This is a genomic window from Paenibacillus fonticola DSM 21315 (assembly GCF_000381905.1).
GTDB classification, from domain to species: domain Bacteria; phylum Bacillota; class Bacilli; order Paenibacillales; family Paenibacillaceae; genus Fontibacillus; species Fontibacillus fonticola.
On the sequence record NZ_KB907251.1, the window covers coordinates 1 to 57671 of the forward strand.

The window sequence follows — 57671 nt, forward strand, 5'->3', positions numbered from 1 at the left end:
CGATCGGGCGCACTCATTTGCAGGCGGGTATCGTGGATGGCGCCGTATTGCAGAGTGAATCGGTCGGTTCATCCCATATCGAAGCCGGAGCGGTGAAGAGCTATCATTTGGCGGATGAATCGATACAAAGCCACCATCTTACGGCGGAATCAGTTCAAGGGGAGCATATTCAGCATGGCGCAGTTCAATTGGAGCATTTGGCAGTGACCCCTATGTTGTCTATCCATGGCCAGCCAACGATACAGCAGTTTGGCATGGCAGCTTTTCTTCTCCAGGATCATGAAGAGTCGACTGAAATGATAATATTGTTCGATGAGCCATTCTCCCATGCCCATTATGTAATTGTTGCGATGTCCAATAATCCCGGATATTATGCTACATTAAAGTCACAATCGCCTGAGTCCGCAATCCTTGAAATTTCAAGACTGAAGGGCGGCTCTAAAAATTATGGATTCGTGACCTGGATTGCCATAGGCGGTCTAACTAAGTAAACTTTGAACTTAAACAAAAGAAGCATCCCTTAGCTTGGGGCCAGCGTATTAAGAAGACATCACCTTTGTGGAAATGGCGGTTTGCAACCCGCTATTACTGTAAAAGGTTAGATGTCTTTTTAATTATTTGATAATAGCTCATATTGTGAATAATTAAAAAAATCCAACTCATAAATAGTAAGAGAGCCGGGGGCAGCCATAGATAAGGGCTGCTCTTATTTATGATTACGACGGCAGCTGGCATTTGTTATAATGATGAAACATCAAGTTTAATTTATCCAATGAAGCCAACCGAGTCAGGTTGGCTTTTGCTGTGGCGATTTAGTAAAAGCGGGATCATGCGATTTAAATAATTCACTTTGATGCAGCCCCTGCCTATAGATTATTTAGTAAAAGATAGGTATACTTTTTTAGTAACATTATGTTGGAGTAAAGATATCCGGTTAGTCATGTTCCTCAGCTGGATTGTTAAGGAGTGGAAAAGGCTGGTGAAGAAACCGACAATCGAAGATGTTGCCAAACGAGCGGGGGTTTCCAAAAGCACCGTATCGCAATATTTGAATGAACGCTATCAATATATGAGCGAGCAAACGAGAAAGCGGATCAGCGAGGTCATCGAGGACTTGAAATATCAGCCCAGCGGGTTGGCCAGAAGCTTGAAGCATAATCGAACTTTTATGGTGGGCATTATTGTGGCAAATATCGATTACTCACTTTCGATAAAATGTATACGCGCCATTGAGAACGAGCTGCAGCGCAACAAAATGCAGGTCATTATTTGTAACGCCGATGAAAATCCGGACAAGGAGCGGGAATATATCGAAATGCTGGCGGCACGCCAGGTCGACGGATTGATTGTATTTCCTACCGGTGATGAGAAAAGCTCCTATAACCGAATTATGGAGATGAAGCTACCGCTTGTATTTCTTGATCGGCTGGTTGACGGAGTTACAACGCAAAGTCTGTTATTGGACAACGAAGCGGCAGTAAAAATGGCCATTCAGGAATTGGCCCGCCACGGTCATGAACGAATCGCCCTATTGTCGCTCCCCCTGGGTGAGTATGCCATTACGCCTCGCAAGGAACGAATCAGCGGATATAAAAAAGCGATGGAAGAGCTAGAATTCCCCATCGATGAATCTTTGATCTGCAGCGCGCCGAAAGCTGAGATCGCAGTCATGTTGGAGCGGCTGCTCGCTATGCCGCATTCGCCTACAGCACTGCTGGCAGGCAATGATATCGTACTGGGGGAGATTTTAAAGTACGCCAACAAGCGCAGCATCCGGATTCCAGATGAACTGTCTGTGATTGGAATCGATGATGCCGAATTTGCTCATATTTATAATCCGGTGATCACAACGATTTCCCAGCCTGCTTACGATATGGGAACACAGGCGGCGCGAATTTTACTATCTTCTATTGAACAGCAGGGGAAAGAGCTGCCGATTACGTACCGTTTTCCGCCTGTTTTGCAGCCGGGACAGTCCGTTCGAAAACTGCGATCATGACCTTGGTTGACACAGGCTTAGTATTTGTTGACGAACTAAGCAAAAGAATCAGCAGTAAGTGGAGTAAAGCTGGGCAGAGCCTGGATCGCAGAGATCTGAATCAGCAGTGGCAGTTGATCATGATCAATTGATAAGGACGAAGGGGCTGTCCAAATAAGTCCCGAAAATAAAAGTAGGTAGGAGAACATCGCGTTGGTAGTGCCCCCGAGGGACGGACACAGGTGACGCTATTTGTGAAATAACCAGGTATCTTGAGAGCTAACGGACCTACGTTCCGCTATTGCCCCCAAGAACCTGTTTATTGCAGTCAATTTAGTCGAATAACGGAACCAGTGTCCGCAAGCATAGCGAAAGAGGGCCTATTTCAACAAATAGCGGATCTCCTGTCCGTTGGCGGGTGAACAGTCTCACGAGTTCAGCCAAATCCATCAGTCTCACCAATCCGACTAACCCCACTAACCCCACTAACCCCCAAACCACCCTCTGAAGATCAAGGGGCTGTCCAAAAAGTCGGTTTTTACTGACTTTTCGGACAGCCCCTTGTCTCACTGTTAACGATGAGGGCATCATATCACACCACATCGCTTAAGCAATATGTTCTTTTTTTTCTTCGCTTATTGCTCCATGAATTTTTGCAGCTTCTCCCGGTCTGGAAGACCGTCCATGTCCCCTGGGGACATAATATTAATTGCACCGATCGCGTTGCCGCGGCGAACAGCCTCCTGCAGCGGAAGCTGCTCCAGCAATCCGCTGATGACTCCGACGGCAAAACCGTCTCCGGCTCCAACGGTATCCACGACTTCCTCGACCTTGAATCCGTCGGCATATCCTTCTTGGTCGGCAGACTTGAAATAAGCCCCCTCCGGCCCCAGCTTAATCACGACGAGCGAAACGCCGCGCTCGAGGTAGAAATCGGCGATATCCTCCGGCTTATCACGGCCGGTAAGCAGCTTGCCTTCGCTAATGCCCGGAAACACCCAATTGGAGCGGGTGGCAAGATCGTTAATGGCTTTAACCATCGTATCGGTATCCGGCCATAGAGAAGGACGCAGATTCGGGTCGAAAGATACCGTTTTCCCTTTGGCTCTCATAAAATCGATAGCATGAAGGGCAAATTCATGACAGGATTTCGATACGGCCGGGAAAATGCCCGTTACATGCATATGCTTGGCTGAAGCGAAGTAATCGCTGTCAAAATCGGCCAGACTCAGCGTAGATGCAGCCGAATTTTTGCGGAAATATTCAACGACGGGATCTCCCGTAAGCACTTTGGATTTGACCAGCATGCCTGTTCTATGCTCATTCGTAAATTTTACATTCGAAGTGTCGATGTTTTCTCGATTTAAAGTTTCGGTAATAAAATGTCCGAAGTTATCTTCCCCGAGCTTGGTTACAAGCCCGACGGAATGTCCCAGACGGGATAGACCAACGGATACGTTACATTCCGCTCCGGCCAGCGCCTTGGAAAAAGAAAGCGCTTTATGCAATTCTACAGGCTCATTGGCATAAAACATCGCCATCGGTTCTCCGAAAGTGACTACGTCCAGCTTTTTGTTCATTTGTGCTTCCTCCTAAGCTTTTGAAAATGATCGTAATAAAATAAAATTAAGGCAACAATCCTGAATTTATCGTTTAACTTGAAATTAACACATAAATCGGTTTTGTACAATAAAGGAATGATTAATTCCTGATTTGACACATAATTTCCATAATAAATACGGAAAAATAGCCTTTTTTGCTATTTTTAAATAAGATAGTGCATTTACATTAGATTTGTTGTTTAATAATATTAGAATATCAATAAATTAATGGAGTAAATTTGATAAAAAAGTTTAGTACACATCCATTGAACCGTTGGCTTTAATTTATTTTGATAGGGAGGAAGATAAAAGATGAAAAAAATCAAAGTACTGCAAAATATTACGGCGCTGGGCGTTGTAGCGGTTATACGCGGAGATGATGCCGAGTCGGCTTACCAGATGTCCAAAGCTTGCATTGAAGGCGGCTTGAGCAATATTGAGGTCACTTTTACGACGCCTGATGCGGATGTAGTCATTAAGCGGCTGATCCAGGAATATGGGAATCAGGCTGTTGTTGGCGCCGGCACCGTACTTGATCCGATTACGGCAAGAATCGCTATATTGGCGGGAGCTGAATTCGTGGTGAGCCCATCTTTCGACGAAGAGACAGGCAAGCTGTGTAATTTGTACGGTATTCCTTACATGCCTGGCTGCATGACGCTTAACGAAATGAAGGAAGCTTTGAAGCTGGGCGTAGATGTGCTGAAGCTGTTCCCGGGCAACAACTTTGATCCAGGCTTCATTAAGGCTGTTAAAGGTCCTATGCCGCATGTGAACATTATGCCAACCGGCGGTGTGGATCTGGACAATATGGAGCAGTGGATTCGCAGCGGATGCGTGGCCGTAGGGATCGGCGGCAACTTGACGGCGCCGGCCAAGGAAGGGCGTTATGATCTCATTACCGAGCTGGCGGCAAAATATGTAAGCAAATTCCGGGAGATCAGCAGCAAGTAGGATTAACTCTATGCAAGTATGTAAGCATATAAAAACATTAAAAAGGATCGGCCAAGGGGCGTGTTATTCCCCTTGCCGATCTTTTTTGAGATATAAGCAGCCTCTGCAGAGATGAATGCCAGCTTGCTTTAATCCAGCGTATATGGCTCCAGGTCAACTGGCAGCGCCGCAGGCTGGTCGCATCGGCTTTTCATTTCGTAGTAACGGCCGGAATCGGAAGAGTAGTGGAATGCCCACATTGCTTCTAATACGTGGTAAGCCAGCTCTCCACTAGCCCGGTGCGGACGCCCGTGAAGCAGAGCAGAGGCCATATCCGCAGGGCCGATTCCGCGGCTATTTTCAGCATAGCCCGGTAAAAGAGGCTGTTCCGTCCATTCGCTTTCCCCGATCTTTCGGTATTTCACCGGCCCGCCAAAGGTGTTCGGATCTGGGACAAGTAATGTTCCTTCCGTACCATGTATTTCAATAGGAGGAAGAGTGCTGCCTCCAAAAATATCAAAACTCGTGATCAAGGTAGCGATGGCTCCGTTCTCAAATTGCAACGTGCCAGCGACATGAGTCGGGATGTCGACGGGGATCGCTTTGCCGTATTTTTTCTCGCTTGTGATAATCCGCTGTTCGTGCGCTTTGCCCGTTATTCCGGCAATCGTTTGAATCGGTCCGAGCAATTGCACCAGGGCGGTCAAATAGTAAGGCCCCATATCGAACATAGGTCCCCCGCCTTGCGCATAGTAAAACTCAGGATCGGGATGCCAAAATTCGTGGCCGCGGCTCATCATGAAAGCCGTCGCCGATACCGGGCGGCCGATAACACCGTCGCCGATTAATTTAAGAGCTGTCTGAATGCCGGAGCCAAAAAAAGTCTCTGGAGCGCTGCCCACCAATAGTCCTTTTCTTTTCGCCGTTTCCAGCACGAGGCGGCCTTCTTCAAGGGTAGCGGTGAGCGGCTTCTCCACATAGACATGCTTTCCGGCTTCCAGTGCCTTGAGGCTAACCTCGGCGTGCACGGCAGGAATGGTCAAATTAATGACGATGCTGATCTCAGGGTCGTTGAGCAGCTCATCCGTAGTACAGGCGCGGGGGATGTTATATTTCTCCGCTTGCTCCCGAGCCCGGCTCAGGTCAAGATCAGCGCAGGCTGCCAGCTCAAGAACACCGAATTTGTTGCAGTTTTCCATATAAATGCTGCTGATTTTTCCGCAGCCGATAATGCCAACCTTCATTTTGTCCATCATACGACACTCCTCTTTAATGCGGGAGGAAAATAACCAGTATTACTGGCTATCGCCCATGCCGGTATACAAGCTCTCAGTATTCAATGCCTTGCCTTCAGGCGATTTTCCGAACAGCTGCTTTCCTTCAGCTGCCCAGAGCAAGCCCCGTGTCATAAGCTCTGTCACCTGAGGAAGCGCAACGATATCGGCATGATGACCAAGCGAATTGTAATACACCCTGCCGACTCCCCAGCGCTTCGTCCAGACGACAGGCATATCAACAGCCTTATTCAAGCGGTGTGGGCCATCGGCTACCGGAAAGCGTGTTGTGGCAAGAACTTCAACAGCCGGATCCACATGCAGGTAATATTGCTCGCTGGCCACCTTGAAGTCCTCCATTCCGGCGACCAGCGGGCTCGAGGACTGCTTGATTTCCACCGTGTACTCCACTCCGTCATTGCCTGGATGAGCCACCCATTGGCCGCCGGTCATGAATTGCCAGTCTACGTTATGACGGAACGAATCGCACATGCCTCCGTGGCAGCCGGCTAGTCCGGTTCCGTTCTGTACCGCGGCCGATACGTTGTTGACGAATGCCTGCGGGATGTCTCCCATCGTCCATACCGGTACGATGAGATCGAGATTCATCAGCTTTTCCGCATCTGCATATGCCTCCAAAGTATCGGCGACTTCCACGTCAAATTGATGACCCTTCAATATGTCTGCAAAGATGCCCGCGACCTGCTCCGGCTCGTGTCCGTCCCAGCCGCCCCAGACGATTAATGCCTTTTTCATATCTGTTTATCTCCTTTACATTTCCGAGATTTCGACCCAGCGGCGCTCATCGATGGATCGATCCACCGCTTCGAGTACAGCTTGGCATTTCACGCCGTCGTTGAAATTGGGCTGGGGCTGTCTGCCTTCCCGAATCGCGTTTGTGAGCTCCAGCATTTCGTGGATAAAGGTATGCTCAAAGCCGATCGTATGCCCCGGAGGCCACCAGGCTTCTGCATATTCGTGCGCCGGATCTGTAGCGAGCACTCTCCGGAACCCTTGAACATCCTCATCATCGGAAGTGAAGTAGACCTCAAGCTCGTTCATCCGCTCGAAATCAAATTTTACGCTGCCCAGGCTGCCGTTAATTTCAAAGGAATTGGTTGACCGGTGTCCTGCCGCAAAGCGAGTCGCTTCGAAGCTGCCGAGTGCGCCATTTGCGAACCGCGCCAGAAAGAGTGTCGCATCGTCGACGGTGACCGGACCTTTAGGAGCATCTTTGCTGCCTTTAGCGCTTAAACCGGTCATTTGCTCGGCAATCGGCCGTTCTTTAATAAAGGTCTCGCTCATCCCGATGACTTCATGAATGTCGCCGACGAGATAGTGGGCCAGATCGATCAAATGGGCGCCGAGATCGCCATGCGAACCCGAGCCGGCAATTTCCTTCTGCAGTCTCCAGACGAGCGGGAAATCCGGATCGATAATCCAGTCCTGCAGAAACCAGGCTCTGAAATGATAAATCTTCCCTAGTCTGCCGCTTTCCACTAGCTTCTTGACCAGTTTCACTGCAGGAGAGAAACGGTAATTAAAGCCCACCATATGGGCAACCTTGGCCTCCTCCGCAGCTTGCAGCATTTCTCGGGCATCGCTTAGTGTTAAGGCTAACGGTTTTTCACAAAAAATATGTTTCCCTGCCTTTACGGCAGCAAGCGCAATTTCTTTATGTGCATCACTGGGAGCGTTAATGTCGATTAAGTCAATATCGTCCCGCGCGATGAGTTCCTTCCAGTCCGTTACGGTCTCAGACCAGCCAAATTGTGCGGCTGCCTCGGCAACGGCCTCTTGATTCCTCCCGCACAAAACGGACATCTCGGGCTTCAAGGCTTCCGGAAAAAACATGGGCAGAGCCCGATACGCATTGCTGTGGGCTTTTCCCATAAATTTATAACCTACCATACCGACCCGCAACTGCTTCATTTCATCCCTCCATCACATATTAAAATGGCTATCGATATTATTATAGAAAGCGCTTAAATAAAACTCTCGCCAGTTTATGTTTTTTCATAGACAAAAAATGCACTTTTTAAAAAGTGCATTTATAAAAAGCACGCTGCAGTATAATTCGTAATAATATTATTAACGTTGGATTACGGAGTTTTTTTCGAGGGAGGAAGACTGGTGGAACAGGCAGATGGTATAGACAGAAATGAAAATTCCCCTTCTATAGCGCTCCTTGACGGGTACTGGATGGGACATATCCTTTGAATTCTTTGTACACACGGTTGAATGTACGAATGCTGTTAAAGCCGCATTCAAGGGCAATGTCGGTAATGCTAGCATCGCTGCTGATCAGCAGCCTTTCCGCAGTGAGCACGCGGATCGTGTTAAGATAAGTTTTGAAATTCACGCCAACCGCGCTCTTGAACGTCCGGCAAAAATAAGAGGGATCCATCTGAAATTGTGTCGCCATCATTTCTACTGATAAATCCTCCTGGTAGTTTTCTTCTATAAAAGATAATATTTGCTGGATTCGGGCTCTTTTTGACTCCAGCTTATTGCTTGAGCTGCGGCTTATCCTTTCGCTCGGCAGGTTTCTCTGCAGCGTTCCGCACAATTCCAGCAGACTTGCCTTAATGAACATTTGATAACCAGGTTTGCCGTTGTTTTTTTCTTCCATAATGTCGTACAGCAGTCCTCTTATATGTTTGAATTCCGGGCGTTTTCCGGTAATGAAAGGTGATGTAAAGCGAAAATCATTTGGCCAGCTCATCGACAAGCTAATCATCTCGGGTTTGAAAATCAAGATGATTACTTTCGAGGACAGCTCTTTGCTCTCGAAGTAATGAATATCATTACTGCAACAAATGACCATATCTCCTTGTTCGAGCAAACGCTTTTCCTCATTTACGCCGACGAGGATACTTCCGGATTCCACATAAATAAATTCGATCTCAGAGTGATAATGCGCATAAAAGGTAAGGTCATCACCATGGTGGATCGCCATGGGCAGTTCAATATCGAGCTTCCAATTTTGATAAAAAGATTTCATAATCCTCACTCCTCGCGACTTGAACATCACATTCTCATCATAGCGAGAAGTACAATTATTGTCTATTCACGAAGAACACCCCTTGTAGTATCTAATCGCCTACTTGGGGTGTTTATTATGTCAATTATTCGGAGTGTTTTTTTGTAATTTAAGTTATTTGGATTTACTGAATGCAGCAATTATTAACCCTATAATTATAAGTAAAATAGGACTGCCAATAGCTAGTATACCTACGGATTGCCAACCCGCATATTCTGTTGAGCCAATTGTTACAGGGATGCTGACGCCGATAAGGTTTAGAACCACGGCAATAATAGCGATGCAAATACCTATTCCACCCCAAATTAATATCGAACGACCGATACTGGATTTGGACGAGCTGTTCATGCCTATCATCTCCTATCACGAAATTGTCAATCATTAATATATAGTAGATGACGACATAATAAATTACAATATAATAATTTTTTTACATTTATATTATTTTTATTGGCATATATACATAATTGATGCATCGAAAGAACAAAACCCCTTTAATGTATTTTATTTACACATATTTATTGTTCTGTTATACTACATTATATAAGTGGTGTAGTAAAGTAGCGGTGCGTATAACTGTTTATTTTATTGCTGCGAGGATGACGGGATGAATATTGATTTAAATAGCGTGATACCCATTTATATTCAAATTGCTGATGGGATAGCAGATGATATTTTGAACGGCATACTTGAGGAAGAAGCACCAGCGTATTCTCAATATCAAATAGCGAAGTACTACAAGATTAACCCGGCTACCGCGGCGAAAGGAATTCAAATGCTGGTTGCAGAGGGGATCCTGCTTAAAAAACGAGGCGCAAGCATGTATGTGGCACCAGGCGCTAAAGTTAGAATTCGTTCTAAACGCAAGGAGCATTTTATCCATAACTTACTGGTCGACGTCATTCGAGAAGGCAAGAAGCTTGGATTCAGCATAGCAGAAATTAAAGATATGATGGATCAGATTGCGGAGGTTGACATCTTACATGATAACTTGCAATCAACTGAGTAGAACATTTTGTAATAAGCCGGCAATCGACCGGGTTACGATGTCAATCGACAGTAATAAAATGGTTGGAATTATCGGTGGCAGCGGAGCTGGCAAGACGACATTATTAAAAATGATTGCCGGCTATTTGCAGCCAACTTCGGGCAGCGTATCGCTCAATGGGAAGAACGTGTTCGACAATCTCGATGTCTTGTCCACGATTAAATATGCTGGCGACGATGAGATGATTATTCCTTCCATGAAGATTGCCGACATTATACGTCATTATGCAGCGTTCTATCCAAGATGGAATGGAGAGGCAGTATATGATTGGCTGCAGCGCAGCGATTTGAAAGACAATATTAAATATAAAGAGTTATCCAAGGGGATGCAGAGGCAATTGCAAATTCGAGCGGCGCTTGGCAGTAGGATGCCTGTACTGCTCTTGGACGAGCCGTTGTCCGGACTAGACTATTACTCTAGTAAAGAAATGTGCTCACTATTGCTAGAAGAATATATGAATGAACCTCGTACGATGGTGATTTCCACGCATAATATGAAAGAGATGGAGCATATTTTAGAAGAAATTATTTTTATGTATAAGGGCAGATTGATATTGCACAAGCCGTTGTCTGTACTCCAGCACTATGCCATCAGACTGACCGGGCCTAAGGAGTTACTGCTCTCACATATAGAGGAGAAAAGCATCTATGAGTGCGAAGGCTTTGGGAATAACTGCACAATTGCAATCAGGAACTATTTGACATCGAGAGAGCGTCAACAATTGGAGCAGATGGGGATAAGCATTGGAAAAGTAGACATCCAGGATTTGTATATTTACGTCACCCGTCTTGCGGGACAGGAAGAGGGATACAACGATGCTGATTTTTGACAAAGCGTTCAGCCACGCTGTTCGAAATGTGCTTCGCGTTAAGTGGATGAGGCATGCTAAATTATTTCAGTACATGCTCTATCTGTTGCCTGCATACCTTCTTCTAAATAATTTTGGACTCTCATGGCTTGAGCACCGCAACAATGGCGAAGTCGTGAATGTAGGTGCCTTAACTATCGGAACGATAGTGAGTGGATTAATCGTAGCATTCCTGTCTGCCCGATCGGTTTCTCCCAGAGAAAGAAATTTCTATCTCGGATTTCCTATTAACCGGCCGGTCTATGCTGTGGGTAACTTTATTTTTATAATTATCAGTTCAGCCACCCTATTGTTGCTTACTAGCCTAGCTATGGTGTTTGAGCAGATCTTAGGCCGAATCGTCTATTGGCTGTCCCCAGCATCTGTCATCGTCAATTCCGTATCGCTGTATAATTTGTTGGTTGGTTTTGCGATTTCGTTAGGTTATATCGTATTCATTGCATCGATTGTTTTCCTTATTAGCAATGTGTGCGTGCTGCCTATTAAGCAGAGCATATTGGTTGCTCTTGGCTGTGGTCTGCTGCTAGGTTCATCGGTCGGCAGAAAAATAATTATCCAGTGCCTGTATTTTATTATTGCGGAGTCATCAGTACTTATCTTATTAGGCAAATTGTCACTCATAACTATAGTCCTACAAGGCTGCGCCTGGCTTCTCTTTAGAAATCGGGAGGCAAGGAAATGAACCGACGCACACTATACAGTGCAGTTGTACTTTTGGTAGTGGGCTGTATCGTAATGGCGCTTGTTCCGCTGCCCCAAGACGAATACGATCGATACTTCTTTCCGACAGATCACTCTCGAACGATAGAACTTCGTTTTGAACAAATAGATGTAATTGTGGAAGAGGCTGATGGTAGCGAGGATCAGATTGAAGTACATGTTCTTCGCGGACGGTTTGACTCCGACATTGGTCCACAGGCGAATGCGGATGGCAGCGTTATTCATATGGATGTCTCAAAGACTCGGAGTGAGCGCAAACCGTTTTTCTATCAAATTCGCAGCTGGATTCCTTTATACCAGTTTGATAAATATCGAGATCATGCCCGATACGAAAGTTATTTGGATAATGCAGAGGTGCGAATTATTGCTCCGAGCGGGACAAAGCTTGCGGTGTCGGCGAATTCTGTGCATGTTAATGGGACAACATTGTCGGTGAAAGCGCGCTTGGATATGACGAATTAATCGGGATGAACAGAATAAAAAAAATTGTAGAAAGAGCGTATTTAATATGCTCTTTTTTTGTCTGTCTATGTCGATTGTTAAGAAGTTTTGTGGAGTGAGTGAAAAAAAGGTGCAGAGAAGTGGACAAGGTAAAGGAAGTGAGGTTATAATGAACTGGAAAATGCTGATAAAAAAGGATAAGTTAGCTTTTATGGTTGACCTTGTCGAAATGATAGAGTCAAGAAAGTAGGTTATAGGATGTTGGCATTCGTATTTCCAGGCCAGGGATCACAATATGTCGGCATGGGAAAGACGCTTTGTAATCGATATGATATTGCCGGCAAGTTATTCAAACAGGCTAATGAAGTATTAGGACTAGATATTCAAAGCCTATGCTTGGATGGTCCTACAGAGAAATTATCCAGAACAATCTATCTACAGCCCGCTGTGTATACAGTCAATATGGCTGCCTACCATGCTTTCGTGGAAGAACACGAGCGTTATGCAGACTTTTTGCTCGGTCATAGTTTGGGAGAATATGCGGCACTAACTTGTGGAGCAGCGTTGTCTTTTCAGGACGGGTTACAACTTGTACAGAGAAGAGCGGAGTATATGGAGCAATGCGCTGAACAAACCCCGAGCATGATGACCGCAATACATCAGATGAACAGAGGAGATCTCGAATCACTGTGCGGGCAATTGGCCCAAAGCGGACATATCGTGGAGATCGCTTGCTACAACACCCCTCATCAATATGTAATATCAGGCGCTGCTGCTTCGATGACTAGAATGTTGGATCATTTAGACAGAATGTCGGTAAAATATTCTATATTGAAGGTTAACGGAGCATTTCACAGCAAATTGATGCAGAATGCGGCGGATCGGTTTGCAACTGATCTACGCTTAGCGGATATTCAACGTCCTAAGTCGAAAGTCATTTCCAATGTTACTGCCCTACCCTACGAAAATGAACGGGACATCATCGAACAACTCACCGCACAAATTGTGAAGCCAGTCAGATGGCTTGATTCAATGCATTATATCCTTAGTCATGGTACTCAATGCGTGATTGAGCTCGGAGCAAGACCCATCCTTTCTAAAATGTTCGAGCAGTTGACTAATTGCCCAGACATCCACTTCTTTAATCCAGAACATAATGAACAATTGAGAGAAAAGTTAAAGGGTAATGAGATAGATAATACGACTATGCAGCATTCAAGGGAGGTAATAATAAACTGTTTGGCGGAAGCCGTCAGTCTCAGAAACCAGAATTGGAACATGGAGCAGTATGAGAACCAGGTCGTAACACCGATTAGGAAATTAAAGCAAATGGTGTATGAAATGGAAAGACAAAATTTTATATCTCATGACCAGGAGGTTGCGGAGGCGATCGCTTTGTTGGAGTCTGTCTTATTAGGTAAGGAAGTGTCCCAAGCCGAACAACAGATTGTAATAGACAATGTCAGGAGAATGTCCAAGCAAGCAGCTTTATTTGCTTGAAGTAATTTTAATTGATTATAATTTGTGTATCTTTAGGTATGAGAGATGGATTACGAGCATAATACAAGCCGTTATCATAGAGCTTTTGGCGGGGCATCATGATAACGGCTTAGTTGGAACTCTTTTTGATATGCCTAAAAAGAGCCATTTATATTATAACATACCTTGCTAGACAATATCTACTATTTAAAATCATTCTAGGAGGGATAGGATATGATTTGCTCGCAAACACTTATCGATTTGTTAAGAAGAAATAGTGAGCTGAATAATAGAGGGATTACATACATCGAGGGGGATGACAATGAAATTTATTGCAGCTATCGAGACATTTTTGAGGAAGCTTTAAAATATTTGCATTATTTCCAGGCTGGCGGTATGAAACCGGGCGATGAACTAATATTTCAACTTGACGATAACAGAACGTTTATATTCGTATTCTGGGCATGCATCATGGGTGGATTTATTCCGGTTCCGATTACAGTCGGCAACAATGAAGAGCATCGAATGAAGCTATTTACGATTTGGAAGACGTTGAACCACCCTTATCTGATTGCAAACAAGGCGGTCATTGACCATTTGGTAAAATACGCTGCCAACAAGGAACTCGATCTGGTAATGGAAGAAATGATCGACAGATGCTGGGTGGCGGACGAGATCAAGCTGACCGGGGAGAGCGGGGATATTTTTGAAGCCGGATATAAGGATTTGGCTCTAATCCAGTTTTCATCAGGATCGACAGGCAGCCCTAAAGGCGTGATGCTGACGCACGAAAATCTAGTAACGAATACATACGGAATCATTGCGGGCGGTCAGTTGACAGATGAGGATCGCTACTTGAGCTGGATGCCGTTGACCCATGATATGGGACTGATCGCTTACCATCTGACTTCAGTTGCGTGTAATATGAACCAATTTCTAATGCCTACAGCTTTATTTATTCGCCGCCCCTCATTATGGATTAAAAAAACATCGGAACATCGTGCCACGATTATCGCATCTCCTAATTTCGGCTACAAATTTCTACTAACCTATCATAAAGCGAAGAATACGGATGATTGGGATTTGTCTTCTGTGCGCCTTATTTTTAACGGCGCTGAACCAATCTCTACAGAAATATGTGAAATGTTTTTGGATCGTATGTCGAAATACGGTCTTAGAAGAACCGCTATGTTCACTGTCTACGGTTTGGCAGAAGCTTCGGTTGCCGTGGCTTTTCCACCAGCAGAGAAACTATATACATCATTGAATGTAAATCGGAGACATTTGGGGATTGGTGAGAAAATTGTCGAGGTGGAATCAACACATCCTGACAGCTGCTCATTCGTCGAGGTTGGAACCGCGATCCCGGGCTGCGAGCTGCGGATATGTGATGAACAGGATCAAATTGTATCCGATCGTACGGTAGGCTTCATTCAAATCAGAGGCACAAACGTTACTGCCGGCTACTATAACAATCCCGAAGCGACGAATAAAGCGCTGACCGCGGATGGATGGATTCAGACAGGCGATTTGGGCTTTATAAGAGATGGCCAGCTAATCATTACAGGCAGGTTCAAGGATATTATTTTTATTAACGGACAGAACGTGTATCCGCATGATATCGAGCGAGTGGCCGAGGAGCTTGAAGGAGTGGAACTCGGTAAAGTAGCCGCAAGCGGCGTAAGGTGCGTGGACACCGGCACGGAAAAGATCATCGTGTTTATAGCTTCAAGACAAACTGCAGAGCAATTTGTTCCGCTAGCAGTAGGCATCAAAAAACACTTAAGTGAACGCGGGGGCTGGGAAATCTCTGACGTGCTGCCAGTGAAAAAAATACCGAAAACGACAAGCGGTAAAGTGCAGCGCTATGTGTTGAGCGAGCAATACGAAAGAGGGGAGTACGCAGAGCTATCCTCTACACTGGCTGAGTTGTCGAAGGAGTACATTATTCAGAGTAAAAAAGGTATGCCGCACAGTGAGATGGAGCAACGGATTTTGGGTATCTGTAAGGAAGTTCTTCAGTCGGATCTGTTCGACGCTCATGATCGATTCATGGAAGTTGGCCTCAATTCACTGCAGATGGAGCAAATAGCGGGAAGAATTGAGACTGAGCTGGCTAAGAAAATTAACGTGGCAGATCTGTTTTCTTATCCGACCGTATCGAAGCTTGCGGAACATCTCTTAAAACCGGCTGAACAGTCGACTATGAGAAAGGAAGTTAAGCAACGGCAAAGGGATGTTATTCGAGATATTGCTATTATCGGTATGCACGGTGTGTTCCCGCAGGCTGATAATCCTGAGGAATTCTGGGAGCGATTAATAACAGGTCAAGACTGTGTCGGAGCGTATGCTCAGGAACGGGTGGCTGACGCAGAGTATTTTGTTCAAGCGCTTAATATGTCGGGAAGAGATAAGCGGTTCGTAGAGGGTGGCTATTTGGATGAGGTGGACAAATTTGATTACTCCTTTTTTAAGCTGACACCAAAGGAAGCTAGCCTGATGGATCCGAACCAAAGACTGTTTCTTCAGACGGCATGGCATACGATTGAGCATGCAGGTTATAACGGTGAGCAAATGAAAGGTCGCAAAGTCGGGGTGTATGTAGGCTACTCCAAATCGGGTTATGAGTACGACCGCCTGCTGTCGGAGTTTATGCCGGAAGAACTGCCAAATTATGCGTTAGGTAATTTGCCGTCGATTATTGCGAGTCGAATTTCTTATTTGCTTGATCTGCGAGGCCCTGCTGTTACCGTGGACACCGCTTGCTCTTCATCGCTCGTTGCGGTCCATATGGCTTGCAAAGCGATTCGTAATGGAGAATGCGAAATGGCTCTGGCGGGCGGTGTTAAGACAATTTTGCTGCCGGTGCGAACCGGTATTGGAATGGAGTCTTCAGACGGTAAAGCGAAAGTGTTCGACGATGCGTCGGATGGAACGGGCTGGGGGGAAGGTGTTGCCGCTGTATTGCTTAAGCCGTTGGAGCAGGCTGTCGCGGACGGCGATCATATTATGGCAGTCATTAAAGGAAGTGCGGTTAACCAGGACGGCTCTACAGCGGGTATATCCGCGCCAAGCGCCGCAGCACAGACAGAGCTTCTCCTTGATGCATGGAACGATGCCGGAATAGATCCGACAACAATAACCTATTTGGAGTCGCATGGTACCGGTACAAAGCTGGGTGATCCGATAGAGATAGAAGGCATAAAACAGGCCTTCGCCACCGTTACATCTCGAAAGCAATTTTGCGCTGTCGGCTCTGTAAAGGCTAATATCGGACATTTGTATGAGGCTGCGGGTATCGCAGGTTTAGTGAAGTCTGTATTGGCATTACAGCATAAACAGATACCGCCATTGCTGCATTTTCAAACGCCAAACCGCAATATTTCCTTTGAGGACTCTCCGGTATACGTAAATCGAAGAGTCATTGACTGGGAACAAGGTGACACACCTAGACGCTGCGGTGTCAGCTCATTTGGATTCAGCGGTACTAACTGCCACATTGTAATGGAAGAATATAGCGCTTTATCTAATATAGTGCAATACCATCAGGTTCATATTTTGACGCTGTCAGCCAAGAGCGAGGCTGCTCTGCGGCGGCTTACAGAGAGTTATATTGCGCTGCTGAACAATACTGTTGAAGATCATCTGCAATCGGTCTGTTATACGGCGAATATTGGCAGAGCTCATCATCGCTATCGCATTGCCATTGTAGCGAGTGATCGTCAGGATGCTATGCGCAAGCTTAGGCTCGTTTTCTCCACAGAAATGAGCCAGGCTCCGGGCGTATTCTACAGCTTGGTTGATAACAGGAAGACAATCGCAGTTTCGGCAAATGCTAGTGATGTATTGAATGCGGGAAATGGTAATCTGCTGCAACAATTTGAAGCAAGTGGCTGCAGTGACCTGACCTGTGCTTACGAGCTGGCTAACAACTATGTGAGCGGAGCTGATATTGATTGGGGTATTTTGTATAGTCGGCATAAGCATAACAGGCTTCCGTTGCCAGTTTATCCGTTTGAGCGAAAACGGTGCTGGCTTCCGGGGATAACGGCAACTGATCTAAATCAAGAGAAGGGTGGACGGAATATGGAAGTCACGGCAACGGAGTTGGCAGATGTGCAGAGCGCTAACCATAACTATGATCATAAGCAGGAGCTTATTCAAACGTTGAAAGGCCTTATTGGGAAAATAACGCATTACGAGCCGGATGAAATTGACCCTCGCACACACTTTCTTGAGCTTGGTTTTGATTCTATCGTTCTCATGCAACTTAAAAACGCCATCAAGGACAGTATGGCTGTCGAACTACCCGTTCAAGAGCTGTTCGATTCGATAAACACAGTGGAGGCGCTTGGGGACTATCTTGCTCAAGTCGTTCCCCGCCGGATTGACAATATAGAACCGATATCTGTCTCCCCTGTTGTCAAGGAAGCCAGCTTGCCTCTAATAGAACAAAATTTAATCCCTGTTCCGGAAGCATCGAACACTGGCACTTACGTACAAGACAGCGGTAGGGGGGGAGAAGTGGTTGGTTCGAGCTTGACCGCAGAACGGATTGTAGAACAGCAATTACAACTTATGTCTCAACAGCTGGAGTTCATGCGGCACTACCGATCTCCGCAAGCAGCTGTAAAGGTATCGGAATCTCCTCGTGCGACCCAAGCTCAAGTTGGAAGTGTTAGCAGATCTGAATCTGAAGTTATTGCCAGAGCGATTGAAGAGGCAGCCCCCGCAGTAGATACGATTGAGCGGCCGCTGCGAAAGTCAGGGGGTTCGGATGAAGGAGAAACCCCTTTTGTTCCGTACAAGCAAAATCAAGTGCAATTACGTCAAGTGATGAGCGACAAACAAGAGCAGCATTTGAAACAGTTGATCGAGAGCTATGCAACACGTACTCAAGGGACAAAGGAACTGACGCAGCAATACCGTCACGTATACGCCAACAATCGGAACGTAGCGGGCTTCAGACCGCATTTGAAGGAAATGGTGTATCAGACCATTGCGGTTAAGGCTGATGGTTCCAAGCTTTGGGATGTAGATGGAAATGAATACGTCGATCTGACGATGGGCTTCGGAGTTAATTTCTTTGGACATAATCCGGATTTTATACGTGAGTCGATCGAGCGGGAGCTTGCCAACGGTATGCCACTGGGCCCGATGTCGGATAAAGCGGGACTGCTCGCTGAACGCATTCGGCAATTGACCGGGGTTGAAAGGGTTGCTTACTACAATTCTGGCACTGAGGCAGTAATGGTGGCGCTTCGTCTTGCCAGAGCGGCGACGGGACGCGATAAGATCGTACTTTTTAGCGGCTCGTATCACGGGACATTTGATGGTGTGCTTGCGCTTGGCGGCATATCTGATCATTCTACTCCACTGGCTCCAGGTATTCTTCAGCACATGGTTGATGACGTCGTTGTTCTGAATTATGGTACCGACGAGGCGCTTGAATATATTTCTGGGCACGCCGATCAATTGGCCGCTGTTCTGGTTGAACCAGTTCAAAGCCGGCGACCGGACTATCGGCCGCAAGCCTTTTTGCGCAAGTTAAGGCAGCTGACGCAAGAAGCGGGGACAGCGCTTATATTTGATGAAGTGATTACGGGCTTCCGCATGCATCCGGGTGGAGCGCAAGCGATGTTCGGCATTCAAGCCGATCTGGTTACTTACGGCAAGGTTGTTGGCGGCGGTATGCCGATAGGGATTGTTGCTGGAAATGCCCGATTTATGGACGGTATTGATGGGGGGATGTGGCAGTTTGGTGATAACTCCTATCCTCAGAATGAAGCAAGAAGAACGTTCGTGGCGGGAACTTTCTGTCATCACCCGCTAGCGATGGCCGCTGCGCTCACCGTGGTGGACAAGCTCACCGAAGAAGGAGAGGCGCTGCAGCATAATTTGAACAATCGTACAGCTCGCATGGCAGGACGATTGAATGAATGGTTCGCACAGGAGCGTGTGCCGATGAAGGTCGTTCATTGCGGATCACTATTCCGCTTCGTACTCAAAGGCGATCTGGAGCTGTTCTTTTATCACATGTTAAACAATGGCGTGTATATATGGGAAGGACGAAACTGCTTCCTGTCAACGGTGCATACAGATGATGATATCGAGGCAATTGTGAGTGCAGTTCAACAGAGTGTGAGCGAGCTGAAGCGCGGCGGATTTATACCGGAGCCGCCGGATGGCGGATCGGGACTGGCTGTACCGGATAAGGAAGAAACAGCTATTGTCATGACTCGCGATCAGCAGCAATTATGGTTAGCATCCAAATTATCTCCAGCTACTTCATTGGCGTTCCAAGAGTCAGTCGTGTTAAGACTTACAGGTTCCCTGCATGTTGATAGTTTTGTTGAAGCGATTCAGCAGGTGGCAGAGCGGCATGAAGCATTACGTATTCGAGTCGCTGATGATGGGGAGAAGCAATACGTGCAGCCTGGAATTATTGTAGCGATGCCGATGACAGACTGGAGTGGAAGGCAGGACATAAAACCGACAGAAGCGCAGCAGCAATGGATTGATACAGCGATTAATGTTCCGTTCGACTTAACGACACCGGATCCATTGTTCCGCGTTCAGCTATTGAGATATGAGCAGGACAAATATACGGCTGTATTTACATTCCATCATTTGATTGCTGACGGTTGGTCTATCGGCTTGTTTTTCCAAGAGCTGGCCAGCATTTATTCCTCATTAATAAGCGATAAGCCTGCTGTACTCATGCAGCAAGTACAGTTCGGAGAATATGTCAGAAGGCAAACGGAATCGAACGGTAACCCTCAGCGGGCCGAGGCGATTCGGATGTGGCAGGAGCGGCTTGGGGAAAAGTGGTCGTCACCCCGATTGTCGGCGGGTGGAGATAGCTTATCTATTCGCGGCAGCCGCGAGACAGTACTCTTAGAACGTCATGTTGTGGATAAGTGGAAGCAGCTCAGTATTACTCACGGAAGCAGTCTGTTTACAACGCTGCTAACGTGTTTTCAAATCGTGCTGCATCGTCACACTGGTCAGCGAGCACTTGCTGTCGGCGTTCCGTTCGCCGGGCAGGCCAGTATGGAAGCCTTGTGCATGATCGGTAATTGCGTTCATATGTTCCCGGTTTGCACGGATGCTGGCGGGCAGCCTTCCTTCGTATCGATGCTGCAGCAGGTGAAACAATGGTGGGCTGCGATCGAACAATATCAGAGCTATCCATTAACAGAGCTTGCTCAGGAATTGTACCAGTCAGGAATTGAGTTGCCTCCGCTCAATGTAGTATTCAACATGGACAGGGTACCGGGATCACTGCGCTTCGCCGGAATGGAGAGCGAACTGCAGGCAGGTGGCGTGCAGTACGCCAAATACGAACTGTTCTTGAATGTAACGGAAATCGAGGGCAGGTTAAGGCTTGATTTTGATTACAACATGGACGCGCTGGAGCGGGAAGTTATTCAGCGATTGAGCAATGAGCTTACAGGACTCCTGGAAATATGTTTGGAACATCCCGATGCGCCGTTTGAGCTTGGAGACGTTATTGAAGAGCCGCATTTCTCAGAGACACCAATTTCTTCGCCAAACAACAATGGCAAGCCAGTCGTTAAAAGCGAGCTAATGGCAGACGAGAGAGTGAAGGCGATCTGGCAGACAGTACTCGGGGAGAAAGAAATAGGACTTGACGACTCCTTCTTCGACATCGGCGGAACCTCGATGAAAGCGATGCTGATGATAGCTAAGCTGAATCAGGAATTTAACACTCATATTCGGATTAATGATCTGTTTAACTGCCGCACCATTCGTCAATTGCTCCCGTTTGTCACAGCGGATTCATTAACGGGGAGCAGCATGTCAGCATCGAGCAGGCTTGAGCCGATAGCGCAGCAGGCGATGTACCCGGTCTCATCCGCCCAGAAACGGATGTTTATTATGGATCAGGTTAGCCACAGTACAGCGTACAACATTTCTGGCATGCTTCGATTGGACGGTGCGCTAGATGGAAATCGGCTTATCGAATGCTTGCAGAGCATCGTTCAACGGCATGAAGCTTTACGGACTTCGTTCATCTTAGATAACGGAGAGCTATATCAGATTGTACATCCTAATATACAGCTTCCCGTGTTACAAAGAACGGTAGTGGAACAAGAGCTTGATGAGATTGCTCACCAATTTGTACAGCCCTTCTCCCTAGAGACAGCGCCTTTAATTCGTGCCGAACTGCTGCATATGTCGGCTGACAAGCATGTACTGCTAGTGGATATCCCTCATATTGTGGCGGACGGTCTATCGCTTGCCATTATATTGGAGGAACTATTCAGTCTGTATAACGGGCAGTCTTTGCCGGAATTGCGTGTTCATTATAAAGACTATGTTAGTTGGCTGTCGAAGGCTGAGGTGCAGAAGAAACTTGAGGAAGGAAAGGCTTACTGGCTGCAGCAGTTTGCCGAAGAGGCGCCGACACTAGAGCTGCCGACGGATCGTCCTAGACCGATGCACCAATCATTCGATGGGCATACGATTGAAATATCGCTCAGTAAGGAGGCTACACAGGAAGTACAGGCCCTATCGTCACAAACCGGAACGACACTTTTTATGATACTGCTAGCGGCATATCAAACTCTGCTTCACAAGTATACCGGACAAGAGGTTATTGTAGTCGGAACGCCAGTGTTGGGAAGAAATCATGCTGATTGCGAAAAAATGGTAGGTATGTTCGTCAATACCCTGCCGTTGAAACAGCGTATTGACAGCAATCTAACGTTCCGTGAGCTGCTTCAAGAAGTGAAGGAGACGGCGTTAGCTGCATACGAACATCAGGATTACCCATTCGAGCAATTACTTGGAGAACTGCAGCTTGTGCGGGACATGAGTCGAAACCCGTTGTTTGATACGTCATTTGCTTGGCTGGAGGCTGGTATTGAACCTTTTGTTCATCAGGGAATGAGCTGGACTCCAATCGAATACAATGCGGGAACGTCCAAGTTCGATTTGACCGTCAATGCGATGTTAATGTCCGATGAAATTACACTGCAGTTTGAATACAGTACCGCACTGTTTGATGAAGAGACGATCGTCCGCATGGCTGATCATTTGGCGAACATCATTAACAATGTCGGGCAAAATGCCGATCAGCGCCTGTCAGAGCTTAGCATCATGGGGGATGAGGAGCGTAATAAACTGCTTCATATTTTCAATGATACAGACATGAACTATGACCGATTACTGACGCTTCAGCAGTTGTTTGAGGAGCAGGTTGAACGTTCACCTGATGCGACTGCAGTAGTGGCAGACGATAGAAGCCTCACGTATGCGGAGCTGAATACGAGGGCAAATCAGTTAGCGGCTAAATTGCGGCAGCAGGGTATTGGCGCGGACAGTATCGTCGGCCTGATGCTTGACCGTACTGTGGAGATGATGGTTGGCATATGGGCGGTACTTAAAGCGGGGGGCGCTTACTTGCCTATCGATCCCGATTATCCGTCAGCTCGGATTCATTACATGATGGAGGACAGCGGTTCACAGTGGCTATTGACGGAGAAGTCGATGATGGAGTCTATTCCGTTTGAAGGCAAGGTCATTTGTATCGATGACGAAAGTCATTATGACGGAGACGGTCATAACTTGCCGCCGATTAATGAAGCGCATCATCTCGCCTATGTTATTTATACGTCTGGCTCTACTGGCAATCCGAAGGGAGTCATGCTGGAGCACCAGTCTGTGCACAATTTTTTTGTTGGGATGCGTCAGCGTATACCGTTTCATGAAGGGCAACGCATACTTGCTCTAACCACAATTTCTTTCGATATATTTGTGCTTGAAGCGCTGCTGCCACTGACTGTCGGTATGGAGGTTGTATTCGCACCTCGTCAAGCCCAGCAAGATCCGCAGGCGATCTGGCATCTAGTGAAGCGGCATAAAATTGGGATGCTGCAGGCAACTCCATCCCGTCTGCTTCTACTGCTAAATGATTCGTCCAGCAAGACTGGACTCAGAGGGCTAGATAGCTTGATTGTTGGCGGAGAAGCGCTTAACAGGGAAATTGTTATAGAGCTTGAGCGGTATAAAAATCTCCAGTTGTTCAACGTTTATGGCCCAACTGAGACGACTGTATGGTCAACTATTGGACAGCCAAAAAGTGATCGGGTTATTGATATCGGCACACCGATAGCGAATACGCAAATTTACATTTTGGATTCAGCAGATCAGCCGCAGCCAATCGGTATTGCCGGAGAGCTGTGTATTGCTGGCGATGGTCTGGCTCGAATGTATCATGGTCAACCGGAAATGACGGCGAGTAAATTCATTTCGAATCCATATCGTTCCGGAACACGGATGTACCGGACGGGTGATCTCGCCAAATGGCGTCCGGATGGAACGATCTTTTTCATAGGACGGAAGGATACTCAGGTGAAAATCCGCGGGTACCGAATTGAAACTGGAGAGATCGAGAGCCTCTTGCTGCAGCATGAACGGATTGTCGAAGCTGTCGTCGTCGCTAAGCAAATAGAAGGCCAGCAGACTTCGAGTTTATGTGCGTACGTGTCGACCGATTCGTCTTACACCTTGACGGTCGCGGAGCTGCGGGAATATTTGAGTGAACAGCTCCCTTCCTACATGCTGCCATCTTACTTTGTTTTCCTGGATAAAATGCCGCAGACACCGAACGGAAAAATCGATCGTAAGGTGCTGCCCGATCCTGAACTGCACGGCGACTTTGGTGACGCAAATATCCCGCCGCGCAACGAGAAGGAAGCGGCGATAGCGCGAGCCTGGGAAATAGGGCTCGGCGTTGAACGGATCGGTATTCGCGATGATTTCTTCGTGCTCGGAGGAGATTCAATCAAAGCGTTGAAGGTGGTGTCTTTACTGAAAGATAACCACTATAAGACGGAGATCTCATCACTGCTAAATTACACTACGATTGAGCAGTTAAGTCCGTATGTTGCAGCTGCGAATTCCGCATCGGAGACTGCAGCCGCAAATGATTCTGGAGCCGGCGGAGATGGAATGTCTTCCGAAGAGTGGAACGAGCTTAATCAATTTTATAACGGGATATAACATTTGCGAAGGTGGTGCATAGAGATGGCAGCCAAGCTTGAAATTCAACGTGCATATGCGATGACGCCCTTACAGGAAGGGATGTTGTATCACGCACTTATGGATGAAGGTTCTAATGCATATGTACAGCAATTGAGGCTTACGATCGAGGGGAAAGTTGACTTTGATTGTATGAGAGCCAGCATTCAGGAACTTGTTGACCGTTATGAATCATTTCGTATGAACTTTTTTTACCGCAAGCTGGAGAGGCCACGCCAAATTGTTTTTGCGAAACGGGAAGCGGTAGTTGCTTATCATGATTGTTATGAGCAGTGTGCATCCAATGTGACCGAATATGCTGAGCGATTGCTGGCGGAGGAACGGCGGCAAGGCTTCGACATGGAAAAGGAGGCGTTGATCCGCTTTGCCATTATTCGTACTGATGAACGTCGATATACGCTTGCCCTAACATTCCATCATATTATTATGGACGGCTGGTGCTTCGGAATTGTAATGGAGGAGCTGCTTCAAATCTATGATGCGCAAGTGACGGGGCAATCGCTTGCGTTGCGCCCGGTCGCCTCATTTGGAAGCTATATCGATTGGCTGGAGCAGCGGGATAAGGATGAGGCAAGAGCGTATTGGAAATCACTGCTTGCAGGATACGATACTCCGTTGTCTCTGCCTGGCTCGCTGATTCATCCGCAGGACGGCAGTTATGAGCTGGAAGTTGTACAGCTCCGCTGGACGGCTCAAGACACGGCTCTTATTCAAGCGGCAGCGGCTCGCATGAAGGTGACACTGAACGTATTATTTCAAGCGGTATGGGGGATGATGCTGGCCCGATATAACGGGACGAATGATGTTGTATTCGGGGCCGTTGTATCGGGAAGACCGCCGGAGCTCAATGATGTTGAGCGAATGGTGGGGTTATTCATTAATACGATCCCCGTTCGTGTCCAGCTGGAGCCGATGTCCCGAATGTCCGAGCTTGCTGTGGCAGTTCAGAGGCGTGCGATCGAGAGCATGGCTTACGATTATTGTTCGCTGGCTGACATTCAAGCGGAGGCGTCAATGAGGGAGCCTTTATTTGATCATATTTTCGTCTGCGAGAATTATCCGCTCGATGAAAGTACGGCGCTGGCAAGCGAACAACTGCAAATTAATGGGGCGGAACTGTTTGATCAGACTCACTATCATTTTAATATCGAGCTGACGCCGGGGACTGAATTAGTGGTTCGATTCGAATACAATCACCTAATGTATGACCGGGAATGGATTGAATCCGTCGCCTCACACATGCGTCGTGCCTTTGAAGCTATTGTGAGTAATCCTGACATTGCCGTAAAAGACATCCCATTGTTAACCGACCGGGAGATCCGGGAGCTGCTTATTGATTTCAATGGGGAAGAGACAGCACTTCCTCCATTTACGACTATTCTTCAATGGTTTGAATCGCAAGCAGCTATACATCCCGACCTAGTAGCGGTCGTTTGCGGCAACGAAGAGGTTACGTATAGGCAGTTGAACCGCCGAGCTAACTACGTGGCTCAATTGCTGCGGGAGCAAAAGGTCAGCTCCCAATCATCGGTAGCTATTATGGTCGAACGCTCGGTTGACATGATCAGTTCCGTGCTGGGGGTATGGAAGGCGGGAGCGGCCTACGTGCCGATTGATCCGGAATATCCACAGGATCGTATCCAATACATGCTGGGGGATAGCCAGGCGCAAATTGTCTTAATCAATGTTGATGCCGGGGAGGAACTGTTTCGTTCATATCGTTTGATCGATTTACGCCATGTTCCCGGAGATGCAAGCTTGAATGAAATGCAGGATATAAATCCGGTGTCTGCTACAGTTGGGGATGACCTTGCTTACATAATGTACACCTCAGGTACTACCGGTAACCCAAAGGGTGTCATGATTGAGCATCATAATCTGGTCAATGTGGCCGAGAGCTGGCGACTCGCCTATAAATTAGACTCATTCCCTGTTCGACTGCTGCAGTTAGCGAGCTTCTCGTTCGACGTTTTTGTCGGCGACATATGCCGTGCTCTGTTGAATAAAGGCTGTATGGTGATAGCGACTGAGGCTGATCGGTTTGAGTTTGCGCGGCTGCATCGTTATATTTTGCACAATCAGATTTCAATATTGGAGTCAACGCCCGCATTGCTCGTTCCATTTATGGAGTATGTACATGAGCAGAAGTTGGATGTATCCAGTTTGAGGCTGTTCATTGTGGGGGCCGACGCTTGCTCGAACAAGGACTTTAAGGCGTTAGTGGGACGGTATGGATCTACGTTGCGAATTGTTAACAGTTATGGAGTTACTGAGGCAAGCATAGATTCTAGCTTCTACGAAGAAGCGGCTCATAGCATAGCGGAATCGGGCAACGCGCCTATCGGTAAGCCTATGCACAATATGCAGTATTATATTTTGGATCCATCCCTGAACCTGGTTGCCAAGGGTTTGATAGGGGAGCTGTATATTGGTGGAAAAGGGGTTGCCAGAGGCTACTGGAATCGTACTGAGCTAACAGCGGAAAGATTCATTCCGAATCCATACCAGCCCGGCGAGAAGATGTACCGAACAGGTGATTTAGCGAGATGGCGCCCGGACGGCAACGTTGAGTTTATAGGAAGATCGGATCATCAGGTGAAAATTCGGGGCTACCGGATTGAATTGGGAGAAATCGAGGGCCGCTTGCTGCAGATGGAAATGGTGAATGAGGCGCTTGTTTCGGTAGTTGATATAGATGGGGAACCACATTTGTGCGCCTATGTCGTAGCGGAGCGGGATGAATGGGAGCCAGAGCAGGTAAAAGAGGCGTTGGGGCTGCAGTTACCCTCCTATATGGTGCCTACCTGGCTAATTCGGATCGAACAGCTCCCGCTTACTCCGAATGGCAAAATTGATCGCAAGGCGCTGCCGCTTCCCAACATGGAACGGGATGACTCTCCTTTTGAGGCACCGCGGAGCGAGACAGAGCAGAAATTGCAGCTTATATGGCAAGACGTATTATCAACACGGAATATTGGGATATTTGACTCTTTCTTTGAAAAGGGAGGGCACTCCTTAAAGGCCATTATTTTAATTTCAAAGATCGATAAAGTATTCCAGGTTCAAATATCGTTGAAGCAAATATTTCAACATCATACGATTGCCGCTATGGCGCAGCTTATTGAGCAATCGGAGCGCGGTCAGCAGGCAGTGATTGAGCGTGTGGCATCTCAGCCGTTTTACCCTGTGTCTTCGGCACAAAAAAGATTGCTCGTACTTAATCAATTTGAAGCGAAGAGTACGGCCTACAACATGAATACAGCGATCGTCATGGAGGGAGTAATTGATCACGAAAAACTGGAATCGGTATTTCAGTCATTGGTTGATCGACATGAGTCGCTAAGAACGACATTTGAGATGCGGGAAGGCAATCCTGTACAAATCGTGCACGAGAGCTTCATGTTCAAGCTGGACAGTTGGGAGATCGAATCATCTGTTATAGATGAACAAGCTGCAATTGCAATTGCAATGGAGCGATTTGTTCAGCCATTCGATCCCGGCAAGCTGCCGCTGATTCGGGCCGCGCTTATCCGACTTGAGCAGAATAAAGCCATACTGCTTATTGATCTTCATCATATTGTAACGGATGGAACTTCTGTAGAAGTCATTATTGAAGAATTTGCTCAGCTATACAATGGGGATTCCCTGCCATCGCTTTCACATCAATATAAGGATTACGCGTGTTGGCAGCAGAAGCTGCTGAATGATGAGAAACGAAACAGTCAGGAGAAATTTTGGCTGGATTCGTTCCAAGGTGAAATTCCTGTCCTAGCTATGACAACGGATTATGCTCGTCCGGCGGTTAAAAGTTATGCAGGTGCGCAGGTAGTAGTAGAGTGGGACGAGCGACTGGTCGACTCGCTCCAACAGCTTGTATCACGTACACGAACGACACTCTATATGGTGCTGCTGGCTGCATATAATGTGCTGTTGCATAAATATACCGGTCAGGAGGATGTCATTGTCGGTTCGCCTTCGGCTGGCAGAGGTCATGCTGATTTACAACGGGTGGTCGGGATGTTCGTTAATACGCTGGCGATGCGCAATTATCCTCGCAGTGAGATGACGTTTGAGGCATTTTTACAGGAAGTGACGGAACGCTCGCTTCAGGTATTTGAACATCAGGAGTATCCGTTTGAAGAGCTTATTAGCAAGTTAGGCGTTCAACGCGATATGAGCCGCAATCCGCTATTCGATACTATGCTTGTGTTGCAGAACACCGACGCCAAGGAATTGAGGCTTGACGGGCTGCGGCTGCGAACGGTTGATTTCGATTCAGGAAATAGTAAATTCGATCTTGTGCTTAGCGTAGCAGAACAGGACGGTCGCTTGCGCCTGGAGCTTTCATATGCGACGGCACTATTCGAGAAGGGGACGATAGAGCGATTGGCGGAACATCTCTATCGTATTTTAGAGACGGTAGCAGCGAAGAGTGATGTCTGCTTGTTTGAAATCGAGCTGTTGTCAGAGTCGGAACGACATGAACAATTGCAGCTTTCCAATAGTATGGAATTACGACCTGATCTGGATACGACTCTTGCCGCCAGGTTTGCAGTTCAGACGGAGCTTCATCCTGACCGAATTGCTGTGTGCGATATTAAGAAGTCGCTTACCTACAGCGAGTTGGATCGAACAACAAATCAATGGGCGCACAAGCTGCGGGAGTATGGGGTGAAGAGGGATACAATCGTCGCCGTCATGGCCGAGCCGGGCATCGAAATGATTGTCGGCATTATAAGCGTGTTGAAGGCAGGCGGAGCATATTTACCGCTTGATCCATATTATCCAGCCGAGCGAATTGGCTATATTCAACAAGAAGCTGGTTTTAACATCGTGATGTCGGAAAGCCAGCTGCCATTCCCATTCGCTGAAAATACGGAGCGCTTTTGTCTGGATAATCCTTTAGAAGAGAATGATGATGACCGTCCATTGACACCTGTAAATGTTCCTTCTGATCTCGCATATGTCATTTACACTTCGGGAACGACAGGAGCAGGCAAAGGGGTCATGATCGAGCAGCGCAGCGTCATAAATCTCATTGACGGTTTGCATAAATTGGTATACAGCCGCTACGAAGCACCGCTGAATGTAGCGTTGATCGCGCCGTTCGTGTTTGACGCTTCGGTGAAGCAGATTTTTGCCGCGCTGCTTCTAGGGCATACCCTGCATATTGCGCCGAGGGATGTACGATCCGACGCCAAAGCGTTGAGCGAATTTTATAGCCGTCATGAAATTGACTTATCGGATGGAACGCCGACCCATATCCGTATGCTGAACGCATTGCCGGACAATTCACGGGTGGCCGTCCGCCATTATTTGATCGGTGGCGAGACGCTCCACTTTGAGACGGCGCGACAATGGATTGAGCGCTGCTCTCCGCATAAGCCTGTTATTACGAATGTGTATGGTCCAACCGAGTGTACTGTGGATGCGACGTCCTATACAATCGACACCGCTATTGAGGGACAAGGTGCCACAGTTCCAATTGGTACTCCGCTGCCAAACGTGCGTGTCTACGTGTTGGGCTCGTCGTTGGAAATACTGCCAAGAGGGGCGATAGGCTTCCTATACATCGGCGGAGCGGGTGTAGCCAGAGGTTATTTTAACCGTGAGGAGTTAACGAATGAATCATTTGTGCCGAACCCGTATGTGCCGGGAGAGCGCATGTATAAAACGGGCGACAGAGCGCGCTGGCTTCCGGACGGAACGATTGAATTTCTAGGGCGAAATGATCACCAGATCAAAATCAGAGGCTACCGGATTGAAACCGGCGAGATCGAAAGCGCGCTGCTCACTCACGCTGAGGTGGAATCATGCATTGTCTTGGCTGTTGACGGTTATGGCGATACGAAGCAGTTATGCGCTTATGTTGCTGCGAAGCATCATGCGGCTATGGGGACGGAAGCGTTCCGCAGCCATCTGGCGAACCATTTGCCTGATTATATGATTCCGGCTTACTTCGTCTTTATGTCGGAGCTGCCGATGACATCCAACGGCAAAATTGATCGCCGTGCGCTGCCGGATCCAGATATTCATACCCGATCACTAGACAAGTATGAGGCGCCAGCTATTGAAATGGAGCGGGTACTCGTTGAGATTTGGGAAGAAGTACTCGGAATATCTCCAATCGGGGTGGAACATAACTTCTTTGAGCTAGGCGGAGATTCAATTAAAGCCATTCAAATTGCGGCTCAATTAAGCGGCGCAGGCTATACCATGGAGATTCGCCAATTGTTCCGCCACCCAACCGTAAGATCATTAAGCGGACAAGTTGTTAAGAATAAACACGAAATCCCTCAACAGGCCGTTGAGGGGGAAATCCCACTCACACCGATACAACAGCGCTTTTTTGAGAACACTGCTGCGCTGCCACCGCATCACTACAACCAATCTGTCGTACTGTTCCGTTCCGAGGGGATCGATGCTGCAGCGACAGTAGAAGCCTTTCAACAATTAACTCACCATCATGATGCTTTGCGGATTCGTTTTACTAAGAACGGCGAGAAGTACGTTCAATGGAATGCCGGACTTGATAATGGTTTCTTTAAGTTGATCCAAGTAACATTACCCGCTGATCTTGAACAGCAGACGTGGGAAGCGGAGACGGAGCGGCTGCAGAGCGGCTTAGACATTGAAAAAGGGCCGTTGATTTCATTAGGTATTTTTGATTCGTCAGCGGGCTCCTATTTGCTTATTATTATGCATCATCTTCTGGTGGACGGTGTTTCATGGCGAATTATTATTGAGGATTTTATTGCCGCTTATGAGGCAATCTCAAGCGGAAAGCAGTGGACACCGCCGCTGAAAAGTGATTCCTATCGGGATTGGGCGCAAGCACTGGTACACTATGCCGCCACTGGAAACTGGAAGGAAGAGATTTCTTATTGGGCACAAATTAGCCAACAGGAGATCACTAGGCTTCCTGGCAGAGAGGTTCACTGTGATAGAGGCGGGGTGCCAAGGAGTGGAATCGTTGCCCTAACATTGGATCACGAAGAGACAAGTCGTTTGCTTGGCGCGGCAAACCGAGCTTACCGTACAGAAATTAATGATCTGCTGCTCGTTGCTTTAGGCAGTGCTTTGAAGCAATGGACGGGAACGAATAAATTCGCTATTGATCTGGAGGGTCATGGGCGGGAACAACTCGTACCGGATATGGATGTATCACGGACAGTCGGATGGTTCACTTCTGTTTTTCCTGTCATTCTCGATATGAACAGCGGAGATAATTGGTCGGATGTGATTAGACATGTGAAGGAAGGCCTTAGACGAATTCCGAACAAGGGTGCAGCTTATGGCATTTTGAAATATTTATGTGAAATGGAGAATGAATCACCGCCCCGTTTCGATAAGGTTCCTGAAATTTTATTCAATTATTTAGGTCAAGTTGATACTAATCAGCCATTGCAAGGATTCGTTATTAGTGATCGTCCAGCAGGATCAGAGATGGCCGATCATTTGAAACGGCTATATCCATTAGAAATAAGCGGAATGGTCTCAGGAGGGCAATTGACAATTCATCTGGCTTACGATGCTGACAGGTTCGAGCCTTCCGCGATAGAACGATTGGCACAAATATATACACAATCGCTGAAACAAGTCGTCGACCACTGCTGCTCGCAACAATCAACAACACTGACCCCTGACGATTTGACGTACAAATCCATGTCGATCGACCAGCTTGATCGAATTGCAGGACTGTTGAAACAGAAAATAAAACAATAATTGGAAAGAAGTGGGTAAATGTGAATGATACTCAAATCCAAAACGTATATCCGCTTACGCCAATGCAGAAAGGAATGCTCTTTCATACATTGGCCGATCCGGATACCCCTGTTTACTTTCAACAGACGCTGCTGACGATTGGGGAGAAGCTTGATATCGACAGGCTGGAAGCGAGCCTTAATACGCTCGTGCGAAGGCATGATATGCTCAGAACAGTTTTTTTGTATAAAGAAGTGGACGAGCCGCTGCAGGTTGTCTTAACAGAACGGGAGCTGCGTATTAATGAAGTTAATATTCAGCACCTGCTAGAAGACGAACAGGAACAATTCGTAGCAGACTATGCGAAACGAGACTTACAGCAGCCATTTGCACTTGATGCCGATGCGCTGCTAAGAATTGCTGTCTTTCCGTGTGCAAATCAAAAGTGCAAGCTGCTGCTCAGCTTCTCTCATTTGATTATGGACGGCTGGTGTGTAGGTACGATTGCGAAAGAACTGTTTCAACTGTATCGCGGGCTTCCTCTTGATACCCCGGCTAGACCATTTAGTAGTTATGCGGAGTGGCTTCTTCAGCAGGATGAGTCTATTGCCATCGACTATTGGCGGACGTATTTAGACGGTATTGAAGAAGTGACGACACTGCCGGGAATGAAGACACATTCCGAGACAATGTCATCCGTTCCCGCTAAATGGACTGTTACGCTAAACACAGAGCTTACGCTCATGCTGAGTCAATTGGCTGCGCGCCACCAAGTCACGTTGAGTACTTTATATCAAACTGTCTGGGGAATATTGCTTCAGCATTACAATTGTGCTGATGATGTCGTCTTTGGAACAGTTGTGTCCGGTCGTCCGGCAGAGGTTCCAGGAATCGAGCAGATGGTCGGACTATTCATCAATACAGTACCTGTTCGTGTAAAGGCCACGGGCGAGCAATTGCTATCTGAAGTTATGAAAAATGTTCAGGATGGGATCGGTGCCGCTGAAAGCTATCATTACGTATCGCTGGCTGATATTCAGCAGCAAACGCCGCTGCATAATCAGCTCGTTCAGCACTTATTCGTATTTGAGAACTACCCGATTTCTGAACAGGTCGTAGGGGCGAAGGGCGAGATCGGGCTTATGCCGATCACAGGTGTCGACGGCTTCGAGCAGACGAATTACGATTTTACGATCGATATTATACCGGGAACTGAATGCTGCATTCAACTCACATATAATGCTGATAAGTTCGATGAGCAATGGATTAGCCGCATAAGCGAGCATTACGTACACCTGCTGCAGCAGGCGGTTGAATTGCCGCAAGTGACGGTGAATGCCTTGTCCATTGTAACGGAGGAAGAGCAGCACTTATTGCTGAATGAATTCAATACTCCGCTTGAAAGTAGGGAACTGGAGCCGATAGTTTGTATTTTCGAGCGCCAGGCTAGGCAAACACCGGAACGTACAGCATTGATGTGCGGTGCTGAAACAATGACTTATGATGAACTTCGGCGAAATTCGAACAGGTTGGCCAGATGGTTGCTTGCGCAAGGTATTGGCGAGGGCAGCGTCGTCGCTATTTGCTGCGAGCGTTCTTTCCCGCTGCCTGTAGCGATGCTGGCTGCTTGGAAGGCGGGGGCTGCTTATTTGCCTATTGATCCTGAATACCCGGAGGAACGGATCGCCTATATGCTAAGCGACTGCCGCGCGGCGATGCTATTGACTGATAAGCCGTATTCACCGGATTCGGTGACGACTGCCCTGCGTATTAATACAATTCATGAAACATTACTGGCTCTAGGCGCTTATGATGATAGCGATCTTCCGTTGATTACTGACAGTAAGAAGCTGGCGTATATGATTTATACATCAGGAACGACCGGGAAGCCAAAAGGCATCATGATCGAACAGCGGAATCTCGCCGACTATGTTGATACGTTTATCGAATATTTTCGGGTAAGTGAACATGATCGAGTGCTTCACCATTCGTCCATTTCATTCGACACATCGGTTGAAGAGATGTTTCCGGCACTGCTTGTCGGCGGAGCTGTTGTCATGATGGGGAAATATGATTTGCTCGAGCCGAAGTCTTTAATAGAAGAACTGCAGGAGAAGGGCGTCACGATTGTGTCGTGTTCTCCGTTATTGCTGCAAGAGTTGAATCGGATACCGCCATCAGACTATTATGCCAGACTGTACATTTCTGGCGGGGATGTATTGAAGAAGTCTTACTATAACAACCTGATTGGTTTCAGTGAGATTTACAATACCTATGGCCCTACGGAGACGACTGTATGCGCGACTTATTATCGTTGCAGTGGAAATGAGGAAGTGGAGCATATCCCGATTGGAAAGCCGATCCCGCATAAGCAAGTGCTCATTATGAACCATCGGGGTCAATTGCAGCCGATCGGCGTTCCGGGCGAAATATGCATTTCGGGAGCAGGTACGGGTGCGGGATATATGAACCTGCCCAAGCTGACGGGTGAGAAATTTGTCGATCATCCCTATGACAATGATGAGAAGCTGTATCGATCAGGTGACCGTGGGGTCTGGCTGCCAGATGGCAATATTGAATTTTTGGGGCGGATGGATCACCAGGTCAAAATTAGGGGTTATCGCATAGAGACAGGGGAAATCGAAAGGCTGCTCACGGAGCATGACAATGTGGAAGATGCGTTAGTGCTTGCTGTTCAAGTATCAACAGGAGAGCTTGCATTGAGCGCCTACTATTCGGCAGCCTTGCCAGTATCGGTGTCCGAGCTGAGATCGTATCTCGCGCGTCTGCTGCCAGACTATATGATTCCTGCATATTTCGTGAAGCTGAACCAGTTCCCTACGAATGTAAATGGGAAAGTGGACCGCAAGTCGTTGCCTAATCCGTTAGACAGCTTGACGCGGGAGCGAGCCTTTGAACCGCCGATCGGGAAGGTTGAACGGCAAATCGCAGAGCTATGGGAGCAGGTGCTTGAAGTTGCGGAAATCGGGAGAGGCGAATCGTTCTTCGAGCTTGGCGGGCATTCATTAAAGGCGACTGTGCTTATTTCCAGAATCAATCAACTGTTTGGGTCTTCGCTCTCCATTCGTGAAGTTTTTCGGCACCCTACAATTGAGCAATTGGCGAGAAGGGTTCGAGCTGCCGATAAGGCGGGTTATCAATCGATCACGGCGGCACCATATGCGGACAGTTATCCCGTGTCCTCGGCGCAAAAGCGTTTGCTCGTCATCCATGAGTTTGATAAAGAGAGTACTGCGTATCATATGACCGCAGCTTTGTCACTCATTGGTAATATTGATGCCGACCGAATTGAGGCTGCTCTGCGAGGTTTGATTGCACGTCATGAATCGCTGAGAACTTCTTTTCACTATTTAGACGGTATCGCTACTCAACGCGTTCATGCAGAGGTACCATTCGCACTGGAGCGTCTGGAATTGCCAGAGGAGGGGGACACGTCTGAACAATCTGGCTTTAACAAAATTATGAGCAGCTTTGTGCGGCCGTTCGATCTGACAGCGGCACCGCTGATTCGTGCAGCGCTCGTTCGGTATACCGATCGCAGTCAGTTTCTTGTTCTGGATATGCATCATCTTATTTCGGATGGTACTTCAATTGAAGTGCTTGTAAGTGAATTTAACTCTTTGTATAGCGGCAAACAGTTGCCCGAGCTAACGGTTCATTATAAGGATTACGCTGTATGGCAGGAACAACTGGCGAATAGCGGAGAACTGGAGGAGCATCGAAACTATTGGATACAAGCATTGAGTGAGCCAGAAGAGCTCAGACTTCCGGAAGACTACCCGCGTCCACCCGTTAAAAATATGCAGGGAGAAGGCATAAGCGAACTGTTGGACGAGCAGGTTGCGGATGAAGTTCGCCGCTTGGCAAAAGAGACGGGGACGACGGCGTACAATGTTTTGCTCGCTGTTTATTACGTTCTTCTATACAAATATTCCGGCCAGACCGATATGATCGTCGGTACACCGATTGCCGGCAGGCCTTTGGCAGAGCTGCAATCTGTTGTCGGAATGTTTGTGAATATGCTTCCGATCAGGAACCGGATAGCAGGCAATTTAACCTTTCGTGAATTTCTTGAACAGGTGCAGGAATCATTTATTGCGGCGCATGATCACCAGGCCTGCGGGTTAGAGGATATGCTGGAGCATCTTGGAATTGAGCGGGATTTAAGTCGGAATCCGCTGTTCGAAACGGTATTTGTATACCAGAACACTGGAAATGACTTACTTGAGCTGGAGGGTATTCGCATTCGACCGATTGAGACTGCATCGCGGGTCGCCAAGTTTGACCTCACGCTACATGCGGAAGAAGAAGGGGCGCTTATCCATCTGAGAGTCGACTATAGTACGGCGTTATTCAAGGAAGAATCCGTAAAATCGCTGCTAGAACGATACATCCGTCTTGTTAAACAAGTATGCCGCAATGCAGAGGCGCGAATTGCAGAGCTGGATTTAATGAGTCCTGAACAAGCGGAACATGTGCTAAATACGTTTGTATACGGTCAGCCAGTGCCGATTGCTGAGAAGGTTTTGCATAAACTTGTCGAGCAGCAGGTTGAGCGAACTCCAGAACATATATCGGTTGTGTTGGGAGAACGACAATGGACTTATCGGCAGCTTAACGATTATGCCAATCATTACGCCAGCATTTTTATGAAAATAGGCATCGTTCGAGGGGACAGAGTCGGCTTATTATTACATTCGTCATTGGAGGCAGTCGCAGCACTATTAGGCGTATTGAAGGCAGGGGCTGCATATGTTCCCTTTGACCCGGAGCACCCGATGGAGCGGCTTGTTGATGTTATTGATGACAGCGGGATAAAGCTGCTGGTGACGAACGAACAGCATAACATTACTGATGTTGTATCTGTTCCTTATTTGCGGCTGGAGGATGTAAGTCAGGTTGTGACCGCGAATTCCGTCAACCCTGATTTGCCGGTTCAAGGATCAGACTCAGCCTATGTTATCTATACTTCTGGTACGACAGGCAAAGCCAAGGGCGTGGTTATCGCCCATGAGGGTATTTCTAATACGATCCAATGGCGCAGCTCGACTTATGGATTAAATACTAGTGATGCGGCGCTGCAGCTGTTCCATTATACGTTTGACGGTTTTGTCGCCTCATTCTTTACACCGCTTGTTACGGGCAGCAAGGTTGTAATGCTGGAGCAGGGCCAAGCTAAAGATCCCGCAGCGATAAGACAAGCGTTGCTCAGGTATGACATAACGCATCTTATTATAATCCCGCCGTTGTATCAGGCACTGCTGGAGTACTTGTCTCCCGAAGATATGCTGAGTATAAAATCGGTAACGTTGGCTGGCGATCAGACGACTTCCGAATTGGTGCGAATAAGCAAGGAGAAAAGCTCTCATGTTGAATTGGTCAACGAGTACGGACCATCAGAGAATAGCATCGCTTCTACGTTTCATTTCGGTTTGCAGGTGGATGAAGAGGTAACGATCGGCAGGCCGATTTGGAATACGAACGTTTATGTGACTAATCGTGATGGTCAAATACAGCCTGTAGGAATTCCGGGGGAAATTGTATTGTCTGGCATCGGGCTGTCTTCAGGCTATGTGAATCGACCTGAGTTGACTGCCGATAAATTTGTGTCGAATCCGTATGAGCCTGGCAAAATAATGTACAAAACAGGCGATTGCGGGAAATGGTTGCCGGATGGAAATATCGAATATATAGGCCGCGTAGACCATCAGTTGAAAATAAGAGGCTACCGTATTGAACCAGGTGAGATCGAAGCGGTGTTGCTGGCGGACCCCGTTGTGAAGGAAGCGGTTGTTACCGTATTTACGGATGCTTCCCAGCAAAGGAGATTATGCGCCTATGTAGTACCGGAAATCGGTCATGCACCACAGCCGGAACATATAAAAGTACAGCTAGAGCGAAAGCTGCCGCACTATATGATTCCATCCGCTATCGTAATTCTGGAGCGAATGCCGTTAACTTCAACGGGCAAATTGAATCGAGGAGCTCTGCCTAAGCCTATTATGACGGAGCTTGGCGAGGCCGTTATGCCGGGCAATGAACGCGAGGCGCTGCTGCTATCGGTTTGGCGTGATGTTCTCGGTCTTGATTCGATTGGCTTGCAAGACAATTTCTTTAGCGCAGGCGGTGATTCAATAAAGGCGATTCAAGTTGCCGCGCGTGTACGCCAATATGGGTACGCCTTGGATATGAAGCAGTTATTTCAGCATCCGACTATAAGCACTTTAAGCCGATTTGTCGTTAAGGACGAGGAACTGATCGAGCAAGGAGCCGTCTCTGGCAATGTTATTCTGACGCCGATTCAGCGATGGTTCTGGTCATTGCCGTTTGCCGAGAAGCATCATTTTAATCAATCGGTGATGTTGTACCGGAAAGAGCATTTTGATGAGAGCGTCGTGCAGGAAGTATTCCACGCCATCGTTGAGCATCATGATGCGCTGCGCATGACTTTCAGGCAAGACGAAGATGGGAGGATCGGCGCCTATAACCGTGAGGTGGAGACACCGTATTTTGACTGGGAATTGGTTGAGCTTGGCGAATTCGCTATAGAGCAGGAGGCCGAAGCGGTAATTGCGAACAAGACCGAAAATCTGCAACGCAGTATGAATCTGGAAGAAGGTCCATTGGTTAAGCTGTGCCTATTCCGCGGAGATGCTGGCGATCATTTGTTTATCGCTGTCCATCATCTTGTCGTTGACGGTGTGTCCTGGCGTATTTTGCTAGAAGACTTTACATTGGCATACCAGCAGCGCATAGAAGGCAAACCGGTTGTATTGCCCGGGAAGACAATTTCGCTAATGCAATGGGCAACTGCAATGCTATCGGAAGCAGAGCAGGGACGATGGAATGAAGAGAGGACATATTGGAGCAGCTTGCAGAGCGGCGGTGTTTCAAAGCTGCCGAAAATGAGAACCGAATCAGCCGCGTTGGCGGTGGAGTTGGAGCGAGAGTCTGAGTCTGTTGTGATGACGCTTGATGCAGAGCATACTGCTTCACTGCTTCAACAGGCTAATCAAGCGTATAACACGGAGACAAACGATATTCTGCTTACCGCGCTATATTTGGCTATACGCGAATGGTGCGGTATGGACAAGCTGCTGTTGCAAGCTGAAGGGCATGGGAGGGAGGATGTGCTTGGCCTGAACATCTCTCGAACGGTCGGTTGGTTCACGAGCACATATCCGATCGCGCTGCATTCCGAGCGACCGGAGGATCTGTCTTATACGATCCGGTTTATTAAAGACTCGCTTCGTCGCATTCCAAACAAGGGGATCGGTTACGGTATTTTGAAAGAAATGACAACGCCAGACGAACAGCAGAATGAAATGACCCTTTATCCGGAAATTGGCTTCAATTATCTTGGACAATTCGACGAGGAGCAAAGGGGGGGATTGTTTCAATTTTCCTCTATGCCTAAGGGGGAGGAAATCAGCCGGCAAATGCCATCATCTTTTCTACTGGATTTAAATGGGATGATTGCTGAAGGCCAGCTTACGTTCCACTTCGACTACGATGTGGAGAGTTATTCTGCAGAGCATGTCCAGATGCTAGCTGATGGCTATCAGCGTTGGTTATTGACTCTTATAGATCATTGCGTGAATAAGCAAACGACAGAATCCAGTCCGAGCGATTTTGTATACGACGACATGTCGATTGATGAATTCGAACAATTGGCGCAATTGCTGGATCAGAAAATATCCGGATAGGAGGTGCTGGCTTTGAGTTCTGCACATATTCAAAACATATATCCGCTAACGCCGATGCAAGACGGAATGCTCTATCACGCTGTGATGCATCCCGAATCGGACGCGTATTTTTTGCAAAATGTAATGACGGTTGAAGGAGAGCTTGATATCAGCGCTCTGGAGCTTACCATGAATCGATTACTTGAACGGTTCGATGTGTTTCGGACGGTGTTTATGCATAAAGAGACCGAGCGTGCTTTGCAAGTCGTCCTTAAGAAGCGGGAAGCTAAGGTGATCTATCATGATCTGACTGCCTTGTGTACGGAAGAGCTGGAAGCTTGCCTCGAGCGGATTACGGAGCAGGACAAGTTAACACCTTTCCAATTAGATAAAGACGTATTAATGCGGATAACGGTCGTCCGATTTGCCGATAAGCAATACAAAATGATATGGAGCATACCGCATATCGTAATAGATGGCTGGAGTCTAGGCATTGTCTCTGACGCGTTCTATCGCATTTATCGTTCGATTGCGGCTGGGGAGGCAGTGATGCTGCCCCCGGCTCCTTCATTTGGTTCTTATTTGACATGGTTAAGACGGCAAGATCAGGCGAAAGCGATGGATTACTGGAAGGAATATTTGGAAGGTTACGGACAGCAAATCGAATTGCCCGGTAAATCAGGCAGCAATAAGAAAGCCCCTTATCAATTAGAGTCCATTCGCATCGAGATTGATAGGGATATAAGCGATAGATTGGAGCGCTTGTGCAGACAACACAAGGTAACGATGGGAACTGTCGCGCAGACAGTATGGGGTATACTTCTTCAGCGCTACAACAACATTGACGACGTTGTGTTTGGCTCTGTTATATCGGGTCGGCCGCCAGAGGTTATGGATGTAGAGGAAATGGTCGGATTGTTCGTGAACACAGTGCCGCTGCGTGTGCGCAAACGTTCAGGGCAGACGTTCGCTGAACTGATAGTAGACGTACAGCAGTCGATGATCGACGCTAACCGCTATGGGTATGTATCTTTGGCGGATATTCAAACTGCGGCTGCCCAGCCAAGCTTGATTGGCCATTTGTTCGCGTTCGAGAATTATCCGATTCGGGATGAGGAGCCGGTGTCCAGTCTGGATCAAGGCGGTACATCGTTCACGATTCGGCAGACGGAGGTGTTCGAGCATACAAATTATGATTTTCATCTGACGGCAGCGCAGAGTGATTATCTCGTATTTGAAATAAATTATAATGCAGCCGTGTATAACGATGATGGCATGAGACGTATGGAAGGACATTTGCGAACCATTGTCGGGCAAATTTCCGAGTCATGGGATATGTCCATAGAGAGCATCGACTTGATGACGGATGTAGAGAAACGCCAGATCATAATCGACTTCAATCAAACCGAATCCCCTTATCCAAAGGAAAAGACGGTTAATGAACTGTTGGAGGAGCAGGCGAATTTACATCCGGATAACATCGCTGTTGTATATAAGGATAGTCAATTGACTTATGCCAAGCTTGTACAAAGGTCGTCCCGCCTGGCAGGCTTGCTAAGCAGCAGAGGGGTTAGTCGGGGTTCGATAGTTGGCTTAATGGCAGAGCAATCGATCGAGCGCATCGTTGGAATATTCGCCATATTGAAAGCCGGTGGTGCTTATATGACTATCGATCCTGAGCTTCCGAAACAGCGTAAGCTGTATATGCTGGAAGATGCGGGAGCAGAGTGCCTGCTTACATTTGGCAGGAATACGGAGTTAGCCGAGTTTGGCGGAGATCGTATTCGTTTAGAATCATGGAGTGATTATGAATGGGCTGAGGATGAGCAATCATCAATGGGGCAAACGCCTGAAGACTTGGCTAACATTATGTATACATCGGGCTCGACCGGTGCGCCCAAGGGGGTTATGATCGAGCATCGAAATATCGCAAGGCTTGTGAAAAACGCCTCTACGGTGCCTCTTCATGAAGAAGTGCGGCTGCTGCAAACTGGGGCATTCGGCTTTGATGCCATTACGTTTGAAATATTTGGAGTGCTGCTTAATGGAGGCCGTCTGCATTTGATAGATAAAGACGTCCTATTAGATGCCGGCTTGTTGGCAACAACGCTTCGCCAATATAGCATTAATACGATGTTTCTAACTACACAGTTGTTCAATCAACTGGCCATAGAGGATCCCGTAATATTATCGGGGATCGATTATTTGATTGTAGGCGGTGAGGCGCTGGCTCCGAAGCCGATTCAGATTGTACGGGCAGCATGTCCCCAATTAACTATTATTAATGCATACGGTCCCACTGAGAATACGGTTTTTTCGACCTATCACTGGGTTGACCGGGACTATGCTGGGAACATTCCGATCGGAAGGCCTGTGTCGAATTCGAGCGTGTATATTGTTTCTAGAGATGGGCAGCTTCAGCCTATAGGTGTACCGGGAGAGCTGTGTGTCGGCGGAGATGGCGTCGGGCGCGGTTACGTAAATAAACCAGAGGCAACAGCCGAACGTTTCATTGATAATCCGTTTGCGTCGGGGACAAGGCTGTATCGAACCGGGGATCTCGCTCAGTGGCATGCAGACGGTACAATGGAATATCTTGGCCGTATGGATGATCAGGTCAAAATTCGCGGATTCCGAATTGAGATTAGTGAGATCGAATTCCGGCTTAGCAAGCATTCCTGCGTCAAGGAAGCGATCGTAACGGCTATCGGAGACAAAGACATGAAATATTTGTGTGCCTATGTCGTCCTGGCAGACGGGGGACATGTTGAAGAGGCCGAGCTGAGTCGTCACCTTGCCGAAGAATTGCCGGATTATATGATCCCTTCGCATTTTGTGTTGTTAGATCAGCTTCCGTTAACGCCTAACGGCAAAGTGGACAGGAAAGCTCTTCCCCAGCCTGTTCGTGAGGAAGGCAGGAAGGCTGTTTATGTTGCTCCGAATAATGAAACGGAACGGCAGATGGTGGAGTTGTGGGAAAGCGTGCTGGGAACATCGCCGATTGGAACAACGGACAATTTCTTCTCATTAGGTGGTCATTCGCTAAAAGCAATGAGCCTTGTTTCGCGGATTAACCGGGCACTCAATAGGCAGGTATCGATTCGGATGCTGCTTGAAAATCCGACGATTCAGGACTTATGCGGCGTGTTAGATAAAGAGGGGGCGCAAGATAAGCAGGTCATCGTTCCGATGAAACGAACAGATGCATATGATTATCCGCTTACACATGCCCAGCAAAGGATTTATCTCATTAGCCAGTTCGATTCAGTTGGAGTAGCCTATCATATTCCATACGTACTGCGGATTAACGGGAATTTGAATAAGCGGCACGTAGAGCAAGTGCTGCAAGCGTTGGTCGAGCGGCATGAATCGCTTAGGGTGTCCTTCCATGTCGTCGACGGGAAGCTCGTACAGCGAAGAAATGATCCGATCCAGTTCCAGCTTGAAATGCTTGGCGGTACATCTTCGAGGGCTGATCAGTTTGAACTGGATACGGTGTTAAATGCGTTCGTGCGACCATTCGATTTGAGCTGTGCGCCTTTATTCCGTGCCGGCCTGGCGAGCGTTTCTGAGAACGAGCATTATTTGGCGCTGGACATGCACCATATTATCGTCGATGGCGCATCTGTAAACGTGCTTATGGAAGAACTGGTATTGCTCTATAAGGAGCAAGAGCTTCCGCCGCTTCAGCTTGATTACTTAGATTATGCAATATGGCAAAATGAGCCCCGGCAGCGGGAGCGGCTTGAGCAACAGAAACAGTATTGGCTGCAGACATTTGCGGGAGAACTGCCTGTGCTGCAGCTGCCAACGGATTATCCAAGACCGCATTACCATAGTTATAAAGGAAGCAGTGTATCTGCGACATTAGAACCAGACTTGTCGCATCGCTTGCGTCAGTTGGCCGCAGGCACAGGAACAACGATGTATATGATTTGTATTGCGGCATACAGCGCATTGCTTCATCGCTACACGGGACAGGAGGATGTCATTGTCGGATCACCGGTTGCAGGACGAATAGCAGACGGTCTGGAACGATCTGTGGGGATGTTTGTTAATACGCTTGCGATGAGACATTTTCCGATTGGCAGCAAATCATTCCGTGAATTTTTATCTGAAGTAAAGACATGTACGCTGGGGGCGCTCGACAACGAGCAATATCCTTTGGAAGAACTGTTGGAGCAATTGCAATTACCACGGCAGGCCAACCGGAATCCGTTGTTTGATACTATGTTTGTGTTCCAAAATGGAGTGGATAGTGGATCGTCGACTGACGAGACAGGGATTGAGGTTGTTGACTATGAAATGGACATTGCTAAATTCGATCTAACCTTCACGATTGTTGATAATGGCGATACGTTTCATTTATCCGTAGAATTCAGTAAGGATCTTTATCATCGTGATACGGCAGAACGGATGGCGCGGCATTATATTAATGTGCTTCGCCATATATCAGAAAATACAGATGTATCTTTAGAAGCGATCGAGCTGCTAGATAAAGCCGAACAGCAGATTTTGCTGCAAACCTTCAACGATACGCAGCGTGAATATCCACGAGATCGCACAATTGCGGAATTGTTTGATGAGCAAGCGCTGCGTAATTCCGATCGGCCTGCTGTTGTGTACGATGGACAGTCGTTGACGTATCGTGAACTGCAAGAGCACGCGGGCAAGCTAGCTGTTGTGCTGCAAAAGAGAGGCGTTCGAGCCGATTCTGTTGTAGGTATTTATGCTGATAAATCATTAGAACTCATTGTCGGAATTATGGCTGTACTAAGAGCGGGAGGCGCATTCCTCACCTTGGACAAATCGCTTCCGTCCGACCGCATTCGCTATATGCTGGAGGACAGTGGAGCCCGTATCGTACTGACGGATGGCGCTGGCGGGTATGATTTTGCAGACCAAGGTATCGAAGCTGTGAATATTTCCGTTGATAGGGGAGATGAGCAGGAGCTGTCTCACGGTCAAGAGCTTAATTATGCTAGCGTTGCGACGGATCTCGCCTATATTATGTACACCTCGGGCTCTACGGGTCAGCCTAAAGGCGTCATGGTTGAGCAGCGGAATGTTGTCCGTTTGGTTAAAAATACGAACTATGTGCCATTGAACGAAAACGTACGTATTTTACAGACTGGGGCCATCGGCTTTGATGCGATTGCATTTGAGATATTCGGAGCTTTGCTAAATGGCGGATGCCTTTACCTTGTTGATAAGACTGTCATTCTGGATGCGGAGGCGTTATCAGGCGTTATCGCTAGGAATGGAATTAATATGATGTGGTTGACTTCCTCCTTGTTCAATCAATTGGTGCAAGCCAAGCCAAACACGTTCACTGGTATTAGCTATCTGATTGTAGGTGGTGAGGCGCTGTCTCCCAAACATATACAGAGTGCACGTGAAGCTTGTCCGGAGCTTCTGATTGTCAACGGCTATGGCCCAACGGAAAATACAACCTTCTCGACGAGCTTCCCTGTTATGCATAACTATGACAGCAATATTCCTATCGGGCGGCCGATTGCGAACTCGGCAGCTTATATTGTGTCGAAGAGCGGTATGCTGCAGCCGATCGGGGTGCCTGGGGAGCTGTGTGTTGGTGGAGATGGAGTTGGCCGAGGGTATGTTAATAAGGAAGACGAGACCGCGCTGAAATTCGTGGACAATCCATTCGCACCGGGTATGAAAATGTATCGGACAGGCGATTTGGCGCGCTGGTTACCAGATGGAACGATTGAATATAGCGGCCGAATCGATCAGCAGGTTAAAATTCGCGGTTATCGGATTGAAACCGGGGAAATCGAGCAGCGGTTGGGTAAGCATCACTCTGTCAAAGAGGCAATAGTTGTTGTTGGCGGTAAAGATCATGGTAAATATTTATGTGCTTACGTCGTACCAAATAATGATCAGAGCGTAGATAAGGCAGGGCTGCTGCGTTACCTCGGTGCGGAGCTGCCTGACTATATGATCCCATCGCAAATCGTTATATTGGAACAACTGCCGCTGACCGCAAATGGGAAGGTTAATAAACGCTCTTTGCCCGAGCCGGAAACAATGGAGCGCAGCGGCTCCCATTATGCGGCCCCTACGAATCAAATTGAAATTTTGATCGCACGGGAATGGGAACGTGTGCTAGACGTCAAGCCGATAGGCATTTATGACAACTTTTTTGCAATCGGTGGTCAGTCACTCAAGGCAATGGAGCTGGTTGCGGCTCTGCAGCGAGCAGGGTTACGCGCTAATATCAGTCATTTATTCGAGGAGCAGACGATTGCAGGAATGGCGGGGCGGTTACTAGGGGGAGCGAATTTAGCGGTAGAGCAGCAACGCTCGGAACAGGTATCCAATCTGGAGCTTATTGCGGAGTCTGCTGCGGAGTATAGCGAACAGATTGATGATGATAACGAAGAGTGGTTAATGATTCGCAATGACATAGTGGATCAGTTAAGTAAGGATCATAAGAAATATTGCCAGCGCGTTATGGATGGGGATGTTATAGGAGTTCACCCGTTATCGCCATCCCAGCAATTTCATCTTCATCATCCAGAATGCTCCGGCACGATGATTCGTCTGGACTTCGATGTCAATATTTCTGCGCTCAAGCAAGCGCTGTTAGCTATTGTTCATACCCAGCGATTAATGAGAAGTGTACTGTGTGCAGGAACGGAAAAGACGGCCTGGGTTGAGTATGAGGTACCGTCGGAAATTGACCTGTCAATAATTAACATCGTAGAGTATAATAAATCTATTAAAAGAAAAATATGGAATGAGGTTTTAAGGGATTATTTTTACGAGGAACATCAGTTTGATCGTTTGCTGTATAGAATGGCGCTGATTAAAGAGAGCGAGGAATCGTTCACTCTTCTATTACCATTTTCTCATATCATCTTCGATTATATGAGCGGTGAAATTATTCGTAGAGATTTAATCGAGCATTATTTATTCTATGCAGGCGAAGCAGAGAAGCCAGCAGTGCGGATGTCGGACTATTGGCAATATCATCGTCAAATATCCAAGGGACCTGTTGGACTGGGGGATGATCAACTATTTCAAGGTTATGAGCTTGAGGAATTAAATGCTGCAAGCAGTACTGTTGCCTCGTTAGTACGGGATAAAGACAGGGCATCAGGTACATCTCTGCTGGTGAACATTCCGCTTGCAGGCAGCTTACAGCTAAACAGTGATATGCGATGGAGCTTCGCGATGACGCTTATTTCGCGGTATCTTTGCAGCCATTTTGAACTGGACAATGTCCCGATCTGGCTTACGCGTTTTGGTAGAAGCTATGAGCAAGAACACTACTACGATACGGTTGGAGAATTCATAGATCATATACCGTTCAATTTGAGGCGAGCCGAGACTATTATGGAAGCGAGCTCACGCTTGCTGCCGCGTCTTCAGGAAGTGTCTCAATACAATCTTCATTTTATGAATCTGATATACAACGATGATATGCATCAGCGATACCCTCGATCGTCCGCCTATTTACAGTCGAGCTTCACTCAACTGCCGATCGTTATAAATTATCTGGGGCAGTTAAGTGAAGATCATAATGAGCTTGAGCATTTGGAGCGCGAAGCTGTAATTAATCCTGAGCCCGACATGCTGTTATTTTCGGTCAGGAATACGGAACGGGAGCTGTTGTTGTCCGTTTACTTGCCATACAGGGAGGACGAGGGAGAAATCCGGCGTCGGATCGAACAATTTGTTCCAGCCATGCTGGACGAGTTGACTTTAATGTCGGTGCAGGGAAGCGGTGTCTCATCGTGACAATCAGGGACCATAGAAGGGGGATTTTGAATTGAGTATATTCAAAAATGGTAAGTTTGTTTTTTTCTATGTATCCAGGACGCTGGCCAACGTATCAGATAGTATCTACACAATGGCTCTAGTCTACTTCGTACAATTGATGACGTCTTCTGTCGCATATACAAGCTTTACGTTTGCGCTTATAAGTGTTGCGTCTGCTTTCAGCTTTTTGATGGGGCCGATCGTAGATAGATATTCACCAGTTAAACTGCTTGCTATTTCGTTGTTTGCACAAGGAGCGATTATTTTTTCCCTGCCGTTTTTGCTTAAGAACGACATGACTTCGATTACAACTGTTCTTGTGCTCGTATTTATAGCTTCCTGTTTCTCGATGCTGTTCTATCCTGCAGACAGCAAGCTGCTGCCAATGCTAATTCGCGATTCGGACAATTTGATCAAGGCGAATTCGATTATCTCGGTTACAGATCAGATTGTGAATGTGCTTGGCTACTTATTTGGGGCTGTTGTCATTGTGTTTCTTGGTATGCACAACACATTTTTCTTGTCGGTGGGTATGTTCCTTCTGGCGAGTGTTGTCTTATTCCGACTACCGCGAACAAGCAAATCATCTGCAAAGATACCATCTGATGAGACGAATAAGGGGAAATATTTCTCGGAATTGTCTGAAGGATTCGCCTTTATTCGCCGCAGTACTTATTTACGGTTCATGCTTCCTTTTTATGCTTTGACGAATTTCGCCATGGCACTCATCATGATTATTGTTCCTTCGCTTGCCGTTGAATATGGCTCCCCGTTTTATTACAGCTTGATCTACATCGGATTTTTCTCCGGGTTCTTCATCGGTTCGATCCTGGTGAATATATTGAAGAAAAAAGGGGTGACGATCGCATTTTTCTGGGTCGGTCTGGGCGCTTGTTTGTCATTGTTCGCACTAGTGCCATCTCTTTGGCTGAAGCTGGTTGTAACAATTGCTCTCGGTATATGCATCGGTGTAATCAACGTTATGCAAATATCATTCGTACAAATTATTACGCCTCCAGCAATATTGGGCAGAGTATCTGCATTCATGTCATCCTTCTCCAATGCCGCATTGCCGGTAGGCATGCTTGTAGGAGGCCTGATGGCTTCTTATCTCGCTTCAGACAGCATATTCTACATTAGCTCGGCGATCGTTGTCGCCTCAGGCATACTTCTCTTTGCCAACCAATCGATTCGCAGCTTTGACATAGCGGATAATGTGCAGGAGGAAGCTCCCTCGATTCAGGCGGCGAAGGCAGAAGTAGCCAGCGGAGCGGTCGATCACTAGAATCCGTTAGGAGGAAACTTTGTGCTTAACTTGGAAGGCATCGGTAAGAAGTACAAGAACGACTTTTGGGGAGTTAAAGAAATTAGTCTGGAGCTTTCGCCCGGCATTATCGGATTGCTCGGGCCAAACGGGGCTGGCAAATCCACCCTCATGCGTATATTAGCAACTATTACGCAGCCGACGGAAGGCCGTGTTACTTGGAAAGGTCAGGACTTGGCCAAACATCCGGATGAGCTGAGAAATGTTCTTGGTTATTTGCCGCAAGATTTCGGTGTATATCCTAACTTGAATGCTGTGGAGTTCCTGCAGTATATGGCAGCGGTTAAGGGGCTGAGTGGTAATCAGGTAAACAAGAGAATCGACGAGCTGCTGGAGCTGCTGAATTTGACCGATGCTCGCAAGCGTAAAATCGGCGGTTATTCCGGCGGGATGAAGCAGAGAATTGGAATTGCTCAAGCGCTTCTTAATGATCCGAAAGTGTTGATTATAGATGAGCCAACCGTAGGACTTGATCCTGAAGAACGGATGCGTTTCCGCAATCTGCTCGCAGACTTGTCCGGGGAGCGAATCATTATTTTTTCCACCCATATTGTTTCCGATATTGAAGCGACGGCGGATCGCATTGTTATTTTGTCCAAGTCCCGGCTGCTTGCTGACGCTGCTCCGTCTCAATTACTGAAGCAGGTTGAAGGTAAGGTGTGGACGACGGTCATCCCAGAACAACATTTGCAGGAAGTACGTTCAAAATGGTTAATCAGCGGGTCAATTCGCAGTGAGGGCGGACTTCAGGTTCGCGTCGTTTCGGAAGAAGCTCCGTCGTCTTTATCGATCGAAGCTTACCCGGGTCTCGAAGACGCTTATTTGTATCTTCGTTCAGGTCAGAGAGGTGCATAGGGTGAATAAGGCTTATACGATTTATCACATCGCTCGTGCTGATTTCCTGGAGCGAACAAGACGGTATTCGTTTCTTATTACAATTGCCTTGACGATGTTTGCGGCATACTTGTTTGTTCCTCCGGTTGATGCGAATTATGTGACTTTCTATTTAGGGGATTACCGAGGGATTTATAACTCTGCGTGGATCGGTGGAATTGTGGCGATATCGACGACAATGTTTCTATCTTTGTTTGGTTTCTACCTGGTCAAGAATAGTATCGATCGAGACGCGCATACAAGAGTGGGTTATATTATCGCAGGTACTTCCCTAAAAAAGTTTCACTACTTACTTGGCAAGGCGATAAGCAACTTTGCAGTTTTGACTGTAATTGTATTTTTGACTATGCTAGTCGCCTTGTTAATGCAGCTCGTACGTGGAGAAGAACAGACCATTAATCTGTGGGCTCTTGTCTCGCCATTTCTAATTATCGTCATTCCGCAAATGGCCGTAGTAGCTGCGCTGGCGATAGTGTTCGAGAGCTGGTCGGCTCTGCGTGGAGTAACGGGCAATATTATTTTTTTGGTGCTATTCATTGCATTTACTTCTACTACACTGTACAGCAATATTTCGACGGATATTATTTCCGGACAGATGAGAAGCGATCTTAAACTGGTAGATTCCGCTTATGATGGCACCTACGGACAAGGCGTGCTGTTTCTTGATAATCCGCTCAAAACATTTCAATGGGACGGCATGCAATGGAGCGGTAGTGTAATAACTATGCAGTTGTTGTTCTTCGTCGCTGCCTTTGTGCTCTGCTTATTTGCAACCTTGCTGTTTCGGGGGTTTGCTGAAATGCCGATTGCTCAAAAGGGAATGGGGCGCAGCAAGAGTGAGCAGGATGGGCAGAATAAGAAGAAACATAAGAAGCAGAAGAAAAATCAGGAATTGGATCAACAGGAGGAGCTGAAGGAAGAGTTTACTACAACGGAAGACAAGTCGCTGCTTATTGAAGCAGATGAACAAGTCATGGAAGCAGTCCCTGCTGTCTCACCGTCGTTCTCGTCCGCACAGCTAACGCCGATTGTTCCCCGCTTTCGTTTTATGAAGCTTGTACAAGCGGAGCTCGGGCTTATGCTGAAGGGCGTTCCGTGGATATGGTATGCTATCGCTGCTGTACTTGCTATTTTATGTCTTCTGCTTCCAATGGCGGCGTCTGTTCGCTACTTCTGGCCGCTGGCCTGGATTTGGCCGCTGCTTATGTGGTCGAATATGGGCAGCCGGGAAGCGACGCATAGCACCCATATGTTCCTCGCGTCCAGTCCGCGAATGATTGCCCGGCAGCTGCCGGCAGTATGGATCGCTGGTTATTTAATTACAGTTGTAACGGGAATTGGAATGCTGATTCGTCTTCTTTTGGAAGGGGATATGCTCCATGTCCTGCATTGGCTAATCGGCAGCTTGTTTATCACCACTATGGCGCTGGGGCTCGGCGTACTTACTCATAGCAAAAAAACATTCGAAGTGCTGTACATGCTGCTCTGGTATGTCGGACCGATTAATAAAGTTCCCGTCCTTGATTTTCTTGGGACAGATTTGGAGGCGGGTTCGCTGGGCTCGGTTGATCCAGGCTTCTGGCTGTCCGTCGTTGGCTACTTTGGATTGACGATTGTGTTGTTTGTCTTGGCATTTGTCGGTCGTCGTCGCCTCGCGGATATACGTTAGATCTGATTGTTGATTAGGGGGGAGTTTCCAATGCGTATCGGTAAACTAATGTGCATTGCTCATGCTGGCGGAAGTGCATCGTCCTATTTGCGTTGGAACAGGCTCCTCGATTCTAATATTAGACTTATTCCGCTTGAATATGCTGGACGAGGGATTAGGACGGATGCAGCTTTGTATGAAAATATGGACGAAGCTGTAGCGGATCTTATAGGAGTGCTGGAACCTCATATCGCAGATGAGACACCATACGCGTTATATGGGCATAGTCTTGGAGCGCTCGTCGCTTATGAGCTGGCCAGCGCACTTCAACAATTGAGTTTACCAAGTCCAACTTTATTAATTGTATCGGGTAAAAACCCGCCCCATATGCGTGGACGAACCCATCGTCATACGCTGCCGGAGAAAGAGTTTCGGGAGGAGATTGTCTCCATGGGCGGGACGCCTCCTGAGCTGTTGCAAGACGAGTCGTTTGCTGAATATTTCATGCCGATCGCGCGTTCAGATTTCAAGCTCGTAGAGACGTATCGGCTGAAGGACAATCAGCCAAAGCTACATACCAGCATCTGCGTGCTGAATGGTACGGATGACACTTTCATTGAAATAGGGCAGATGAACGAGTGGAGAAACTATTGTGTGGGGAAGCTGTGGCAGCAGCAATTCCCGGGAGGGCATTTTTTTCTGCACGAATATCCTGAACAGGTTGTCGGTTACTTGAACAGATTGCTGGTTCACCAACCAGTCCAGCAATTGTATGTTTAAAGCTTGCAGCAAGTTAAAAGGTTGTAGGACAGCAGATCGGAACGAGTTGTCACCTTATACGGGTGTCAGCTCGTTCTTTTTCGTATGAAGCTCCCAGTATGCGGTATGATGCTGCCTGATGACGGTCAATTACATGATTGAGCTTTTTATATTGATTAAAATATATTAATTTACGCATTAATCGTTTCGAATTAGCATTTAGTGCGTATTATATATTGAATAATATTTAATTATGACGTATTATATACACAATAAAACTTTTCTGAAGGGAAGGAGGAATCAAATTTCGCTAATATGACATTCTAATGATCAGTGCAGGAATGTTATACTATGAGCGAACCTATCTGAAGCGGAGGGATTTATTATCAAACTGACATCCCGTCAATTAGAAATTATTGACATTGTAAAAAGGCACGCTCCGATTACCGGAGATCTCATAGCTGAAATGCTCAATTTAACTCGCCCAACGATCCGTTCAGATTTGTCTATTCTCGTTATGCTCAACTATATCGATGCTAAACCGAAGGTAGGATATTTTTTGGGCAAGCGAAGAACGCCGGAAGACGGGAGCAAGATTCGGCTGCTTGATATGAAAGTCGGAGATGTTCACGGCGTACCGGTTATTGTCCGGGAAACAACAACGATACAAGAGGCGGTCGTCTCGCTGTTTTTGGAAAATGTTGGTCATCTGATCGTTACGGATGAGCAAGGGAGATTAGCCGGGATCGTTTCCCGCAAGGATCTGCTCAAAGTCACGCTCGGAAACGCCACTGCATCCTCGATGCCCGTAAGTTTTATTATGACTCGGCGACCTAATATTATTACCGTCTCGCCGGAGGATTCCGTGCTTGAGGCGGCCAGAAAAATCATCGCTCATCAAATCGACAGCCTGCCTGTTGTCGTACCGGCTGAATCCGGAGAGGAAGGGGAAGTCAAAGTGGTGGGGCGAATTTCTAAAACGAACATAATTAAAATGCTGCTAGATACGATAGCTGAGGAATAGCGGGAGGAATGGGATGAATCAGGATCCAGCTCAATTTATAGCCATCTGTTCAGACTCCATCGGAGAGACCGCAGAGGCGGTCGTCCGTGCCACTCTGGAGCAGTTCGAGTTGTCTAACACGGAGATCAAGAGATTTATGAACGTTCGCGATGAAGAAGGGTTAACGCGTTTAATGGAAGAGGTTTCCGAACGCGGCGGCTTTGTCGTATATACATTGGTACAGCCAGAACTAAGGGAAGCGATGCGGGAAGAAGCCGTACGGCTGAACGTTCGCGCAGTAGATATTATGGGGCCGATGATGCAGGCTTTTGTCGACACCTTCAATGATACGCCAAGGCGTACGCCAGGCCATAAGCTCGATGAGGATTATTTCCAGCGCGTGGATGCTGTGGAATTCGCCGTCAACAATGACGATGGGAAAGACGTAGGCGCCATACTTAAGGCTGATATTATAATTCTCGGAGTTTCGCGTATTTCCAAGACGCCGCTGTCCATGTTTTTGGCGCATAAAGGGAAGAAAGTGGTCAACTATCCGGTCGTGCCGGAGCTTACGCCGCCTAGCCAATTGAAAGAAGTCAGCAGTAAAAAAATAGTCGGATTAACGATCAATGCGGAGCATTTAGTTAAAATTCGCTCGGAGCGCCTGAAAGCGATGGGACTGCCGAATGATGCGGAATACGCTTCACTGGAGCGGGTCGAATATGAGCTGAAATATGCCCAGGAACTATTCAACAATTTAGGCTGCTCGGTGATTGACGTTACTGACAAGGCGATCGAAGAAACCGCAGGGCTTATTATGAAGCAATTATAAATTACTTAAACAAAGATAGTAAAAACATCGTGATCAAAAGTGGAGTTTTTGTAGATATAAGAATGTTTAGACGACAGAGACTTGCATCCTTATATCGCAAGAAAAGCAACCATAAATGAAGGATTCGACAACATCATTGAGTAGACACCTATAAGAGCTTTTCTTAACAACCTTTATAAAAACAAGTTCAAAAAGTCAACTTTTCAGCACCGAGAAGGTTGTGCGAACCTGAAGAAGGAGGAGCGGAGTGTAGGAAAAGCCTACATGAGCACCGGATTTCGAGGGTGAGTGCAAGATTCGAAGCCGAGAAACAACTTGAAAAACATCGTGATCAAAAGTGGAGTTTTTGTAGATATAAGAACGTTTAGGCGACAGAGACTTAGCATCCTTATATCGCAAGAAAAGCAACCATAAATGAAGGATTCGACAACATCATTGAGTAGACACCTATAAGAGCTTTTCTTAACAACCTTAAAAAATAACTGGGTGGAGGGAGTAAAAATGGAACGTCACATAGCACTGGAATTAGCACGCATTACGGAAGCAGCAGCCCTTGAGGCAGCCCGCTGGACAGGTCGGGGGGATAAGAATAGCGCAGATGAGGCGGCTACATTAGCTATTCGCAGTAAATTTAATTCCGTTGCTATTGACGGTACTGTAGTCATTGGTGAAGGGGAGATGGATGAAGCCCCCATGCTGTATATCGGAGAAAAAATCGGCAACCGCCGCGGTCCAAAAGTGGATATAGCCGTCGACCCTTTGGAAGGAACGGAAACGGTAGCCAACGGGCTGAACAATGCGATTTCTGTAATAGCCGCTGCTCCACAAGGCACCCTGCTTCACGCCCCGGATATTTATATGCAGAAGCTGGCGGTAGGTCCCGCACTGGCCGGACAGCTATCCCTTGATGATCCGATCGAGACGACGCTCGCCAAAGCCTCCCGCATACTGGATAAGCCGCTGGCGGATATGACGGTATCGATTCTGGACCGGGAACGGCATTCGGCGTTGATTGATGCACTGCGCAAATCCGGCGTCCGGATCAAGCTGCTGAGCCATGGAGATGTGATGGGGGCCATTGAAGCGGCAATGGAGAAGGAAGTCGATCTGTATGTCGGTTCGGGTGGGGCACCAGAGGGAGTACTTGCTGCTGCTGCGCTAAAATGCCTGGGCGGCGAAATGCAGGGGAGACTGCTACCTGACGGACTCGAAGAGTACAACCGCTGCATCCGCATGGGACTCTCCAAGCCGGATCAACTGCTGCGGATGGAGGATATGATCGGCCATGACAACGTGCTGTTCGTGGCTACCGGCGTAACGTCCGGAGAATTCCTTCAGGGTGTGCGGTATTTGCCGAAGCATAAAGCCGAGACGCATTCAGTGATCATGCATTCCGAGAACAGAACGATTAGCTACATTCAGACAACGCATCTTTTTACGGAGCAGCTTAATTCGGTAAGCGGGGCTGCGATTTAACCCGATCAGATCGTTAAAGTCATGGAATAGGCTGTTTCCCCACTTTGGAGCGGCCTATTTTTTATGCTCGGATTTTATACTCGGATATGGTCATTCCGTAGTCTGAGGAAAGCGGCCTTCGTGTATAAAAAGCGTCACAGACAGTTTGCAGTAAATGGTTTATGTTACAAGGATGGCCTAGTTTAGCATTGAAGGAGTCGTGTGACATGAAGTATAAATCGTTAGAGCTGGAAAAGCCCATAGTCTACCAACTGGAAGGGTTGGAAATCGGTGTTACCTCCAGCTGCAACTTCCGCTGCGATTATTGCTGCGCTTACCAGAGGAACGACGGAAACAGCATCGATGCGAAGAAAATCATTCCCTTGCTGGAGCAGCTGCCGTCTTTGAAAAGAGTCAGACTGTCCGGCGGGGAAGTGACTTTAAAGTATGAAGATTGCGTCGAGGTCGTAAGCTATTGTGCGGCCCGCGGAATTCAGACTCAGCTGAATTCCAATGGCAGCCTGCTGAATGAAGAGCGGATTTGGCGGCTGGCCGCTGCGGGGTTGACGACGATCCATATCTCTTTCAATTTTACGACGGCGGAGTCGTTTTCCCAGTATTATCATATTCATCCCAGCATATATCACAAAATAAGAGACAACATCGCCATGTTCGTTTCGACCCAGGTGGATACTGTATTAGAGACGCTTCTATTCAGCGAAAATGAGCACCATATGAAGGAAATTCATGACCACGTCTACGAGATGGGAGTCCTTACGCATGAAATCCAGAACAGCATTATCATGAATCACAGCGGGTGGAAAGCCATTGCAGCCCGGGATGCGTTAAAGCAGGCGGTCAACGAGCTTATTGCGCATAAAAAAGAAGACATGACGCTGTATTTCACCTGCATGGACCGGTTTATGACGGAGCTTGGCTTCAAGGAACAGCCTGGCGTATATTTCCCGCACTGCATCGAAGGGAAAAAGCAGCTTCACCTGCATGGCAACGGCGATATTCTCATTTCGGAGCTTTGCCATCCCGTCATTATCGGCAATATTTACAAGGGCACCTCGCTGCGAGATATCTATACAGATATGCCGGCAGCATTGAAGGATTTTCTGGACCGGGAGCCTTGTCCCGCCCGTGAAGCCTTATTTCCGTCTGGTTCCCACTCAAACAAAACGGCTATCCCTTGATTACGCGGATAGCCGTTTTGTAATTGCGGAGCAGCGGCAGACTTGCTTTGTCCAGATCGTCCATTAGGAGCGTCCGCGAATTTCCTGGCGGAGAAACAGAACGTAGGAGACGGCGAAGCAGATCAAAGTCAGCGCAATAAGCCCCGTCACCTGTGGCCAGACGAGCAGCAGGCTTTGCCCAAAAGGCAGAGGGCTGGCAATGGCGCCATAAACCTGTTCGGTCGTCAGCGGCCCCAGGTTCCGGACCGATGGCATGAGCAAGGTCGTCGTTGCCTCGTTATAGAGTGTGTAAGGCGATATTCGGCTCAGCCACAGCATTTGGTTCTGGAAGCCGACGAGGTCGTCGACCGTGGCCGTTCCGGCGTTTGGCGCAATGCCTTTGGCTATGAGGCTCAGAATCATATCGTAGAAGAAGCTGAAGAATAGCCATACGGAGATTCCCGAAAGCGCCGAGGTGGCTGGCTGACGGAAACGCACCGAGAATACGATGGACAAATTAAGCCAGAATCCGATATAGAAAATAGTAATAAGCAGGAAGCTGATCATTCTCAAGAATTCCTCCAGGGTCGGAGGAATGCCTATAATAATCGTTCCCAGCGCCATGATCAGAAAGCCGAGCGTCAGGAACATCATGCTGATGACGCTAAGCGAGGCGGCGAACTTGGCGTTAAGCACGGCGTCACGGTGCAGCGGCTGGGCCATGATTCGGCTTAAGGTGCCCTTATTCCGCTCGCTGTTGATCGCGTCAAAGCCAAGTCCGATTCCGAGCAGCGGACCTAGAAATCCGATAAAGCTGATGAACGACGGCAATGTTCCATCCGATAGCGTGAACAGCTTGAGAATGATGAAATCGTTGGCCGAACTGTCCGTCTGAATAGCTTCCTGTATACTGTTCATGGCTGTATAT

At 47.4% G+C, this 57671-nt stretch carries 27 protein-coding genes (1 of these 27 running past the window's edge); 20 read left to right on the plus strand and 7 right to left on the minus strand.

Annotated elements, in window-relative coordinates; translation table 11 throughout:
* The coding region (locus G358_RS0108580; RefSeq protein WP_019636802.1) for a WIAG-tail domain at window positions 1-491 on the plus strand (491 nt) is incomplete at its 5' end.
* Between the two features lie 488 nt (window positions 492-979).
* Window positions 980-1999: a LacI family DNA-binding transcriptional regulator gene (locus tag G358_RS0108585; protein WP_026342149.1), complete on the plus strand. Its 1020-nt coding sequence runs from the start codon at window positions 980-982 to the stop codon at window positions 1997-1999.
* Between the two features lie 614 nt (window positions 2000-2613).
* Here the strand turns inward: G358_RS0108585 and G358_RS0108590 are convergent.
* Window positions 2614-3558, minus strand: a complete 945-nt coding sequence (locus G358_RS0108590; protein WP_019636804.1) for a sugar kinase — start codon at window positions 3556-3558, stop codon at window positions 2614-2616.
* Between the two features lie 333 nt (window positions 3559-3891).
* On the opposite strand from G358_RS0108590, the gene G358_RS0108595 reads away from it, so the two are divergent.
* Complete coding sequence (locus G358_RS0108595) at window positions 3892-4533, plus strand: bifunctional 2-keto-4-hydroxyglutarate aldolase/2-keto-3-deoxy-6-phosphogluconate aldolase (RefSeq protein WP_019636805.1); 642 nt, start codon at window positions 3892-3894, stop codon at window positions 4531-4533.
* Window positions 4534-4661: 128 nt separating this feature from the next.
* Here the strand turns inward: G358_RS0108595 and G358_RS0108600 are convergent, their stop codons facing one another.
* From G358_RS0108600 to G358_RS0108620, 5 genes are all read right to left on the minus strand, one after another.
* A complete protein-coding gene (locus tag G358_RS0108600; RefSeq protein ID WP_026342150.1) occupies window positions 4662-5765 on the minus strand; it encodes a Gfo/Idh/MocA family protein in 1104 nt (367 codons plus the stop codon).
* 42 nt (window positions 5766-5807) lie between these two features.
* Window positions 5808-6542: a ThuA domain-containing protein gene (locus G358_RS0108605; RefSeq protein WP_019636807.1), complete on the minus strand. Its 735-nt coding sequence runs from the start codon at window positions 6540-6542 to the stop codon at window positions 5808-5810.
* A 15-nt stretch (window positions 6543-6557) separates the two neighbouring features.
* On the minus strand, window positions 6558-7718 hold the full coding sequence (locus G358_RS0108610) for a Gfo/Idh/MocA family protein (protein WP_019636808.1): 1161 nt from the start codon (window positions 7716-7718) through the stop codon (window positions 6558-6560).
* 244 nt (window positions 7719-7962) lie between these two features.
* Window positions 7963-8790, minus strand: coding sequence for an AraC family transcriptional regulator (locus tag G358_RS31615; protein ID WP_019636809.1), 828 nt, complete (start codon window positions 8788-8790; stop codon window positions 7963-7965).
* A 153-nt stretch (window positions 8791-8943) separates the two neighbouring features.
* Window positions 8944-9177 (minus strand): hypothetical protein, encoded by a 234-nt coding sequence (locus G358_RS0108620; protein WP_019636810.1) that lies wholly within the window; start codon window positions 9175-9177, stop codon window positions 8944-8946.
* 259 nt (window positions 9178-9436) lie between these two features.
* Between G358_RS0108620 and G358_RS0108625 the strand changes: the two genes are divergently transcribed.
* The 17 genes from G358_RS0108625 to G358_RS0108705 all read left to right on the plus strand — a co-directional run bounded on the left by G358_RS0108625 (window position 9437) and on the right by G358_RS0108705 (window position 56764).
* Window positions 9437-9838: a GntR family transcriptional regulator gene (locus G358_RS0108625; RefSeq protein WP_019636811.1), complete on the plus strand. Its 402-nt coding sequence runs from the start codon at window positions 9437-9439 to the stop codon at window positions 9836-9838.
* Window positions 9813-10706, plus strand: a complete 894-nt coding sequence (locus G358_RS0108630; RefSeq protein ID WP_019636812.1) for an ABC transporter ATP-binding protein — start codon at window positions 9813-9815, stop codon at window positions 10704-10706. The genes G358_RS0108625 and G358_RS0108630 overlap by 26 nt, the downstream gene beginning before the upstream one ends.
* Window positions 10693-11427 (plus strand): hypothetical protein, encoded by a 735-nt coding sequence (locus tag G358_RS0108635; RefSeq protein WP_019636813.1) that lies wholly within the window; start codon window positions 10693-10695, stop codon window positions 11425-11427. The genes G358_RS0108630 and G358_RS0108635 overlap by 14 nt, the downstream gene beginning before the upstream one ends.
* On the plus strand, window positions 11424-11927 hold the full coding sequence (locus G358_RS0108640; protein ID WP_019636814.1) for a hypothetical protein: 504 nt from the start codon (window positions 11424-11426) through the stop codon (window positions 11925-11927). Before G358_RS0108635 ends, G358_RS0108640 begins: the two co-directional genes overlap by 4 nt.
* A gap of 237 nt (window positions 11928-12164) precedes the next feature.
* Window positions 12165-13406, plus strand: coding sequence for an ACP S-malonyltransferase (gene fabD, locus G358_RS0108650; RefSeq protein WP_019636816.1), 1242 nt, complete (start codon window positions 12165-12167; stop codon window positions 13404-13406).
* 213 nt (window positions 13407-13619) lie between these two features.
* Window positions 13620-24416, plus strand: a complete 10797-nt coding sequence (locus G358_RS31235; protein WP_019636817.1) for a non-ribosomal peptide synthetase — start codon at window positions 13620-13622, stop codon at window positions 24414-24416.
* 24 nt (window positions 24417-24440) lie between these two features.
* A complete protein-coding gene (locus G358_RS29695) occupies window positions 24441-32180 on the plus strand; it encodes a non-ribosomal peptide synthetase (RefSeq protein ID WP_033403883.1) in 7740 nt (2579 codons plus the stop codon).
* A gap of 20 nt (window positions 32181-32200) precedes the next feature.
* Window positions 32201-39886 carry a non-ribosomal peptide synthetase gene (locus G358_RS0108660; RefSeq protein ID WP_026342151.1) on the plus strand — a complete coding sequence of 2562 codons (7686 nt, stop codon included), beginning with the start codon at window positions 32201-32203 and terminating at the stop codon, window positions 39884-39886.
* 12 nt (window positions 39887-39898) lie between these two features.
* The gene (locus G358_RS29700; protein WP_019636818.1) at window positions 39899-47629 is read left to right on the plus strand and encodes a non-ribosomal peptide synthetase; all 7731 of its coding nucleotides are present in this window, start codon (window positions 39899-39901) and stop codon (window positions 47627-47629) included.
* A 31-nt stretch (window positions 47630-47660) separates the two neighbouring features.
* Window positions 47661-48935: an MFS transporter gene (locus G358_RS29705; protein WP_019636819.1), complete on the plus strand. Its 1275-nt coding sequence runs from the start codon at window positions 47661-47663 to the stop codon at window positions 48933-48935.
* 21 nt (window positions 48936-48956) lie between these two features.
* Complete coding sequence (locus G358_RS0108675) at window positions 48957-49829, plus strand: ABC transporter ATP-binding protein (RefSeq protein ID WP_019636820.1); 873 nt, start codon at window positions 48957-48959, stop codon at window positions 49827-49829.
* Window position 49830: 1 nt separating this feature from the next.
* A complete protein-coding gene (locus G358_RS0108680) occupies window positions 49831-51537 on the plus strand; it encodes a hypothetical protein (protein ID WP_019636821.1) in 1707 nt (568 codons plus the stop codon).
* Window positions 51538-51567: 30 nt separating this feature from the next.
* Window positions 51568-52296, plus strand: coding sequence for a thioesterase II family protein (locus G358_RS0108685; protein WP_019636822.1), 729 nt, complete (start codon window positions 51568-51570; stop codon window positions 52294-52296).
* Window positions 52297-52687: 391 nt separating this feature from the next.
* Window positions 52688-53299 (plus strand): helix-turn-helix transcriptional regulator, encoded by a 612-nt coding sequence (locus tag G358_RS0108690; RefSeq protein ID WP_240479992.1) that lies wholly within the window; start codon window positions 52688-52690, stop codon window positions 53297-53299.
* 13 nt (window positions 53300-53312) lie between these two features.
* Entirely contained in the window at window positions 53313-54110 is a 798-nt protein-coding gene (locus G358_RS0108695; protein ID WP_019636824.1) for a pyruvate, water dikinase regulatory protein, read from the plus strand.
* Window positions 54111-54611: 501 nt separating this feature from the next.
* Complete coding sequence (gene glpX, locus G358_RS0108700; protein WP_019636825.1) at window positions 54612-55586, plus strand: class II fructose-bisphosphatase; 975 nt, start codon at window positions 54612-54614, stop codon at window positions 55584-55586.
* 206 nt (window positions 55587-55792) lie between these two features.
* Window positions 55793-56764 (plus strand): radical SAM protein, encoded by a 972-nt coding sequence (locus tag G358_RS0108705; RefSeq protein WP_019636826.1) that lies wholly within the window; start codon window positions 55793-55795, stop codon window positions 56762-56764.
* 63 nt (window positions 56765-56827) lie between these two features.
* Here G358_RS0108705 and G358_RS0108710 read toward each other — a convergent pair whose 3' ends face one another.
* Window positions 56828-57671 carry the 3' portion of an ABC transporter permease gene (locus tag G358_RS0108710; RefSeq protein WP_019636827.1) on the minus strand. 284 nt of this gene lie beyond the right edge of the window, so 844 of the gene's 1128 nt are visible here — the last part of the coding sequence; its start codon lies off the right edge, out of view; it ends in the stop codon at window positions 56828-56830.

Excerpts from the sequence above, each read along its gene's own strand:
- G358_RS0108590 (WP_019636804.1), bottom strand. The coding sequence starts at position 3,558 with ATGAACAAAAAGCTGGACGTAGTCACTTTCGGAGAACCGATGGCGATG.
- G358_RS0108595 (WP_019636805.1), top strand. The coding sequence starts at position 3,892 with ATGAAAAAAATCAAAGTACTGCAAAATATTACGGCGCTGGGCGTTGTA.
- G358_RS0108600 (WP_026342150.1), bottom strand. The coding sequence starts at position 5,765 with ATGGACAAAATGAAGGTTGGCATTATCGGCTGCGGAAAAATCAGCAGC.
- G358_RS0108605 (WP_019636807.1), bottom strand. The coding sequence starts at position 6,542 with ATGAAAAAGGCATTAATCGTCTGGGGCGGCTGGGACGGACACGAGCCG.
- G358_RS0108610 (WP_019636808.1), bottom strand. The coding sequence starts at position 7,718 with ATGAAGCAGTTGCGGGTCGGTATGGTAGGTTATAAATTTATGGGAAAA.
- G358_RS31615 (WP_019636809.1), bottom strand. The coding sequence starts at position 8,790 with ATGAAATCTTTTTATCAAAATTGGAAGCTCGATATTGAACTGCCCATG.
- G358_RS0108620 (WP_019636810.1), bottom strand. The coding sequence starts at position 9,177 with ATGAACAGCTCGTCCAAATCCAGTATCGGTCGTTCGATATTAATTTGG.
- G358_RS0108625 (WP_019636811.1), top strand. The coding sequence starts at position 9,437 with ATGAATATTGATTTAAATAGCGTGATACCCATTTATATTCAAATTGCT.
- G358_RS0108630 (WP_019636812.1), top strand. The coding sequence starts at position 9,813 with ATGATAACTTGCAATCAACTGAGTAGAACATTTTGTAATAAGCCGGCA.
- G358_RS0108635 (WP_019636813.1), top strand. The coding sequence starts at position 10,693 with ATGCTGATTTTTGACAAAGCGTTCAGCCACGCTGTTCGAAATGTGCTT.
- G358_RS0108640 (WP_019636814.1), top strand. The coding sequence starts at position 11,424 with ATGAACCGACGCACACTATACAGTGCAGTTGTACTTTTGGTAGTGGGC.
- fabD (WP_019636816.1), top strand. The coding sequence starts at position 12,165 with ATGTTGGCATTCGTATTTCCAGGCCAGGGATCACAATATGTCGGCATG.
- G358_RS31235 (WP_019636817.1), top strand. The coding sequence starts at position 13,620 with ATGATTTGCTCGCAAACACTTATCGATTTGTTAAGAAGAAATAGTGAG.
- G358_RS29695 (WP_033403883.1), top strand. The coding sequence starts at position 24,441 with ATGGCAGCCAAGCTTGAAATTCAACGTGCATATGCGATGACGCCCTTA.
- G358_RS0108685 (WP_019636822.1), top strand. The coding sequence starts at position 51,568 with ATGCGTATCGGTAAACTAATGTGCATTGCTCATGCTGGCGGAAGTGCA.
- G358_RS0108695 (WP_019636824.1), top strand. The coding sequence starts at position 53,313 with ATGAATCAGGATCCAGCTCAATTTATAGCCATCTGTTCAGACTCCATC.
- glpX (WP_019636825.1), top strand. The coding sequence starts at position 54,612 with ATGGAACGTCACATAGCACTGGAATTAGCACGCATTACGGAAGCAGCA.
- G358_RS0108705 (WP_019636826.1), top strand. The coding sequence starts at position 55,793 with ATGAAGTATAAATCGTTAGAGCTGGAAAAGCCCATAGTCTACCAACTG.